Below are 57,671 nucleotides of genomic sequence, written 5' to 3' on the forward strand. Positions count from 1 at the left end.
GATCAGTTAGCAATGCAACTGCTAGATACCATTGTGAGCCAACGTCTACGTGGCGAACTCCGCGAAAAAGCCAGCGGTATCTATGCACTTGGTTTTTCACAAATGCTGGCGAAAAAACCTCAGCCTTACTATTTTGCGCGCCTCAACTTTACCACCTCACCAGAACGTACTGAGGAGATGTCACAGATCGCCCAAAAGACAATTAATCAACTACGTCACTCAGGGGTAAATAGTAAAGAATTAACTGAAGCAAAAAATATTTGGCTTACGGAAAATGCACAAATAACCGACAGTTCAGGTTATTGGACCGAGGCGTTAGCTCAGGTCGCTGCCGATGACCAACAATATCAGCGTCTAAACCAAGAGCGTGCCATTATCCAGCAACTTACGGTCAATGATCTCAACCGTATCGCCAATCAATATCTGGGGCAAAACCCGAAAGTATTTACGATGACACCATAACCATAGCTATTGAAGGGGGTTAATTCCCCTTTTTTATTCGCTTAAAATACGGGCTGATAAAACGCTGCCTCACGAAAATACGATCATTTAATTATTTGACGTTCACTAGGCTTATATGATTAATGATCGTGTTTTCAAATAAAAAAGAGAAATAGCATGATGAACGACATCGTTATCCGTAGAGCAACCTTAGACGATATTCCCGCCGTCACTCAAATGCATATTGATTATTCGGCATACGCTAATACATTACAGCTACCCTACCCATCGACAGAAACTTGGGAGGCGCGTCTAGCTACCAATGATCCTCTCGTCACGCATTTTGTTGCTACTCTTGATAATACTGTCGTTGGGATCCTCACTCTCCATCAACCAAGTCAACAACGGCGTAAACATGCCGCGAGTTTTGGCATTACGGTCAGTCAAATGCACCAAGGAAAAGGTATTGGTTCGAAGCTTATGCAAGTGATGGTCGACTACTGTGATAACTGGTTAAACATCCGCCGTATTGAATTAGAAGTGTATGCCACTAATGACAATGGCTTGGGGCTCTATAAAAAGTTTGGTTTTGAACAAGAAGGTGTGATGCGTGATTACGCTTTCCGCGATGGCCAATATGTCGATGCGATTATGATGAGTAGGATTAATAAAAATCGAGGGTAATCAAACCCACTTGGGTGCCATGAGCTTCATTTTTCCCCAAATAAAAATGCCACGTGATGTACGTGGCATTACTCAATTAAAAATCATTTAATGATTATTTATCGCCTAATAGCACTGAATCCAATGCGATTTCAATCATTTCGTTGAACGTTGTTTGGCGCTCCGCTGAGGTTGTTTGCTCACCTGTTTTAATATGGTCAGAAACAGTACAAATGGTCAGCGCACGAGCACCGAACTCCGCAGCCACACCATAAATACCCGCAGCTTCCATCTCAACACCCAGAATGCCGTATTTTTCCATGACTTTGAACATGTCTGGATCAGGAGAATAGAACAGGTCAGCAGAGAATAAGTTACCGACACGAACATTAACATTTTTTGCCTTCGCAGCTTCTACCGCATTATGAACAAGTTCATAGTCAGCAATTGCCGCGAAATCGTGATCTTTAAAACGTTGACGGTTTACTTTCGAATCAGTACATGCCCCCATGCCGATCACAACATCGCGCAGTTTCACATCATCCATTACCGCACCGCATGAACCCACACGAATAATCACTTTTACACCAAAATCAGTGATCAACTCTTTTGCATAGATAGAGCAAGAAGGGATACCCATACCGTGACCCATCACGGAGATCTTACGACCTTTATAAGTACCAGTGAAACCTAGCATACCGCGAACATTATTCACCTGACGCACGTCTTCGAGGAAAGTTTCAGCGATATATTTTGCACGCAGCGGGTCACCTGGCATCAATACGACGTCAGCAAAATCACCCATTTCTGCATTAATATGAGGAGTTGCCATTATTATTATTCCTTATAAATCATTAAATTAAAGGGTTTAACATCATTACCTGATAATAGTAGCGACTGATAATACTCGCTGTCTACGGCAAATGACCCAATACTATCAACAATAAATAAGGCAGTTTCCTGCCTTATTTAATTTTTATGTTAACCAATTACAGCATTGGCTTGCCGTATTCCATCGGTGATAGATCGAAATATTTAGCGACTGTCTGACCGATATCCGCGAATGTTTCGCGATGACCTAAAAAGCCTGGTTTGACTTTCGGACCATAAATCAGAACAGGAATGTGCTCACGGGTATGGTCAGTACCATGCCAAGTTGGGTCACAACCATGGTCTGCGGTTAAGATCAAAATATCATCTTCTTTGACCAGTTCCATCAGTTCCGGTAAACGGCGGTCAAAGAGTTCTAACGCTGCTGCATAGCCCGGTACGTCACGGCGGTGACCATAAGCGGAGTCGAAATCAACAAAGTTAGTAAATACAATAGTCTTATCACCAGCCAGTTTCATTTCTTTCACAGTTGCGTCGAACAGCGCATCAATCCCTGTTGCTTTGACTTTCTTAGTGATACCTACATGTGCGTAGATATCCGCAATTTTACCGATAGAAACCACTTCACCTTGTTTTTCTTCAACTAATTTTTGCAGCATCGTTGGTGATGGTGGCTCAACGGCTAAGTCATGACGGTTACCGGTACGCTCAAAGCTACCAGCTTTATCGCCAATAAATGGACGTGCGATAACACGACCAATGTTATAGCCGCCGTTTGTCAACTCTTCACGAGCGATTTCACATAGCTCATACAGTTTGTCTAAGCCATAAGTCTCTTCATGGCAGGCGATTTGGAATACGGAGTCAGCAGAGGTGTAGAAAATCGGTTTACCCGTTTTCATGTGTTCTTCACCCAGTTTATCCAAGATAACCGTACCTGAAGAGTGGCAGTTACCTAAGTAACCCGGCAAATTAGCACGTTTAACAATGATATCTAACAGCTCTTGTGGGAAGCTATTTTCTTCATCCGCGAAATACCCCCAATCAAAGAGCACAGGCACACCCGCAATTTCCCAGTGGCCTGATGGTGTATCTTTACCAGACGAGATTTCGCTCGCGTAAGCATAAGCACCGATAATTTCTGAATTGGGATCAAGGCCAGCAGGGAATTTACCGCAAGATGCTTCAGCCGCTTTACCTAAACCCAATTTGGTTAAGTTAGGTAAATGCAGTGGACCTTGACGACCTTTGTCTGCATCACCACGTGCACAGGCCTCTGCAATATGACCTAATGTGTTTGAACCTTCATCATTAAATTTGTGCGCATCACCGGCTGCACCAATCCCAAAAGAATCCAACACCATAATAAATGTACGTTTCATAACTTCTCTCCTGCGTCATCTTTCCTTATTAGGAAGTGCCACTGATAAAACTGTTTGTCAATTATTCACTAATTTGGCGATAAACCATTGGCGTCGTTTCTGGTTTTTGATCACCAATAACCATGGCTGCACGCACCTCTTTTGCCGCTTCTTCCCACGATTTCTCGCTATTAGCATGAATAATTGCTAGTGGAGTTTGATTATCAACCGAAGTACCTAACGCGGCGATATCGCTCAAACCAACACTATAATCAATCGGATCCGTTGCCTTACGACGACCACCACCTAATGTCACAACAGACATGCCGAGCGCACGTGTATCCATCGCGGTAATTATACCCGCTTTCTCTGCATACACCGCTTTGCTCAGTACAGCAGTAGGCAAATATTTGTTGTAGTTTTCAACAAAGTCACTTGGGCCTTTTTGAGCCGCAACCATACGACCAAAGACTTCCGCTGCCTTACCGTTATCTAAGACTGCTTGTAATTTTTGGCGAGCTTCTTCTCTATTTGCCGCCAATGAACCAGACACCAGCATTTCAACACACAGCGCCATCGTCACTTCATACAAACGAGGGTTACGGTATTCGCCCGTTAAGAACTGAACGGCTTCGCGTACTTCAACCGCATTACCGGCACTAGAAGCGAGTACTTCATTCATGTCGGTTAACAGTGCGGTTGTTTTACACCCCGCACCATTAGCGACTTTAACAATGGACTCGGCCAGTTGCTCTGATTTTTCGTAGGTTGGCATAAATGCACCTGAACCCACCTTAACATCCATGACTAGAGCATCAAGGCCCTCTGCCAATTTTTTACCTAAAATAGAGGCAGTAATCAGTGGAATAGAGTCAACCGTTGCAGTGATATCACGTGTTGCGTAAAAGCGTTTATCCGCAGGTGCGAGTGAACTCGTCTGCCCAATAATTGCAACACCAACGTCACGAATAATGTCACGAAAACGCTCATCATTAGGGAAAATATCGAAATTAGGGATCGCTTCAAGCTTATCCAGTGTGCCACCGGTATGGCCTAAACCACGCCCCGAAATCATCGGAACATAGCCGCCACATGCCGCTACCATTGGACCTAACATCAATGAGGTGACATCACCAACGCCACCCGTAGAGTGTTTATCGACGAGTGGGCCATTTAAGTTTAATGATTTCCAATTTAAAACAGTGCCTGAATCACGCATTGCTAACGTCAGGGCAACACGCTCAGCCATGGTCATATCATTAAAATAGATGGTCATTGCCAAAGCGGCTATTTGACCTTCAGAAACTGAATTATCGCGTACACCATTAATGAAGAAACGAATTTCTTCTTCGCTCAGTGGTTTGCCATCACGTTTTTTACGGATAATTTCTTGTGCCAGAAACACGGTATGCTCCTTAATTCAAACAGAATCTAGGTAATCGCTTAAGCGCGGTCTAATTAATAACTACTGCTTGATTTTTTAGTTTCAAAACCAAGCGTATTCAGCAAATTAGCTAACAGGCTTGATGCACCAAAACGGAAATGGCGAGCATCAACCCAATCTTTACCTAAAATTCTATCTGCTAATGCTAAGTATTGAGCAGCTTCTTCAGCGGTACGCACACCACCAGCCGGTTTAAAACCCACTGTTTTTGCTACGCCCATATCATGGATCACTTGCATCATGATCTCAGCACTTTCAAGGGTGGCGTTAACAGGTACTTTACCTGTTGATGTTTTAATGAAATCTGCTCCTGCTTTAATTGAAATTTCAGAAGCCTTACGGATCAGAGCCGGATCTTTTAGCTCACCCGTTTCAATAATGACTTTCAAAAGTACATTTGCAGCAGCGCAAGCCTCTTTACAGGCTTTCACTAAATCAAAACCAATTTTTTCGTTCCCAGCCATTAATGCACGATACGGGAAAACCACGTCAACCTCATCTGCACCATAAGCGATAGCCGCACGCGTTTCAGCCAGTGCAATATCAATATCGTCATTACCGTGAGGGAAGTTAGTCACTGTTGCAATACGCACTTCTGGCGTACCTTGCTCACGTAGTGCTTTACGGGCAACAGGGATGAAACGAGGGTAGATACAGATGGCAGCCGTTTGCCCCGCAGGACTTTTCGCTTGATGACACAGTGCAATCACTTTCTCATCAGTATCGTCATCATTCAGGGTGGTTAAATCCATTAGATTTAGTGCGCGTTGCGCAGCTACAGTTAAATCAGTCATAAAAACTCTCCAACTTTGTGAATTCTGTCAGAACAACACGTTCTTTGTTGGCGAGCGGGCTTGGTTCCTTAAAGATGCTACTCGAAAACCCGAATGTAGCAGCTGAATTCCTTCTCACCGCACAATGCCCTAGAGTGTATGCACTCTGAGAACTAGCAGTCCATAGCAGCTAATTTATACCTATTTGACCATGGAACTCGGCTATTTTATGTGCCACAAATCACATTAATTGCCTGAAAGTTACATTGTTAAATACATATTTGTGAACAATATCTCAATTATACGCTAATTAGTCTCAATTTTATTCTCTCAAATGGCTTTTTATGACTTTTTTTGTCACTTCACGCCATAAATACACTTGATTAAGCGTAGTTCAAAAATAGAAGGATGAAATAAAAAGTAAGAAAGAATATAGCTGAAAATAATGAAATAATAATGAAAGAGAAAGGGCATTTGCCCTTTCTCAAAGATTTGAGGTTATATAATTGCGAGTGTTAGGAAGAAACCAGCAATTGTTGCACTCATTAAGTTAGAGAGTGTACCCGCGAGAACCGCTTTCATACCTAAGCGTGCCACATCACCACGACGGTTTGGCGCCATGCCCCCAAGCCCCCCAAGTAAGATAGCCACAGAAGATAGGTTAGCGAACCCACACAGTGCAAATGAAATAATGGCTTTAGTGTGATCAGACAGAACTTGCTTACCGGCTGCAAGTACATCCGCATCGGCTTTCATGTATTCACCAAAGTTCATAAAGGCCACGAATTCGTTGACAACAATTTTCTGTCCAATAAATGAACCTGCAATTGTTGCTTCACTCCATGGCACACCGATCAAATAAGCAATCGGAGCAAACAACCAACCTAGAATTAATTCAAGAGACAGTTCAGGGTAATCGAACCAGCCACCAATACCACCTAAGATACCGTTAATTAGGGCGATTAAAGCGATAAATGCCAGTAACATCGCACCTACGTTCAAGGCCAATTGCATACCGGAAGCAGCACCTGAAGCGGCTGCATCGATAATATTTGCAGGGCGCTCATCTTCAGCAATCAGCTCTGTCGCATTGACATTATCATACGCTTTTTCCGTTTCTGGCACTAAGAGTTTAGCAAACAGTAACCCACCTGGCGCCGCCATGAATGATGCTGCAATCAAGTATTCCATTGGAACACCCATTTGAGCATAGCCTGCCAGTACAGACCCAGCAACAGAGGCCAAACCACCACACATTACTGCGAATAACTCAGAGTTGGTCATGGTAGAGATATAAGGACGTACAACTAATGGTGCTTCCGTTTGCCCAACAAAGATATTCGCTGTTGCAGATAGAGACTCCGTCCTTGATGTGCCAAGTACTTTTTGCAGGCCACCACCAAGAATCTTGATAACCAGCTGCATAATGCCAAGGTAGTAAAGAACGGCAATTAAAGAGGAGAAGAAGACAATAATTGGCAGTACACGTAGTGCGAAAATAAACCCGCCGCCGCCGAATAGTTCAAACATTTTGTCAGAAACAAGGCCGCCAAAAATAAAGTTCATCCCATCTTGGCCATAACTGATGACTTTAGAAACGCCATCAGACATCCCTTGTAATACGCTACGACCTGCTGGTACATAAAGCACGAATGCACCGATAACGATTTGGATAAGGAAAGCCCCGCCAACGGTACGGAGTTTAATCGCTCGACGATTGCTGGAAAATAGTACGGCAATACCAATCAGTACTGCCATCCCAACCAGACTCATAATGAGTTGCATGGAAGTATCCCTGTTCACTTAATGCTAGATTGATGTAGAAAGAGAACCCATAAGTTCCCTTGACTCTTTGTGCGATGATTATACCTAGTCCCTTCCAAGAACCCGCAACCTACGTCACAAATACGCAGTGTAAAAAGTAACAAAAATTCAGTTCTTGTGACCAAAATCACATTTAATTATCAGTTTAGTCTGGAAAGCATCGTAGAACACAAAAAATAGGTGAAAAATCGAACGAGATATGCCGATGGAGGAATATAAACCAACTGTTCACTTAAGTGAATTTTGATGGCCTTTATTTGAGCAGATTAAATAATGATAGGCTATTTATGTAAAGTTGCTGCGCAATTTCATCTGGACTTTCGTGGCGTAGTTCACATAACGACTGAAAAATCCATTGAATGCGCTCAGGGCGATTGGGTTCGCCTTGAAAACCAGAGACAGGCATATCTGGTGCATCCGTTTCAAACACCAGTGAAGTAAGAGGTAACTGAGCTATCGCTTGGCGAGTTTTATTAGCTCGTTCGTAGGTGATGGTGCCCCCTACTCCAATCGAATAACCCAATTTAATAAAGGCTTGAGCCTGAGATAAGCTCCCCGCAAACCCGTGAATAACCCCACATGCAGGAACAGGATAACGGCGCAATATTGCCGCTAATTGGTCATGACTTTTTCGCGAATGTAAAATAACAGGTCGATCATATTGCTTCGCCAATTTTAGCTGTGCAATCAAGACACGTTGTTGTAAATCAAACAAGGGCTCTTGCATATAGAGATCAAGACCGATTTCCCCTACTGCAACACATTTTGGGCTATGTTGATGGAGATATTCAGCCAATGTTTCCAAGTGGTGTTCTTGAAAAACATTTAAATACAAAGGGTGCAAGCCGATAGCGGCATGCAGTTGTTGATGATCATGTGCTAACCCCCAAACACGCTCAAAATTATCGGCACTGACAGTAGGAATAATAATATCAGTGACCCCTGCCGCTTGAGCAGCCTCTAGGCTTTTATTGATATCACCAATAAAAGGTGGGAAATCAAAATGGCAATGTGTATCAATAAATCGGTTAGTCATTTTTCTCGTTGATCTGTTGCGCCGGCTCCTCATTGGCTGCCACAATTGCGCCCGTCATAATGGCTTGTGCTGTATCGGTCGCTTTTTTCGCTTTACGTTGAGCGACTAATTCACCATCATGCTGCGCATCAGATATCGCCTCTTCATAATCTTGGAGGATCTGCATCTCTTCATGGGCTGCACTTTCAAAACTAAAGCGATTGACGGCATCATTATTCATTGTAAAGCAGTGACCCAATGCGGCAATAAAATAGCGCCCACAACGACGACCGACATGATAATCCTGATTAAGTGCTGATAAGCGGCTTCCTAATGCACTACTTTTTAACGGTGTCGGTGGATAAATTTCAAAAATCTGTAAATCACCCGGTGGATTTTCAATAAACTCTTGAGTACGACGATAACTTTTCAGATGAACTTTTAGCATGGTTGCCATTCGTTGTAGACCATACTTTTCACCTTCTAGCCAGCGAGTCATTCTCTTGACCCATTCAGGGGTAAAGTACATTTGTGAAGGCACCGTACGGATGACGACAATCGTGTCAGCGCCCTGACGATATGCCTCTTCAACTGGTATCGCCGCACTGATCCCACCATCGTGATACAAAGTCCCTTCAAACTCAACCCCCATGCGGTAAAAACCGGGGATCGCACTGGATGCCCGAATGATATCGAGCCATGTATCCGCATTAGGCTTTAAAAATTCGGCTTCAAAATCATCGCTACGGCTTGCCCCCATATAAAACTCACGCCCCGCCTCCATTAACTCAATGCCAGAGGAAATATGCAGAGGAAACTCTTTCGAGGTGCTTTCCACTAACCAATCTAAATCGATTAAATGCCCCCCTCGAATAAAACGCAGTGGGTTGAAAAAGAGTGGGCTTGTCGTATAACGCGTGATCACCCGCCTAGCATAGCCATATTGACCACAGATATAAGCAGAGAGATTTTGTGCTCCCGCCGATGTGCCAATCATGATATCAAAGGGGTTAAAGCCTGTTTTTAAAAACTCATCCAAAACACCGGCCGTAAAAATACCGCGTTGCCCTCCACCTTCACAGATAAGCGCTGTTTTTCCTTTATTTAGCTCATCATAAAAAGCCAAAGGCTCAATACTGCCAAGTGTTACTGATACATGTTTTCCCATCTTCGTCCCCTGACAACCTTCTACACATAGCGATAGGATGCCTATGTATAAACACAGCCCCATAAAGTAAATTGTCACGAATCAACAATGTAAAAACTGAACCTCTCAGTGAGGTTCAGTTTTTAACTTTGAGCAAATTATTTTAGTCGCTCAACTCACCCAATATGTGCTGACTTGAGCTATTGTGCTGGCCGTTATCGATTAATTCGCCACAACTAAACCATTTTGTACTGATTTTACACCTTCAACCATCGAGACAACCTGAACAATTTTATCGACTTGGTTATTCGATTTCACAAACCCAGAGAGGTAAACAACGCCGTTGACTGTCTTCACCGAAATCGAATTACTGTCGATACCACTGGTTGTTAGCAGCTTACTTTTGACCTTAGCAGTGATGGAAGAATCATCCATATAGTTATCGACACTTTTCGCGCCACTGGATATCGCTTCGCTGGTATCTTTCCCTGCAATATCTGCTGTTTTAACTGCGCTATCCCAAGTTTCAGCAGCTTGCTCTTTCAATGGGGAGTTTGCCGATGAGCTACACGCAAATAAGGTCCCACTTAACCCAATAACAATTAAAGAACGTAAAAGTGCTGAATGTTTCATCGGTACCTTCCTTATCAACTACTGTTTTAAGTATTGAAATACCCACTGTATCGCCATAATCGACGTCATACGTCATACGCCATATGCCTAAGCGCTGTCGCTATTTCAATTGATAACTATAGACTATGGGAAAAGCCCCTTGAAATAAAGTATTCAAACGCAAAAGACAGAGTAATCTGCAATATTTAGATAAAAAAACAGGAGAGTATTCGAAAATGGATGGTTAATTTGGGAAAACCCACTACAAAAAAGGCCTTTCTGTAGTGGGCTTAGCCTGAAAATAAAATTAGTGTTCGCGGGTTTTACGGAATTTGACTTCCGGATAACGCTCACTGGTCAAGTTTAGGTTAACCATGGTTGGAGCGATATAAGAAAGATTATCGCCGCCATCGAGTGCTAGGTTCTGCTCGTTCTTACGCTTAAATTCTTCGAATTTCTTCGCGTCATCACACTCAACCCAACGTGCCGTTGATACGTTAACCGCTTCATAAATGGCTTCAACGTTATATTCACTCTTCAAACGAGATACAACGACATCAAACTGCAACACCCCCACAGCACCAACAATCAAATCATTATTGGTCAGTGGACGGAAAACCTGTACAGCCCCTTCTTCTGACAACTGAACCAACCCTTTAAGCAATTGTTTTTGCTTTAATGGGTCGCGCAAACGAATACGACGGAACAGCTCAGGTGCAAAGTTAGGGATCCCCGTAAATTTCAGATCTTCCCCTTGTGTGAAGGTATCACCAATTTGGATCGTACCGTGGTTATGTAAACCAATAATGTCACCCGCATACGCATTTTCGACATGAGAGCGATCACCTGCCATAAAGGTCAGCGCATCAGAGATGACGACATCTTTTTTCGTACGCACCTGACGCAGCTTCATACCTTTTTCATAAGTTCCTGAAACAATACGCATGAAAGCAACACGGTCACGGTGTTTTGGATCCATATTCGCCTGAATTTTGAAGACGAAACCGGTAAATTTCTCTTCTGTAGCTTCAACTTCACGCACATCGGTTTGACGTGGCTGAGGCGATGGCGCCCACTGGACTAAACCATCTAACATATGATCCACACCAAAGTTACCAAGTGCAGTACCAAAGAAAACCGGAGTCAATTCGCCTTCAAGGAAAGCATCATGATCGAACTCATGAGAGGCCCCTTTTACCAACTCCAACTCATCACGTAGCTGAGCCGCTAATTCGTCACCGACTTCTTTATCTAAATCAGGGTTATCTAACCCTTTAATAATACGGACTTCTTGGATTGTATGACCTTGGCCTGTTTGATAAAGGATCGTTTCATCACGTAATAAGTGATAAACCCCTTTGAACAACTTACCGCAACCAATGGGCCACGTAATTGGGCAACATGCGATATTCAGCTCATTTTCAACTTCGTCCATTAACTCCATTGGGTCACGAATATCACGGTCAAGTTTATTCATAAAAGTCAAAATCGGCGTATCACGCAAGCGAGTGACTTCCATCAATTTGCGAGTTCTATCCTCAACCCCTTTACCGGAGTCGATGACCATCAAGCAGCAGTCAACCGCCGTTAAAGTACGATAAGTATCTTCAGAGAAGTCTTCGTGCCCCGGGGTATCCAACAAATTAACTAAACAATCATGATAAGGGAATTGCATCACCGATGTGGTAATTGAGATACCACGTTGCTTTTCCATCTCCATCCAGTCTGATTTTGCGTGTTGATTTGAACCGCGGCCTTTTACCGTTCCCGCACGCTGAATCGCTTGCCCAAATAGCAATACTTTTTCAGTAATGGTGGTTTTACCTGCATCAGGGTGAGAAATGATCGCAAACGTCCTGCGCGCGTTGACTTCATGTAGAAAATTCTGATCTGCCATTTAACCGTTCTTTTTTGTTTGAATACAGATTTGTACATGCATTAGGAGAGGCAATAGGTGGCTCTTAGCTCAGCAAATCCGTCTTGTTAATCGAAATTGGCGGCTATTTTCTCAGATCTTAGGGTCATAAACAATCAAAGGTCACTTAATTGATAGCGATTGTTACCGAGAAAGAGACTCTTTTTGTTACTGCCATTAAACTAATTAAAACAGAACGGACGACATGCCAAAGCCACTAAGGAGCCTCAGTAGGCTCCCCAAGAAGAGTGACTATTTGGCTAAAATCAGATCAGCAATGGCTTGCCCAAGTTGCTGTGTACTTGCATTTCCGCCCATATCGCGAGTTAAGTGATGGCGCTCTTTGATCACCGTTTCAACCGCATCCATAATGGTATCATGCATTGCTGGGCAGCCGAGATGCTGCATCATCATTGCGGCCGCCCAAATAGTGCCGATTGGGTTAGCAATATTTTGCCCCGCAATATCAGGCGCTGAACCATGTACTGGCTCAAACATAGATGGGAACTGTTTTTCAGGATTAATATTCGCAGAAGGTGCAATGGCAATGGTTCCGGTACAGGCAGGGCCTAAATCCGACAAAATATCACCAAACAAATTGGAGCCTACAATCACATCATAAAATTCAGGCATTCTGACCAAGTTGGCGGCGAAAATATCAATATGGAATTGATCCACTTTCACATCAGGGTAGTGTTTCGCCATTGCCGCAAAACGGCTATCCCAATAAGGCATTGAGTGAAAAAGGCCATTTGATTTCGTTGCCGAACTTAAATGTTTTTTCTCCCGTGATTGTGCCAATTCGAACGCATATTTTAATATCCGATCCGTACCTTTACGGGTAAAAATACTTTGCTGAGACACCACTTCATCTTCAGTACCTTCATACTGAATGCCGCCAATAGCCGAATACTCCCCTTCTACGTTTTCACGTACCACATAGAAATCAATATCACCGGGTTTTTTATCGGCTAAAGGGGATTTGATCCCTTCAAATAGGCGTACCGGACGCAAATTAACATATTGGTTGAAAGCACGGCGGATGGGTAACAACAGCCCCCAAAGTGAAATATGGTCAGGCACACCAGGGAACCCGACTGCGCCAAGGAAAATGGCATCAAATTTTTTTAACTGTTCTAAACCATCTTCAGGCATCATGCGTCCTGTACGATGGTAAGTTTCACAGGACCAATCAAAATGGGTAAAGTTAAGCTTTACCTGATGTTGACTTGCTGCGGCCTCTAAGACTTTTAATCCCTCAGGTATAACTTCTGTTCCAATACCATCACCTGGAATGACTGCGATATTAAATTGTGACATGTCACGGCACTCCCACAACAATAAATTTTATGAGTAAGTAAGATCTCCAGTTTATGGGTTGCTGTGATAAAGTATAGCGTCGAAGTGTAATCTTTGGGTTTACAAACTATGAACAAGCTACCCGCATTGGAAGACATTAGAGTATTTGTCACTGTTGCTCGCTTAATGAGTTTTTCACGAGCCGCGGAGCAACTGCTTGTTTCACCCGCCTATGTCTCCAAACGCATAAAATTACTTGAAGAAAATCTCGGGCAGACGCTATTTCTGCGAGCATCCCGCTCAATTAATTTAACTCATGAAGGACGCATTGTTCTGAGCAGTGGTGAGCGGCTATTACACGAACTCGACAATATGCACAATGCGTTAAACGCCTGTCGAGAGGAGATCCGTGGTGAGTTAAGGGTCAGTTGCAGCACAGGCTTTGGTAGCGCCTATCTCAACCCCTTTATCCTAGCATTACGTGCTAACTATCCACTCTTAGGGATCGACCTTACTTTAACCGATCGTTCCATTGATATTATCAGCGAAAACATTGATCTCGATATTTATATTGGTGGCACAATCCCCGATCATTACATTGCGAAGCAAATCGCCAAAAATAAACGCATTCTCTGCGCTTCCCCTGCTTATTTAGAGCAGCATGGCAGCCCTAATCATCCTCAAGAGCTAGAAAAACAACATTTTTGCATTACGATTAAAGAGCGCAACCAAGCACCTGCACAATGGAAACTACAACATCAAACAGAAAGTATGACGGTGGCACCAAATAGTAAGCTCATGGTGAACAATGGTGATGTCGCTAAACAGTGGTGTATCGGCGGTGAAGGTATTTTGTTGCGTTCATTATGGAGTGTACTACCGGAGTTAGAGAGCGGAAAATTAATTCGCGTACTTCCACAATGGAGCCAACCTGCTGATGTGTATGCCGTTTATTCACGCACCGCCCGCAATAATGCAAACTTGCGCGTTTTTATTGAAAATTTAACAGAATACTTATCAAAACATTTACCGCATCAATTTCAGGATGAATAAACAAAAGGTGGACATGAGCCGATGAAAGACACGCAAACATTTGGACAACGTTTGCTGGCCTTATTGAAACAACAAAAAATGAGCCAGTTAAAAGCCGCTGAAGCACTTGGTGTTTCTCGGACTGCCGTCAACAAGTGGACAAAAGGCGGTATGATTGATGAAAACAACCTTGAGAAATTAGCACAATTACTGAATGTTGATAAAATATGGCTCAAATATGGTGAATACACCAATCACGCCTCTACCGCTTCACACCCAGCCATTGTTCGTAATATCAATGAAGTGCATCTTCAAGAGTCCACTGAGATCGTTACTTGGGAATGGGATTTACTCACGGGCGAACTGAACTATTCGGATAATGTTGAAGATGTTTACGGCATCAAAATCACCACTAATGATGATTTTTGGGCTTTAATGAACCAAGAATCGAAAGATAAATTAGTGAATGGTTACTCAAAGATCATTCGTGAAGGTGGCGCCCATGAAATGGATTTTAAAATTGCGTGGGATGATGGCTACCGATGGATCACCTCACGAGCAACCGGTGTTAAAGGCCCAAATGGTAAAGTGACTAAATTGGTGGGGATCAGCCTAGATAACACCGAACGTAAAAATACAGAACTACGGCTACGTAAAATTAAGTGCTACTTTGATGTCTTACTCGCTCACTTTAACCATTTAGTTGTGTTTACCGATAAAGCGGGGGAAATACTTGCCAGTAATCTCGAAAGCCAAACTGCGGATATCGATTATTTGGAATTACAGCGCTTACTCTATCAACTCGCTATCAATCATAAACCGTGGTTAGAAGGGGTGTATAGTAAAGGTCACGGTCACATTCACTTTCAAGACCGTGAAATTAGTGCCTCTTATCATCTCAATGATGAGCAGCAGCCATTCCTCATGTTTCAGCTTAAATAACACAAAAGCCCCATTATCGGGGCTAGCATACATTACAAATCTAACACTAACCGTTTAGTCTTAGCACGCGAAACACACAACATCATGGTCTTCTGCTCCGCACGCTCATCATCATCAAGGTAGTGATCGCGATGATCTGCCTCGCCTTCTAAAATTGCCGTTTCACAAGTGCCACACACGCCATTGCGGCACAAACATTCAACCTGAATACGTTTATCTGCTTCGATCGCCTGCAAAATGGAGACATCTTCGCTGATATTTAAGCTAAACCCTGAACGTTGGAAATAAACCTCAAAAGCCTCGCCTTCATTTGCTACTTCACCAAAGTTTTCAAAATGAACTTGAGATTCACCTAAATGTGCATTGCCATGTTCGATAACCGCATTAATTAATGATTCAGGGCCACACACATAAACATGGCTATTTTTGGGTTGCGCTTTAACCAACTGCTCGACAGATAGGCGCTGCGCTTTCGCATTATCATAAAGATATAATCGCTCCCCCAATCGCTCTTGAAGCTGTTCAACAAAAGCAGCCGTATTTTGATCGCGAAAACAGTAATGAAGCTCGAATTCCATACCCGTTTGCTCTAATTCATAAAGGTATGAGAGGAACGGGGTAATACCAATCCCTCCCGCAATCAAAATATGCTTACAAGAACTGTCATGTTTCAATGAAAAATAGTTTTGAGCAGGCGATAAATAAACTAAATCCCCTTCCGCTAACTGTTCATGCATATAAGCAGAGCCGCCTTTCGAGTTCTCATCGCGTAGCACAGAAATACGGTAACAATGGCAATCTTTAGGATCGCTAATTAACGAATAAGCCCGCTGTAATCCCAGCTCTTCGTTCATGTGTACCGTAATATGGCTCCCCGCACTAAACGGTTCAAGCAAGGTCTCTTTTGCAACGAACTCGAACATTTTAATGGTTGGGCTAAGTTGCTCTATGCGGCTAACATTTACGGCTATTTTTTGTTGGCTCATCACAATTCCCTCTTTTACTGATTACTGGCTAAGCGATGTCAATACACAGATATTTCACGGTCAGGTAGTCCTCTATGCCATATCGGGAACCTTCTTTGCCTAGGCCCGATTGCTTAACACCACCAAATGGAGCAACTTCATTGGAGATCAGGCCTGTATTAATCCCAACCATGCCGCTTTGCAGTTTCTCTGCCACGCGATAAACACGACCAATATCTTTTGAAAAGAAATAGGCGGCTAAACCATAGATCGTATTATTCGCTCGCTTAATAACCTCATCTTCATCACGAAAACGAATAAGTACCGCGATAGGGCCAAAAATCTCTTCGTGTACGATATCCATTGAATCATCCACATCCACTAACACTTTTGGATTGATAAAATTACCTTGCTCAGTGATTTCATTCCCCAACGTTAGCTGCTTGGCACCTTTAGCAAGTGCATCTTTAACTAATAAATTCATATTATCGATGGCTCGAGATGTAATCATAGGCCCAATATCAGTACCCTCATCCAACCCATTTCCAACACGTAACTGGCTTACTTTTGCGGTGAATTTCTCGATAAATGGCGCATAGATGGACTCATGAATATAAAAACGATTCACACAAACACAGGTTTGCCCACCATTACGAAATTTTGCCTGTATTGCACTGTTTACCGCTTTATCAATATCCGCATCATCAAACACAATAAAAGGGGCATTTCCCCCAAGCTCTAAAGCGCTTTTTTTGATCGTTGAGGCACACTGCTCATACAGTTGACGTCCAACTTGCGTAGAGCCAGTAAAAGAAAATTTACTGATCAATTCATGGCGTGTGAGTAATTCCCCTAAAACACGAGATTCCCCTGTCACAATGTTCAGCACCCCAGCAGGCACGCCAGCTTGTTGCGCTAACTCAGCAAGTGCGAGAGCCGTAAACGGTGTTTCACTGGCGGGTTTGATAATCATGCTACAGCCCGCTGCTAATGCGGGAGCGGCTTTGCGCGTGATCATTGCGGCGGGGAAGTTCCATGGCGTAATGGCACTACACACACCAATCGGTTGCTTGATGGTTAAAAGACGGTTGCTAGCTACGGTTTGCGGGATCGTCTCACCATAAACTCGCTTGCCTTCCTCTGCAAACCATTCGATAAACGAGGCGGCATAACGAATTTCCCCTTTAGCCTCATTCAACGGTTTGCCCTGCTCTAATGTCATCAGCAAACCTAAGTCATCCATATTGGCTTCAATCAATGTAAACCAGCGATGTAAAATCGTAGCACGTTGTTTTGCCGTGAACTGACGCCAAGCCTCCATCGCATGATGTGCCTTCACAATCGCATCATTCACCTGCTCTGGTGAAAGGCTGGGTACAGTACCCAGCACCGATTGATCCACAGGGTTCAATACTGAAATAGTCTTCGAACTATCCACCCATTGACCATTGATATAGCAAGACTGGCGGAATAGCGCTGGGTTATTTAACCTATTCATGTGCTATTTCTCCCGTCACTCAGTGTGTGCCGTTGCAATCAGCTTATGGAAGTGTGCGACGCCATGCTCACTGATCCCACTACGTTGCCTATCAGCCATGATCCGCCCTTGCCCTCGATAGCCACGGGAACGTAACCCTTTTTGAACACTCTCAACGAGGCGTAGATCTTCTGGGCGAAATACCGTCCGATACCACTCCACTAAGTTCTTTTGGTACTCCGTCAATTCTTCGTTTAAGAAATAGATATCGTAATGCTGCAACGTTTCTCCCGCACTAACCGGAAACTCATAAATGACGGTCATAAAATCGCCACCTGGCGGCATATTAAACATGGTGCTAGGCCAAATCCAAAAGCCGAAGAAACGTGGATTGACTACTGATTCATCAAATTGATATGACGATTCTGAAGGTTTGGCTTGACCAATCTGTACCGTCCAGTTTTCATTCAACTGGTGCTCATACACATTCACATCGACCGAGCTAGCAAAACTGACATGGTTTGTTGGACAGTGATAACATTCGATATAGTTATCAACAATCGTCTTCCAGTTAGCTGGCGTATGGCTGACAAAGCGTGCCGCTAATTTCAGATCACGGATCACTGAGCAAGCTTCTTCCATTTTTGCCGCTAATCCAGGCAGTTGCTCCTCGATAGGTTGAGGCTCGCCTTCTGTCAAATTAATATAAATAAACCCTGCGTGCTCAATCACATGAAAACTGCTCAATGACATGGCATCGGCTTCAAAGTTATTTACGTTTTCGCAGTTTGTCGCATGTGCCAATTGACCATCCAATTTGAATGCCCAAGCATGATAAGGGCAAGTGATTACATTTTTCATTTTACCGCTTTCACCACTGATCAACTGATGGCCTCGATGCGGGCAGACATTATAAAAGCCCCGCAAAACATCATCTCGCCCCCTAACGATAACAAGGCTTTCGCCAATCAACTGGCGAGTGATATAGGCATTTTTCTCTTTCACCTCACTACTGTGAGCAACACAAACCCAAGAGTTAGCAAAGATATTTTCTTTTTCGAACTCAAATACGTCATCTGACGTGTAATAGCGTGCAGGAATGGTCCACGCATTATCAATATCAAGGTGATCATTAATCGAAATGACTTTTTTTGCATTGCTCATCATTATTGCCTCACTTATGTAAACTTATAGTTAACATGTTTTTTGGGAATGTTAATCTATATCTCAATAATGATCAAACAAAATATTAAACATTATTATAACAATAATAATTTATCTATTTAAAACATATAGATAACAACATACCGTGAAATACATTTGTTAATTGCAGGTTAATTAATTGTTGACCACGCAATATTTTCATGGATATTCTCTGTAAACCAAAAGTAGCATTCCCTGCAAACCAACTCTCATTAAAAGACATAAAAATAAGTGAGCAACTGGAGAAGAGGTATGATGAATAATAAGAAATCTGTATTTTACGTATCACTCGCCTTTAGTCTGGTATTAATCAGCTTAGGCGCCTTTATACCTGACAAACTCGAAGCATTTTCAAATTACTCTCTGGGTTTTATCTATAACAATTTAGGTTGGTTTATACTCGGAGCCGTTTTTATCTTTTTTAGTTTTTGTATGTATCTCGGTTTTTCAAAGTTTGGTCATATTCGGCTTGGAGAGGACAGTGATCGCCCCGAATATCGTACCGCAACATGGGTTGGAATGTTATTTAGTGCATCGATTGGGATTAGCCTCGTGTTTTGGGGAGTTGCCGAGCCTGTTTCTTACTATATCAGCCCTCCAGTTGGTACAGGCTATACCGAACAAGCAGCAAAAACCGCCATGCAATATGTCTATTTACATTGGGGGGTCTCAGCTTGGGCCTGCTATGCCTTAGTCGGTGTATCATTAGCCTTTTTCCAATTTAGAAAGAAATTACCTTCATCGCTGAGCTCTGTGTTTTACCCACTGATCGGTGAACGTATCAAAGGCTCGATAGGGAAATGGGTCGATGTATTAGTGGTATTGTCGATCGTTATTGGTATTGCGACCTCGCTAGGCTTTGGCACACTGCAAGTTAACAGTGGCATGAATTACTTATGGGGGATCCCTGTAAGTATCTGGATCCAAATTGCGATTATTGCAGTGGTCACCATCATTTATATCATGTCGACCATCTCTGGTTTACAAGGTGCGATTAAGCATTTATCTAACTTAAATATGCTATTAGCATTCGCCTTGATGGGTTTTATTCTCTTTGCTGGCCCGACACAAACGATCCTTAAAGTTCTTTTTCAAGGTATTGGTGACTATGTACAAAACTTTGTCAGTATGTCATTCCGTACTGAACCCTATAATGATGGTGCTTGGATTGCGAACTGGACTCTCTTTTACTTCGGCTGGTGGATTGCATGGGCGCCTTTAGTAGGGAGTTTCGTGGCGCGTATTTCCAAAGGGCGTACCATTAAAGAGTTTATGATTGGCGCTGTCTTTATTCCTGTGTTCGGCTCATTCGCTTGGTTTGCCGTGATGGGAGGCTCAGCCATCCATCTTATCCAAAACATGGGACAAAAAGCACTTGCAGAAGCGGTGAAATCAGATGTGACTTCTGCTTTCTTTAAATTCTTAGACTATTTCCCTGCAAGCACCTTCTTATGCGTATTGGCTATGGTTTTAGTGATGGTTTTCTTTATTACTTCAGCAAACTCAGCCGTATTCGTATTGGGAATGGTCAGTGAAAATGGTAACCCAAATCCAACCCATACGACGAAGACCATTTGGGGAGTGGTTATCGCGGCTATTGCTATCGTATTGATCATCACAGGTGGATTATCCGGTTTACAATCTGCTTTAGTTGCCACTGCTATCCCGCTTTCCATATTAATGCTATTGATGTGTTATTCGACATACAAAGGCCTTAATGAAGAGGTCCGCACAGAAAAAGCAGAAAAGAAGTACCGCAAAAAAAGCCAAGTTGTGATCAATCCCCCTATTCTACCTGCATCTGAAAAGCTATCTAAATAACCCTCTAAAAGCCTATTAGAATAAAACCACAGTTTGGATACTGTGGTTTTTCATGCCGTCAAATAAAAAGCATCCGATTATAAGATCAAACACTAATAGATTAAGAAATCGAAAAAAAATAATATTTTTTTATTATTCCTTAATTAATGAATTAGTTTTTATTCATTAAAAATCGTTATCTAACAAATTGAATTATAGGAATAATAAAATTATGCCAGACAATAAAACCATTAATCACATTTTCCTCAGCAGTGAGATCGCCACGCTTTTACAGGAAAAGTCCTATCAATTCGCTTTAAATGGTGGGCCTCAAATATCAGGAAGTCAAAAATTAGCAGAGCAGGTTGCAACTCAGTTATACAACTTATTCAATGATGAAGATAAGAAACTACTGGATGACTATAGGAATGAAAAAATTCCTTATTTAGTTTTTGAAGGGTTTGTGGATACGGACGTTAATGGTGAACCGATTAACCTTCCGAATAAAAGCGCCTTACCGACCCTCCAAGAATTAGAAAGTGATATCGAAATTTTAAAATTGGCCTCACAAGAGCAAATTATTTTAGCATTATTAAATGAAACCACATTTGCTTATGATACTGAAAACCTAGGAAATATTATTAGAATTGTAGCTAACTTTAATGGCGGTGGTGCTGAAAAACGCCAAAATGAAGCCCCTGATGCCAGTTCCCATTCGGGCAAAGCGGTCGTACCACACACTGAAGACCCTTATTACTCCGCAATTAACATTATCGATGGGCACTCCCCTTCACCGTCATCGCTGATACTCACTGCAAGGTGGAACCCTTTATCAGAAACAACAAAAGTAGCCCCCATTAAGCGCATCATTGACCAATTATCACCTGAAGAAATCGTTGCTTTAACCACAGCCAGCTTTGATTTCCGTAAAGCGAAAACAGCCAGTGAAGGAAAAAGTATCGGTGGAAAATGTATTTCTATCCTCGAACTTGATAAGCATGGAAAATTGAATATGAATTATAATTCAGAGCGTTTTTCACTCAATCCCGCGGCTTCAGAATTCGTCCAAAAAACGTATAATAAATTTAATTCTATTGCCGAAAATATGGAATTTGATGCCGTCGATTTGCAGCCATATAGGATGATAGTGATTAATAATAAATTAAGCTTACATAGTCGGGATATTGTAAAAGATAACCGCCGTACACTGGTTCGGCTTTTTGGTTACCGAAAAGATGCTGAATATAATATGGTTAGCCAAGACCCACTCATTGTAAAAGGCTAATATGGCTTAAGTATTCGTATTAAATAATCGGCAGGCAAATTTACCACGACCCATATTCGGCCGTGGTTTAATAATCACATTATGCGTCATTAAACAGGGTTAATGCCAAAATAAACGCATCTTCTCGCCCCTGCTTTGCAGGGTAATAATCTTTACGTACCGTCACTTGATGAAACCCTAATTTATCATACAGGTGCAGCGCCGGTGCATTCGATTCACGAACTTCAAGCCATAATGTCAAAATCCCTTTATCAACCAGATCCTTAATCAGTTGCTCCATTAACATACGCCCATACCCTTTTCCTTGATAATCGGGGTGCACGGCAATATTAAAGAGTGTTGCCTCATCAAGAACACACTGTGTTATAGCAAAACCAACGATCTGATTATTAAGAGTAATTTTGATGTTATGATACTTTTCCCCTTGGTTTCCATAAAAAACACGCTCAGTCCAAGGAAAATCATGACTTAACTTTTCGATTAAGAAAGCTGTCGCAAGATCAGACTGCTTTAGTGCTGAAATTTTCGTCATATTGATAAATCTGCTCCCAAAGTGCCCGTTTAGCGCTATTGCTGGCTGCCAGCTCATCTAATACAGGAGAAATAAAGGTTGTATTTAACCCTTCTGGATGAGATTGGCCGCCTAAGACCCAACAATTTATTGTTATTGGTGTTGGAAGCATTGCCAATTGCTCTGAATTAATACAAACCACATCCGTTGGATAAATTTTCATCGCCAGAAAAATATCTTTTAACAGACGGTTGTTTAAATCAAGGTTCTCATCAGTAATAATAATAAGCTTAGTCGAATCTGGAATTCTTACACCACGTTCACCACGTAATACAGCAGGGTTTCTCACTACCCATTGAGTGATACCCATTTGATTTAAAAGTCTGTCACGTCGTGCCATTCATTTCATTCCAGTCGCTATGTTAACAACGACATCTTATCAAAGCGGATCAATAGCGCCAACAGAGCAATGCTATTTCCCCATTTTCTGATAAAGTGTGCACAAAATAATTAGGCTTACATACATACCATAAACAATTTGCATTGTAGCTAGACGCTAAAACGCGATGGCTCGAAAGATTGAGGGTATTTTAGGAGATCAACAAAGTATGTCACTACTGACACCGGCTAGCGAAGTTATCCAACGCCACCTTGAGCATTTTACCGATCGCCATGTCATTTTAGCGGGTGACATCCAAGATGAATTAGCAGCAACCTTAGAAGCTGCGAGCGTACGTGTTCTCACTAATCAATACCATCGTTGGCAAAATTTGCACTCCTTAATGGGCGACAGTGTGAAATTTGCTGCGGTAGCAGATGCTGATTTTGTACGTCCTTGCAATACCTTGATCTATTTCTGGCCTAAAAATAAACAAGAAGCCTGCTTTCAACTGGATGATTTATGCACTCACCTGACCACAGGTAGCCAAATTTTTATTGTTGGCGAAAACCGTAGCGGTGTAAAAAGTGCCGAATCTATCATGGAAGGCATCGCGACATTGCAAAAAATTGACTCTGCAAGACGCTGTGGGCTGTATTATGGTGAGTTGGAACAACCTACGGATTTTGATATAACTCGTTGGTGGCGCCGCTATGAAGTAGAGAACGTACAGATCCAAGCCTTACCTGGCGTGTTTAGTCACAATGAATTAGATATTGGTAGTGAACTCCTACTTTCTACACTGAATGAGCCTATTACAGGTAATCTACTTGATATTGCTTGCGGTAATGGCGTTTTAGCTGCCGTCGTCGGAAGCCAAAACCCTAATGTAACATTGACACTGAGTGATGTGAGCGCGGCTGCTATTGCCTCCTCTATCGCCACATTACAAGCCAATCAGTTAACTGGCAAAGTACTTGCAAGCGATGCCTACTCAGATATCAATGACACCTTTGATTGGATTATCTCTAACCCCCCTTTCCATGATGGGTTAAATACCAGCTACAGTGCAGCTGAAAATATGATATTCCAAGCCCCGAAATACCTGAAAAAAGGTGGGCGACTCCGTATTGTGGCCAATGCTTTTTTACCTTATCCAGACATGCTTGATAAGGCATTTGGCAGCCATGAAGCATTAGCAAAAACAGGTAAATTTAAGGTTTATCAAGCAATTAAACGCTAATCCATAAACCTCCATGATTTCTATCGCGGCTAACCTAGAAATGGTTGGCCGTTTTTACATCAAATAATAAAAGCATAATAAAAAAATTATTGACGCGCGGCTAAATTAGCCTAAAATCCGCTGCGTACTATCGACACAAAATAGAGTCTGATATTGCGAGGGTGGCGGAATTGGTAGACGCGCTAGCTTCAGGTGTTAGTGTCCTTCGGACGTGGGGGTTCAAGTCCCCCCTTTCGCACCATACAGACTACAATTTTTAATCACCAAGTTAAAAATTAAATCGATAGCTTTCAATGAATTGACAGTACCTGCGAGGGTGGCGGAATTGGTAGACGCGCTAGCTTCAGGTGTTAGTGCCCTTCGGGCGTGGGGGTTCAAGTCCCCCCTTTCGCACCACTGTTAACTTCCTATCTCGATCAACGAACCCTTTCCCTATAACCCGAAGATTCGCTGTAGGCGTGTAAACTACGGTTATCTTATACGCTATGTTGTGAGACTAAAGCCATTAGACTGCATAACAGTGCTATCACGGCGGGGATAATCAATAAGCGCCGAGAGCCGCGGTTGAATAACATTGCGGCGGTGGTTAGCATAGTCACTATCGTGACAGCTTTAAGGCTATTTAGCCCCATATTGCTGAGTAGATAAATCACGCTCAACAAAATAACCGCGAAAACACCCCATAACCCTGCTGTAGAGCGACGTAGATAAGTGCTTTTTGTTACGCTAGTTGGCATAGCGACCTCAACAATCTAAATGATAATGATTATCAATCATATCTTGTTTTTGGCAAAATACAATATTTTTTATTGAGGAAACCATGCCTATTTAAGAAAAAATAAAAGCTATTTATTCATTAAATAAATAAACAAAATGAATATCTTCAGGCTCTAAGGCAAATAGCTCTGGGTCTGGCTTATCCAGCAGTTCACACCCCATATACTGATAAAAATGGACTGTATTTTCAGAAGGCGTTGCTGATACATATAAGCCAGCTGCCCCTTTCTCTTTGGCTAATTCACAGCACTGATTAAATAACATGCCCCCTAAGCCCTCACCCCGATAGCGGTGGCTAACATGTAAGAATGACAATTGAAGTAAATTACGCTCTTCACCACGCCATACATTATCTAAACTTGCAGCGGCGATTAGTGTGTCATGATCAAACACGCCAATAAATACCGCTCCGTTATCATAGCTTTCGAGTAAATGTGGCGTATATGCCTCAGGTTCACCTTCCGGCCAACCTTTCATATCAAAGCGTTGCGCGGATAACACTAATTTCCCATTTTGGTGAAGATATAAATTTTCGATTAATTCTGTTCTATCAATTGACCAAACCGAAGGAACTTCATCCCTTGTTAATTCACGTATTTTTCTCATTTTCTAAACTCAATTGTTCTTTACGGCTTTCTGCTACGCCTTCTAGCGCATGATAAGCAACGGCACAAAATAATGAATTCAACCGTTTCATATCGCCTAGCAGGCTAACATGTAAGTTACTAGTATCTAGACTTTGCATATTTTGTTTGTGTAACCTTTCAACGTGCGCATAAGCAAAGCGTTGGTTAATAAGACGAAAACGGTGTTTTGCACGCCGTAGACGTTTCGCATTATCAATATCGGCCGAAACAAAAACAGACATCCCTAGATTCAAATTCGTCTGTAATCGCTCAAGTAAAGAATGTAGCTCTTTATAACCTTCATTAGAGAAGGAACGGCGATTATCAATCGATTTTTTGACTAACTCAGAAGTCATTCGGTGGATGATAGTCGATGATTGCTGCAAATTAAAAGCAGTATCAATAATTTCAGCCCAACGCCTTGAATCTTCCTCACTGAGTTCGCTTTGATGTAACTGCGCTAAATAGAGTTTAATGCTGCTATGCAGCATATCGACCTCTTCATCCAAGCGGTTAATTTCCCTTTTCTGCTCTTTATTACCGTTAAGAACATCTGTAAAACGTTGAAGCATTAATTCAAGTAGATCCCCCATACGTAATGTTTCTCGTACGGCGTTAGCGATTGCCAGTGATGGCGTCTCTAATGCACTTTTATCCAAATAACGCGGGGCAACCTCTTGCTCCATCGAAGGAACAATAGGGATTAATTTATTACATAACCTCGCCATTGGCCCAACAAAAGGCAACATGACAAGACAACGAGCTAGGTTATAAAACACGTGAAAATAGATCACGATTTCGGCTTCATTAAAGCCGTAGCCCCCAATCCATTCTGCCAGTGGTTTCACCCAAGGTAATACGACAACACAGCCGATTAGTTTAAATAGCAAACTCCCCAGAACGACTTGTCGTGAAATTTCATTTTGCCCGCGGCTACTCATCATGGCGAGTAAGCCACTACCAATGTTAGAGCCAATAACGATACTCAAGCTAATATAAAGAGGCACCAAGCCTGTTGCGCTTAATGTGGCAGTCAATAACACCGCTGCTAAGCTTGAATAACTCACCATGGCAAACAGAGCACCCACCAGCAGTGCCAAAACAACATCCCCACTTAACGAGGTAAAAATTGCCTTCACCGCATCAGCATGGGTAATCGGCTCTGCCGATGCCACAATTAACTGTAACGCTAATAAAATAAGCCCAAGCCCGATACCGACACGACCAATTTGTCCTGTTCGATTTTTCTTTTGGCTTAAAAAGGTTGAAACACCCACAAGGATCAGCAGCGGTGATAACCAAGAGAGATCAAACGTTAACACCCTCGCCATCAACGCTGTCCCGACATCGGCACCAAGCATGATAACCATGGCAGGCGTTAATGAAATCAGCCCCTGAGAAACAAAAGAGATAACCAGTAATGCCGTTGCATTACTACTTTGCACGAGCGCAGTTACCCCTACGCCGGAAAGAAATGCGCTTGTTCTCTTATTAACACTCTTTCCTAAAATACGGCGTAGATCTGCACCAAAAACCCGCATAATACCAGTACGGACAATATGTGTGCCCCAAACTAGCAATGCGACAGATGATAAAAGATGTAAAAGTGCCAGCATTGAAACCCTATGACGTTATATTTGTTATATTTAAGACAATGGTGATAAAACTGTACGAGTGATTTCAAACGGAAGGAGACCGCCTTTTTCACTCTTGCTTGATGGATGAATTAATTAGATAACTTAAAACGTTGCCGAATTAAGTGAAATCATACAATCATACATTATTTTTATTATTATTCAAAAAGTTAACAATAAACCTTAATGCAGATGGTATGAATAAGCGATTAAACTCTCCCCACTATGCCACAATACACATCAAGCAGGCTCAATCGTCTAATCATTTTTTATACCTGAATCGCTGAGTTAACGCAAAAAAGTTAATGTAAGAGAGCGTAAATAGCGGGAGGTTAAAAAGAGGGAGCAATAAAAAATCCTCCGCAATCTCCTATCGCAGAGGATTCCACTTACAGGTTGGTTTATTGTTTCAATCCCATGGCATCGCGCATGGTAAAGAACAAATCGGTTTGGTCAGTTAACCCCATGACGTTAGCGGCATGTGGGCCATACGCTGCAACGCGTAACTGTGCGCCGGTGTGCTCTTGTGAATCTTCTTCTTCAGAGTTACCGTAGTTAACCACCATGACGGAACCATCTTTTGTGATCAATGCTTGTGTTAACCCAGTAGACTTGGTTCCTTCAGGGATAATTTGGCTGGAGTGCGCGTGGTCAGCAGTGACAATCACCAATGTATCACCGTGTTTTTTCGCAAACTCTAAGCCAACTTGTACGGCCTCATCCAAAGCTACCGTCTCACCAATTTGGCCACATGGATTAGCCATATGGTCTTGTTTATCAATCGAAGCACTTTCAACTTGCAAGAAGAAACCATTCGGGTTGACTTGCAACAGATCGATTGCTTTTTGTGTCATTTGAGCCAATGTCGGTGCATTTGGATCTAGCTTAGCGTTCGGTTTGCACTCAAGCGGTGGATTATTGATATTGCCATAATGCGTTGCTTTAGGGCCTTCCCAAGCAACCGCCATATTGCCATCATGGAATAGGCCTAAAACAGGTTTATCTTGGTTTGCAACAGTAACCGCATCTAAGGATTTCGCATCACGCACGATATTGAAACCACGCTCCTTTGCTTGCTCCTCTAGCGTTTTACCTTTGTACTCACCGGCTTTCGCCACTTGTTTAAAGCTTTTCGCACCACCACCTAATGTAACATCAGCACGGGTAACCAGCAGTTGCTCAGTGATTGAACCACGACCGCCATTCTCTAAGGCATTGCTCGCACATTTTGCGGAGGTTTCTTCTGGCCCATAACATTTACGCGCTGTGACATGGGAAAATTGCGCGGCTGGGGTCGCATCTTGAATTTCAGAGGTCGTCACGTTACCTGTCGCTTTACCATGGCGCTTAGCGATTTCAAGTAAGGTTTCATGGTCTTTATCAAACACATCAACACCTAAAGCACCGTTATAGGTTTTCACGCCAGAAGACCAAGCTGTCGCTGAAGCGGCTGAATCTGTTACGTAATCAGGTTTTTTCGTCTTTTTATCTAATGCGTAGTGAGTATATTGACCAGTAATAGGTAATGCGTCGATACCTTTAAAGAAACCGCCTGCCCCTTCTGCATAATTACGTGCCACCGTAATTTCAGAGTCGCCCATACCATCACCAATAAACAGAATGACGTTTTTCGCCTGCCCATTATGGAGCGCCGCTTTCATAATATCGGTTTGCTCTTGTGCTAGGCGACGAGCACCGCCAAATTTAGTGATATCACCTTGTGCTGCGCGATTTTGTGAAACCGCATCTGTCGGCGTTGCCGCATATACAGGGATAGCACTACCAAAAATCATTGTACTTACAGCAACAGCTAAAATCGATTTCATGCAATGACCTGTCATAACCATTTCCTTGCCAATAATAAAAAGAAATTAAATATGTAATTGCTTCAAATAATGACAGGCATGCTAATTGAGTCAGATGACAGTTGCATGACGCTTTTATGTCGAAAAAAAGATCATTGTCATTAAGAATAAAAAAAGCAGCCTAACGACACGGTGGCTGCTTCCATTATTGTTTTTCTTTGGGTCAATTAAATGACACTATTGTTTCGGTGGTTCCGCCATTAAGTAACGAGTTCCTGTATAGAGCGTTTCACACCAAGAGACATAATCATGTCCACTTGGTAGCTCAGTCGCTTCCACCTGATAACCTTTATGCTTCAATACATCCAATAATCGATAATGATTTTGAATGATACCGCCCCAACTACCACGTTGCTCAAATAGCCCCGCTTCAAGGTAAAAACGCAATGGTTTTTTCGACATCTGCTCTATTTCGCGGATCAGCCACTCAGGCTCTTTTCCTTTAGGTGCCCACCAATAAGAGCCTGACATACTGAGTACATTGCCGAATAATTCAGGATGTGAGAGGGCGTTCCAAGTCGCGCCTAATCCTCCATAACTCGATCCGGCAATAATGGTTGACCGTGCAGGTGCTTGGATGCCTTTTGTTGCTAATACAGGCATCAGCTCTTTTGACAGCATCTTCGGAAAATCAGGATTTGGTGGTAACTCGACGTTACGGCGCTCGGAGCTAATGCTATCAAGGAACACCACATACATTGGTGGTATTGCGCCCTCCGACATCCACTTATCAAAAAAGTCAGCCATTTTGTAAGTATGCAAGTAGGTTTGCCCATCTAATAATACCAACACCGATGGCTTACTCATTGCGACCGCAGGGCGATACAGATAAATCTGCCTATCATTATTTAACAGGTTACTGTGAAAATTAAATGATTCTAAGCGGCCTTTACGTTGGTGCCCCTCAATCTTGGCAAAGTCGCATTGACGTTTTTCTGGCGCTAATGACAATAATGAAAAGCGATTATAGCGATCCGTCGCAAATGACGGGATCCCATGCGCATTGAATGGATCGGCTTGTGCCGTCGCCAAAATCGCTTTGCGTTGCGCGAACCCACCTTCTGTCACTTTCGGCACATCAGGGGCGATTTTATATTGTGACAAAGTGTCTTTCGGAACGATAAAAGTGCGATACCAGATATCCGTATTCGGGATATGGGCCATAGTTTCATGATTCCCTGAAGGCGCACCTAAAATATAAGCATTGGCGGTTGCACCACGCCATAAAAAAGTGACCTTCTTTTGTCCTTTTTTATACTCTTCAACTAAGGGGGTTCCCTGTGCTTTTACCTCTCGCCAAAAAGCGTCTGTCGTTTTCTCTTGTTTATGTGCATCAAGTAAAGCTTGTAATTTAGGGCTATCAATTTTATGTTCCGCTTCAATCGCTAATGGTTGATAGTCAGTTAAATTAAATTTGAGATGCCAAGGCTGCTCCGGTGCACCTTGTAAATTGAGGTAATATTGCCCCTGCTTGGGCACAATATAAGAGACAGAATGCGGCTCTGTTTGTGGTAAATGTTGTACTAACACGCGAATGGGTTGCTTATCATTCCCTGAAAGCACGGCTTCTGAAATACCATCCCCCTCTTGGCGAATGTACTGTTTATTTGAGATTTCAACCAGCAAACAGCTATGACCTTCGCTATTATGAATCCCCTCAATAGAAGGAGATAATTCATCCAAGCGAATACAATCTGGAACGGCTGCCATAGCTGCCGATGAAAGTAAGATACAGCCTAATAACGGTAACGATTTCACATCCATTTCCATTGAGAAAGAGTTTCAATAGCAAACATTACTATCAAATTAACATTTCAAACTCAATGATTACCATAATGTTTTTCCATAAATTGCTGGAATAATTGCAATGCACTTAATAGGCGGTGCCTTTGTTCTGGTGTTAAACGTAAATAACGGCGGATTGCTGGCATTCGACACACCATCTCGGAAGCGGTAAAAGGCTCTATTTCACAATGCCAAACCCCATCTTTGATCACTAAGTGAAAATAATTAAAGTCTAACTCTTCAAGTGTTTGAGCAATAATGGGGTACTCTTTCAATAAATTAACGACGGCTTGCCCTTCTTCATCCTTCGAGATGAAATGAACATGTTTTTGCTTTAAGCTCCCGCGGGTTTTCACCGTAATTTTTGCATTGATAGCTGAACCACAGCGCCCTGTCACAGAAAAACGGCTAAATACAATAAACGCCATAAATAAGGTTTTAACACGTTCAGTCACTCGAATAGTCAATGACGCCTGCGGGTGTATTAGGAGCTCCCCTGGAGCTCCCCATTCACATTGATACGGTAAAATATCACGCTCTACCCTATTCAAGGTTAACCCTTGTTGATAACCTGCTGGCAACCGTTTTTTATTTAAACGCTGCCAAATGTTGCCCTTAGGCGAGGTTGCGTAGTGGCTCAATTTTCACCCCCTTCAACTCTTCCTCAGTAAAGGTGCTTGATAGCACTTGCTCAACTGGAACAGGTTTAAATGGATTTACTTTCTGCACAAAGACAGTCCAAATTAAAGCGTAACTTGCTGTCAGACTTAACATAATAATAAAAGGAATGTAGACATCAGACTTATTCATTCCCGGCGGCGTAATATAAATAATCGCCAAGATAATGCCGACGCTAGAAATAATTTGTGGAAGTGGGAAAAACGGTGAACGATAAGCGCGATGTAAATCAGGACGACGAATACGTAATAGAATAACCGAGATAGTCACCAACAAATACGCCGTTCCCCAAGAACATACTGCCGCTAAAACTAATGGAATGATCCGGTCTAAATCACCTTGGATCGCGAAAGTATGTAGACAAGGGATCATCACCGCCACAAAAATACCAAATACTGGTGTTTTAAAACGTGGATGCAGGTAAGCAAAGATGCGAGGTAATGCGCCATCAAGAGCCATACCATAAAGGATCCGTGGCACCGCCGCCATCAATGTGTTAATCGTTGCACCACCCGCTAATAACAGCGCAATACCAATCCAATATTTACCAATATCCCCAAACACTTGCCCCGCGAAAGCAGGGATCGCCATTGGTGTTTCTAACAAGCTAACATTGTTCGCGGGATCAACAATGATGTTTTCAACTTGGTGTGTCATTGAAGCACCAAATAAGAACATACAAAAAGCCACACCACACAGCCCCGTTGCCATGGCGCGAGGAATAACTTTTGCTGAATTTTTAATTTCAGGGGCCATCGGTGTGACCAATTCACAACCGACAAACATAAACATCGCCATCCCCACAAAGCTTAACACGAGTGTTGGGTCTGAAATATTTAATCCAAGACCAAACCAGCCTTCAGCTGATGCATGGAATGGCATTAATAATCCGGCAATACCAAATATGACTAAAGTACTCCACATCGCAAACGTGAGCACCACTTCCACTTTACTGAAAGCTTCGATACCAAAGGCATTGAGTAGGCCGAATGTGATCACTAAGCCAACCCCAACCATCCAAGAAGTGTTACTGGTTTCCATCACGGTATTGAGACTTTCAAAGTTTACCAATGCCATGATACCCGACAGAATTGTCTCCGCCGTTCCTGCAAACACATGCACAATCAAATAGGCTGATAATGCCCCCGTAATTGCCCAAAAACGCCCCATACCACATGAAATATAATCATAGACAGAACCTGATGTTGGCAAAATCGCCGCTGCTTCAGAGAATGTCGTCAACTGAGCTTGCATCATGATAAAACTCAGCAGTACGGCTAACGCAAAAGTATCACCGCCGATCCCGAAACCGCTTGTCACCGTCAAGATGACAGGGCTTGCCATAATTACACCCACAGAGCTAGCTAGGGTCGTTGGAAACCCTACTTTCCCCTTTTCAATATGTGAGGTTAATTTTGAGGATATATTCATTTTGCTTCCCTCTCTTTCTCAGAACACAGTCATGATTGTGAATTTTTTGTAAAAATAGAGTGACTGCATTGCCACTATAGAAATAAGCATAATCTTGCCGCTATCGTCCTAAAGGACGATACCCATAGGGGGAGGGAATAAAGGGGATAGCCGCGAAAAGTACCGGATAAATTGCAAAAAAAACAAATAACACATTAAAAATCAACAAATAACAGACAACTAGATTATTAATATGTTAATAAAGTAGTAACGAAAGATACAGATTGGCGAATTGAGTGAGTTGGCTTATCACCGATGAAGTTTAAATATTGTAATCAAGCTCACGTTATTAACATGTTTATTTTATGTTAACAAAAATTAGTTGCATGATAATGATTGGACCCACTACGGAAGGTAATATGATGAAGACACCCCCTTTGTGCTACCACCAGCGAACATTAATCAACTGTTGCTTGAACACAATTGCTCATATTATTCCTGTTTCGGCATCCGTTTATTACTTGGTGGATGATTTTTGGCAGCCTGATAACCATGTGCTCTATGGTATTAGCTCACGTATGCATCAAGATTATTTAAAGCATTTTTATCAGTTAGATCCGTTACACCCCGATAAATTCCGAGGTGATGATTTACGATTAGTCAGAATGGCACCTGACATGAAACAACAAAGCCAAGAGTTTTATAACGACTTTATGAGGCCAAATAATATTACAGATATGGCAGAGATTTTTATCCGTCGTAAAAACAAGATCATCGCAGGGATCTCCGTATTGCGGGATGCTCCCTTTCAACAACAAGAAGTTATGCGGCTTAATTCAATTTTACCTATTGCTGAATTAATGACTTTTGACATTTTGCCTGATTCTCTGGTTTCTTATACCCCAAAGGAGCAAGAGATCATTCACTTAGTCCGAGAAGGCGCAAGCAATAAACGTATCGCTTTGCAACTTGGGGTATCACTGTCTACGGTGAAAACCCATTTACGCAATATTTTTACTAAGGCGAATGTCAGCAACCGCACAGAACTGGTTTCATCCGGTTTTATTATTCGCCAAGAAAAGATGCTGTGAGTGCTTAGACACAGCCCTTAATAAATTCATGGAAAAACCAATATATTTGATTCATTAACCATATAATTATTTGTTTATTTAATAATACAACTGGGAGTAAATGCATTGGCAACGCCCCTATTACATTGCTCTCCAAATAGGATTGAACACCAATGCATTTCATTCTTAAATAAATACGTTCACTATCACACTCAATGAAGTATTAGGCAAAGTCCTGTTATTCAACTAACGTAATTACATTAAGGGAAGTACTTTTCAACTAAGGCATAAATGATCGCAACCGTCTCAACATCCGCAATACCATCATAGTTTTCTGGTCTAAAGTGAAGCTGAAAAGCTCGAATTAACATTTTATAGCCATTATCTGTATTCGCTTTTGAAACGTCATACCCATAGCGTTTTAACTTCTCTAAAATTTCTGCTTTTTCTGGTAATCCCCCGTTATATTTCTGCATATAACAAGATTTAGTCGCCTCATCATACCAAGCCCCAATTCCTGCATCATAAAGTTGTTTCCAAGGAAACGCTGCACCGGGATCACTTTTACGCCCATCAGGTGCAATATCCGCATGTCCGACAATATTGGTAGGAATAATATCAGGGTAACGTTCGATAATATTTAATGCTAATTGTTTGATTGCTTCAATTTGCACTTCATTATATGGCGGAAAAAGAAAATTCCCGTTGTTATCTTGAGCTTCATTAACAATTTCAATACCTATCGAAGTATCGTTCAAGTTAGTTCTACCAGCCCATGCACTCACGCCTGCATGCCAAGCTCTTTCATTTTCATCAACTAAATTAAAGACTCTCATCTCCTTAAACCCAGCATCTGTATACATTTTATCTGTTGGGTCGGGAACTAAATAATGAGCACTTACAGCGGCATTTCCTGATAATGCATTAACTGAACCTTGAAAATTCAAAGCAGTGTAATGCATGACTAAAAACCTTACTCTACGATTAAAACCTTTTATTGAACGGTACGCATTGTAATCGACTTTTAACATTATCATACCCTCATTGATACTGAATTAGCCTAACAAGGATAAAATTAAAACTGATTATCATCCCCTATTGTTGTCGGGATAAAACCAATATTAATTTCGCTGGAAAAAATAGTTCAATCTATCAGCGATATTCAGATGATTCATCTCAATTTATCAAATAGCTTTTTGACCATCTGTGCATTATTTAATGTAAAAAAATGCAATCGCTTGTTTTCTTTTATATACTCTCCGATGAGAAATTGAGTAAGCTGAATACCAAATGCCCTATGGTTATTAATATTACTCGGCCTTATGTGTTTCTTTATCCATAATGGATAATCGATCGCATTATTTTTAAAAAACGACTCAATAAAACTAAAGTTAAGCATAGGCATCATTGATATTGTGATAGGAATATCATTCCCCAATTGCTTTTTCATATAAGAAAATGCATTTTTATTCAAACATAATTGACTAATAAGCTCTGTAACGCCTAATTGCAATTTTTTTCTTAGCCAATCAATTTCTATTTCAGGTATGATACTCTCTTTGTGATAATCAGGATAAATACTGGATTTTATCATCACTTCAGGGTATCTCCTCCGAATAAAATCAATAAGTTCTATGCCATAATTAAATGGGAGTTCCTCATCAAAACGGTGTCTATCCCCCCTAATAACAAACAATTCTGTTATATCATTCTTCAAATACTCTTCAATAATAAAACATAACTCACATTCATCTTTATTATTAATCGCAATATGAGGAACCACATTTACATGAGTAAGGTTCTTTAATTCACAACACGTATTATAGGTATCTCGCCATTCAGTTTTACCTATCTCAGTATTCACTGTATAGAATAAGGGCGTTAGCTCTTCAGTATTTTTTAGCAAATGTTCTAATGTATTATCTATTTTAGACATAGCACTGATTTCAAAGCTCAAGGCTGTTTCCATATACATACCCTCGCTCTAACATTTCGCCACTAAAGCTTCACTCATTCATTAATCATAAGTAACAGCATCCCAAAAAACAAAACAATCGAACATTTAAAATAGAGGACATCTTATACCTTTAATCATTTTATTAAACGTTTATAGATGACTTGAAACACGGTTCCTCAACTCACTATTCTATAGAGAAAACACTGAATTATTTTAATTTTATATTCAATAACTTTATCCTTTTATTTAAATTATAGTTCATCATAGGAGAACAACTAAAATACTTCAACAAACAAAATACGCATAAAACGAGTGGTATTTTTCTATCAACTCAGTCATGGCGCATATTCACGAACTCATCGAACAGACAGAATCAATCAATATTTAATTGATTACGAGGTTGATATAGGAAATCAAACGATTAATTTCATTATTATTGATGCTTATTATTTTGAGAATTAAAAATGGTGATAGTGAACTCAGAAGATGAAGAGAATCATAAAACAAAGCATATATTAACACGTATAATGACTCATTATGCGTGTTAATATCAATAAAAAATGGTAAAAATCAATCCATTGATTTTCACCATCGCCAAACGTAATTCAAATTAAATATACTCAAAAATTAATACACCACCACCACTCATATTACCTACCGATGCATTAGCCCTATTTTTTCCTAATGTCATACCAATATCTAATGTTTTATTTGTAATGCCTTGTAAAGTGGTAATTAACTGTTTTTTATTATCCACGGATAGCTCACCATACCAACCCGATGACGTGTTACCTAAATCTAAACTAGTACGAGTTGGATTAGCACTATCAATTGGTTTTGATGGTCGGTAAGTCACTTTAATATTGCCTGGATGAGTGCAACTAACCGTTATTGTTTTAGTCAAATTTTTACCTTCTGCTAATGACTGAGGTAATGTACCAAAATTAAAATCTAATTGAGTTTTATCGACTCGACACGTATTCACCACCGTGACATAAAAGTTTAACCTTGCTGAGTTTTTAGGCTGGATTAGCGCAACAGAACTTAACCATTTACTAGGTACCTCCGGATTCCTTACCCCAAACAAAGTTGTATCCACTTGAATAATATGCGGTGTACTTCTAATCGGTAAATTTGTATTACTAATTAAAGTTACTGCCGTTTGCCCACTAAAAGCCATCGGTGTATAAGGTACTGAATTGCACGTTGCACGCCCGACATTACCTGCACTTTGACCTATTTTTGCGTATTGAGCATTAGGATATCCCGAAATTGATCCCAAAGATTGAGGTAAAACAATTCTAAAATCAAATGCCTTCCGCGTTACAGGATCAACATATCTCACTGTATTTGGTACGATAACATACTGCACGTTAATTGAATTAGGAGAACCACCATAAGGAGCACAGGCACGAGTCCCCCAAGCATATTCTGTCATTCTCCCGCCAGAGCTACTTAAAATGGCATTCAACGTTAAGTTTACACCATTAAAATTAGCCCCTGTCCAAGTTGTATTTGCGGTAAACTGAGTGCCATTATATCCCATGACAGTCCAATCATCAGGGTCTCCAGCGGAGCTAATATTTGAAAAAGCAAATAATACGACCGGTAGTAAAGAAAAAAATTTTTTCATCATAAGACCTAATTCAGATTATAAATAACTCATCAAAATAGCCACCGTACTGTCAAAGCTACCTTCAGTTAATAGTGATTTATCAGGTGTAATTAAAGATGCACGAAGAATAAATGAGCCTTCTAGCTCATTACTCCCAAAAGGGATCCACTTATTTAAATCAAGATTAGTATTTTCTTTTGTCAACGAAATTCCTAATCCCTCCTTTGATGTGCGTAATACATTATTACCTACCTGTGTATAAATGCCATATTTTGTCGGATATAAATATAAGCTCATCACTTTGTTAGCGGGTACTGAACTACCAGCGCAGTTATATTTAAGTTGAATATCTTGATAAGCAGTTCCACTCTCTACGTCAGAAAAATCAATGTTATCAAAGTTCACAAACAAGGGGGATTGATTATTATTGCCTAAAACGGTACAGACCGGAGCAACAATCGTTGCACTAATATTTATTCTGACATCTGCACGACCGCTATTAAAATCAGCGGCAAGACTCCAATTGGATAGAAACAATAATAATAAGAGTAGCTGTCTTATCTTTATCATATTATTTCCTCTTATTAATTATAATTAACCATAACACTTGCTGTGCCATGAATAGTGCCAGGTTTAGCGAAATCACCTTTAGTTAAAAATGCATTTAAAACTAATTCTGCTTTACTATCATTAGTAACCTGTACTTCTAAAGGTTGATTAAATGATATAGGCTCCCCACTCATGCTTTCTAGGCCGACAATGAGACCGGTTCCACCTTGCGTTTTCAAATAATCAACGCCATTTCGCCTATATACATTAGTAGAGTCTAATGAAATTTTTATAATCTTATTCATCAGTGTTGGCGTACAATTTTGAAATTCAATTGCAAATGATTTTTTATCCGAGATATTGCCACCGATTTCAATATAGCCTAATGAATAAGGTATGAATTGAACTGTTATATCTGATTGTTTAATTTCACACTTTTTATCAACTAAATTACCATTAAAATTAATAACCAATTCACTGGCAAAAGCGGGAGATACCATCAAGCTAAGTAATATGACCAGTATTTTTTTAATCATAATCTAGCTCCATAATCACTGCTCTACCCTTAATGTTTTTAGTCTGTAGATAAACATTATTTCTACCTGAGAATAGCTTCTGAGATGCCATCACTTGCTGATTACCTTCAAACACTTTCGCTTTTGCCTGTAATGGAATTTTTATATTATTATCATTAAACAAGCATTTATCTAACTCAATAAAAAAGAAACTTCCAACATATTCATTAGCTAAAATGACACACGGAGAGTACATTAAACTTATTTTAAAATTCAGTTTTCCACTTAATTCATTCATCTTCATTGCAGATGTCACATCATTCGAAGGAAAATAATTGTTTTCCTCATACTGAGTGGCCATGCTACTAAATGAAATAAATAAAGTGTAAAACACTAAATAAAAATACTTCATTGCACTCTCACTTTGTTAGCTCTGAAATTTATTGTTTATCTGCTTTACAGACGGATGCATCACAGTTAAATGAAACTGTTGGCCTTCCGCCATAGTCGTTAATATAAGTAAGATAAGGCTTTTGAAAATGAGCAGTCTTGACTTGATAAGAACCAAAAGGTTCGATCATAAACGAATCAAAGGCACCATTTTCTGACTTATTTCTATCACCGGCTAAGCCTATCACGGTCAAATAAAAAGGTGATGTATTTTTAACCACATAACCATTACTGACAGATTGTAATTCTAAATCTAAAGCCCAATTGGTTTTTGCCTTATCTAAAATCGCCTCTGGGCGATAGAATAATTTAATTCTTGACTGTAATGCGACCTGCATAACATTCGGTTTATCACTTTTAGGCGGGATCTCTCTTAAATTAAAGTAATAAACAGACTCTCTATCTTTCGGTAACTGAGATACATCCGTCGTCGAGATTCGAATCATACTTTTTACGTTTGGTTCCAAACGTTGAACCAATGGTGTTGCAATTAACGGCCCTGTTGTTAATTTATTACCATCTTTATCATCAATCCAAGCCTGAGCTAAATAGGGCAAAGTATCACTTTGATTCTCAATATTAATAATAACTGGATTAGAGCTCCCTTCTACTATCGCTCTTGTTCTATCAAGAGAAACCGCGGCCATGCTGTTATGTGCTATAAATAATAGTGGAATTAACAATAACTTATATTTCATAAAAACTCTCTATTTCTCACAAATTAAAATAATTTGATTTACATTATCTAAGGTTGGTAAGGTCGTACTGCATTGTATTTTATTAGACCAGTTGATATTTAACTTTTCTTCTGATTGAACCGCTGTTAACCAAACTAATCCATTATCGCTTACAATCCCGACCTCTCTCCCTTTTTCATTTAATACCTGAGAACCAAATGGTGGTGACCCTGAGTTATCAGACATTTTAATCGTTGCAAATAATTTAAAACCTTTATCTGCACTTATTTTTCTATATCCAATAGCGCCTTCTGTTAAGGCGATATCATAAATTGTATTTGATGATTCAATATTATCTGGTAATTTACTCATATCCACATTGTAACTATTTTTATAATAGTTAGTCATGTTAGGAATAACGCCAATACCTAATCCATTCGTCACGGTTGTACCATTATTTAAAGGAACATCCGCGATATTATTTGTGTCTATCATTAACCTTGAGGCAGAAGAATATGATGAACTGTGTAAAGCTACACCATGTTGCGTCAATGTCACCCCACCATTGAGTCCTAAGCCTAAACTACTATCCCCTTTATCCGAGATAGACATATTACTATTGATAGATGCATAGCGTGTCGGTAAATCATACATTCCAGCAAGTGTACTTTGTTTTTTGGCATCTTTACCGTAGCTTGTCGATGCACTTATATTATAGTAGTCATTATCATCTGTTAAATTAGACACTGAAACACGCGAATTATAAGTATCGTTATATTTCATTGTATCAAAAGTATAAAACTGCTTACCAAATGGCACAGAAAGCATTAAGCTAATTTGGTCATCATATTTATTTTGATAATAGCTTCTATTTGCTGATAATGTAATGCTTCCTCCCTGTAGTTTTAAGTAAGGAAGATTGATACTTTTACCTATATTAAGACCATATTGATGAGTTTGACCTCTATCCCAATATTGTTGCAATTGATAATTTAAGTTTATATTAAACTCACCTAAGCGCTTAGAAAGCGTTATTTGATAACGTTCTTTTTCGCTATCAACAACCCTATCATCTCTTAAATCTAAATATTGGGATAATGTATAGTATTTTCTATCAGTAAATCGATACCCTGCAAAAGTTAAGTCCATATCGTAGTCATCGAATGTTTTCGAGTAATTAACACTGTATGAGTTACCTGAAGGACTATCATGATCTAATTGTGCGAACGAACGCGTAATGTTCACAGAAAGTGCACCAAACCGATTCATAAAACGACCAACACCTAATGAAACCTGTTGATAGCCTTGGCTAATATCTGTTGCACCGTTTAACGACCAATTGTTATTTAAACCGTGAGAAGCCTCTGCTCTAAAAAAGAACACACCACGATATACCGAATGATCCACTTTTGTCGGTTGCCCCGCAGATACGTTATATCGCGTGGTGCCCGGACGCGTTAAATATGGAACATTCGAACTACTCACTGTAAATTGTTGTTCAGTACCATCCTGCTCAATAATTTTTACGTTAAGCTCACCACGAGTTCCACTGTTTAATGATTGAATCTTAAATGGTCCAGCAGGTACATTTCCATCGTGCAATACACGTCCGAGTTGTGTAATGACAACTCGTGCATTCGTTTTAGCTATACCTGTTATCTCTGGTGCATATCCACGTAACCTTGGTGGTAACATGGAATCATTAGTGAATAATGATAATCCTGTAAATTTAATTGGCTCTAAAATTTGTGAGGGGGTTGTACTCTCACCAATCACTAATTTAGAATCTAGCGCTTTTATATTTCTATATAAATAAATGGCATTAAATAAAAAATTACGTATTGTCGATGTTTTACCATTGGAATTTTGTCTTTGATAATTACCATAGTATTCACTACGTAGGCGCCATGCTCCCATATTGGCGCCAAGATATCCACTAATGGAAGCAATCTGATTCTTTAAGCTATCCCGATCACTATATTGATAGTTTGCATTATAGTCTAATAACAACCCACTGATACCTTCATCCCACAATGATTTCGGTAACCAGTTATTATCCATATATTCGAGATATAATTGTGGTATATTCAGCGTCACAGTGCCTTCGGATAAATTAGGGATAACACTGACCCCTTTTAATGCCGAAAAATCAATACACGCCCCATCATTCCAATAGGTTAATTGGTCAATATACTTTTCTTTAATACCTAAGCTATTAATGTATGACTTATCAATGCACACATCACTGACAGAGGCATCTGTACTATCACCAATAATTTGAATAGGAACTGTAGACTGCGTCAATTGAGTACTATTTATAATGATGTTAAAGAAATAAGTTCCCGGTAGAATAAAATTAGGATTTTTAAATCTTGAGACGTCAATGTTAGCTTTATCTTCGCTATCAAGTATATCGGTATTAAACTCTACAGCGTAAGACACTTTAGTCAAACAAAGCATCGATACCATGAATATCGTTATTTTTTCTTTTGTTGATAACATCATAAATACTCATTAGATTAATAGTAATCGATATCAAATGTAATGATACTTGAGAATTCTCCTAATTGAGGCTTTAGCTTATCAACAACAATAACCTCAGATAAAAAGTCTAATTGCTGTTCATTAATCGATTTTGTTTTCCCGGATATTCTTTTTAATTTATAAATTGGGTAGTATTGATTAGGTTTAACAACATCGTTTCCACTTAATATATAAATAGCTAAACCATCGGCATCATTAAATTTAAAGCCATTAAAATTATTTGTTGCTGGACCTGTAAACTTTATTCGTACAGGCGATTTTTCATCATTGAAGTAAGAATTTGATAATTGGCAATTATTTAAAATTATTTTAAATGGTTTCTTTATCTTATTTTCTTCTAACTTGCTTAAGGCATAGGCACCAAAATCAATAATTTGGTCTTTACTCGTCAATTGAATTGAGCAACCAGAAGCGAGTACCTCTCCTTTTACTGTTGCCTGTCCCCAATTCATTGCAGCAAAGACTGGCATACTGAAAATAGGTGAGAATAACAGAGTAATAATCAGCAAGCTTTTCATAGTATTAATTTTTCAAATTATAGGCTCCTTCGCCTAATAGTGAAGGAGCCTGTATAACTTACTGGTATGCGATTTCGAAAGTAGAGATCGTTGAGAAATCACCTGCTGTTACAGCATTAGCACCCACCTTCTTAACGAAAGCAGAATAAGTCAATGTATTATCACCATCACGTAGGTTCAGTGCCGCAGGGGTTCCAAAAGTAATATCTTGGATACCAACTGCAACGTTTGCTGCGCTACCTGATGTTGCTAAAAGATTTTGACCTGCAATTTTGCTAACACCATCAAAAGTAATCGTTGCGGTCTTAGTAACTGTGACTGGGTTTTGTGGATCTGTATCGTCAATAGAAGTCAAAGAACAATTTTTCAGGTTCAATTCAAAATTTTTGTATTTTGAATCACCCGCATTTAATTGGCTTAGAGATAGCTGACCAAAATCAACAACCGTTGCCGTACCGCCTTGACCCGCATCTAGGTTACAAGGAGTATCACGAACTTCACCTTTGAAAGTCACGGTGCCTGAGTTAACGTCTGCAAGTGAAGCGAAAGATGTGGTTAACATAGCCGCTGCTAATACAGCCATAGCTTTATTTAATTTCATACTATTTCCTATCAATGTTTTAAGTTTAATTATAAATTGAATAATAAAATTAAGACTATTTAATTACTCAACACAGATAAACATATCTGTATTAGAAAGCATTTTAGATAAAACACTTTCTAATACATAAAAATTCACGAAGTCCATCCCCATTAGCTATAAAGCTAAAAGGTTAATTTAATATATTAGAAAGACAATACAGCTAAAACTAGTTTAACTTTTATCTATACTATAAAGATTCTTTAAACAGAAATAGGTTATCATTTCATAACATGTAGTCTTTTGGCGTTATATGGCAATCATCAGACTTAAAGAATGACGAATATGAAATAAAGTCTAAAAATGACACATTCATCACTGATAGTATAAATGTAAAATCTGATAATGAGAGTGTATGATAACCTCTTTCATACCGTGAAATTTGCTGTTGACTTACACCTATTAATTTACCAAGCTCAGCTCCCGTTAACCCTTTTTTTATTCTAATCATTCTTATAAATTCACCAATTTCAGAGTTAATCACATCAAAATGTTCTTTTTCTTGTGAAACCATAAAACAATCTCTCTAGTGCAAGTATTTATCAGAATAAAAAAATGAAAAACCAAATAGAAATAAATTATTAGATAATTAAATACTCTTTATTTGCATGTAATCTAACTCTTATCTATATTCTATTAAAGAAGTTTATTTCGATCGAATAAACCACTTACGATAGGTGAGACCTATCAAGTGACGTAAATTGTTCCATGAATTAAATAATAATATAAATGCAACTACTGGATTTTCACAACTAACCAAATGATTAAAAAGACTTTTTGAATAATACACTTTAAATGATTACTTTATATTTTAATAATCCCATTAAATTAATATACGTATATTTACCCATTATTATTAAAATAAATTTTTACATATGAAAACATTAAAAAATACGTATACCCATTTATCATGTTTTTCGCTAAAATAATTTTTTAGACAAAAACAAACTTAATAACATTATCGTAAATAAAATAACCAAAAGCAAAAACAACGAAAATGAGTTTCATTATTTTTTATAATATTTAAAATTAAAAAATAAACATTTTAATTGTCTTTATGATTATTTACCCCTACCATCAAAGCATTATCTACTAAATTATCTTGTATCTCATTCATCGATTTTTGTAAATTCAAGTAAACTCTCTTTTCGTGTTAATTTTTAATATGTTTCCCAAAAACCAACACAAAACCATATCGAGAATTTGTCGTTTGAGAGTTAATAGTGAATGCCGTTACAAATAACCTTCAAATCGGTTACCTGTACATTGATAACTCGCTCTTGCTAGGTGGCTTTTGAACGTGACACTGAAACTGAAATGAGTTTACGGCGATTTGATATCTATCTTTAGACTAAAAATAATTAATGGATAAGCGGTATCCTGCATCGTCTCACAATCAATATCAGAAAACGTTCTAACCTATCTAAAGGGCATTCTGTGCCCTACCTAACACTGGGTTATGTACGTTGTTAAGGCTCTCTCTTCGAAGATTGTGATACCGACGTTACCAAGAGGAAAAAGATAACAAAAGCTCAGGGAGCACGGGTTTTCATGAGTGACCTCCACTGATAATTTTCTCCAGCCGAGTCTCAACGTCCCTTTAAGGCTAATGTTAGAAAAGCTGCGCCTGACTTTTTGGAGATAAAAAAAACCCAGCGTTAGCTGGGCAACCACTATAAAATTGACTCAAAAAATACTCGATACAACACGTCCAAATACAACTACTGGCAACACTGCATTGGAGGCATGCTGAATACAACAACATTAACAATTAATAACGAACCATGACCGACTTCAGTTCTGTGTAATGTTCAATAAACGCACTGCCGAATTCACGACCGATACCCGAGGATTTAATCCCACCAAAAGGTACGGCAGGGTCAAGGAATGTGTGCATATTGACCCAAACGGTTCCTGCCTCGATACGTGAAATCATACGCATCGCCTTACTCAGATCGTTAGTCCAAAGGCTCGCGGCCAAACCAAATGGCGTACTGTTCATCTGTTCGATCAACTCTTCTTCATCATCGTAACTTAAGAAAGTACCCACTGGACCGAATGTTTCTTCTTTCATTAACGCATCATCTGGGCTGTTCGCACGGATAATGGTTGGCGGTACGAAATAACCCGCACCAGCTATCGGCTGACCACCGTAGACAATTTCATTGCCTTCTTTACGCGCTTTCTCAAATAACCCTAAAATCTTTTCATAATGGGCTTTATTCGCCAATGGCCCCATTTCGGTTGTTTCATCCAACGGAGAACCAATTTTCAAGGTAGATAAACGCTGTTTAAGCTGAGCTAATACTTCATCCATCAAAGAAGATGGGATATAGAAACGCTCCGCTGCCGCACAAATCTGGCCTTGATTGAGGTAACCCGCTTCAATAATGCCATCAACAATTTTTTCAACAGGCAGGTCAGCCAAGAAAGCCGCCCCATTCTTACCGCCTAATTCGAGGGTTACACGGGTGAGTTTCCCTTCCATTGCAGCTCGGCCTACGGCAAGTCCTGTGGGTACTGACCCCGTAAAGGTCACTTTCGAACATAATGGGTGACTAATTAACGCTGGGCCAACTTCACGACCACCGCCGTTAACAATATTAATAACACCATCAGGGATCCCAGCTTCTTTGGCTAATTCAACCACTCTCAGCATAGTTAACGGTGTAAATTCGCTCGGTTTTAAAACAATAGTACAGCCACAAGTCAGCGCCGCTGCCAACTTCCAAATGGAAATCATAATTGAGAAGTTCCACGGAATAATGCCGGCAACAACCCCTACTGGTTCACGCTGGGTAAAGGCTGAATACTGTTCACCTTTAAATGATGGTAGAGAGACATTCAGTGTTTCACCGCTAATTTTTGTCGCCCAACCTGCAAAATAACGTAAGAACTGAGCAGCAGAGCCAACTTCAAGAAAACGCGATAATTGGATGGTTTTCCCTGAACATAAGGTTTCTAACTGCGCCAGCTCTTCAAGATGTTTTTCGAGCAAGTCCGCTAAGCGATTGAGGCAGTTACCTCTCTCCATCGGCGTTGTTTTTGCCCAAGCACCACGAAAGGCGGTGTAAGCAGCCTGCATAGCAGCATCCACTTCGGCCTTAGTGCCTTCTTTCACTTTCGCGATAACTTGCTCTGTGGCAGGGTTAACGACTTCAAAGAAGGCATCCCCCTCACCGGAAACTGGCTGGCCGTTGATAAAATGTCCATGTTGACGTTGCAAAAACGCACTAACTTCCGGCAATAGGGCTAATTGATTCATCGTTATCACTCCACTTTTAAAAATAAATTATGCGTTTACACAAGCAAGATAATGCTTAACAAAACGCTCAGCGGTGATCTCCCATAGGACTTCAGTGCCTTTAGCAGCAAACCAAGTGTCACCTTTATGATATTCAACAGTCTTACCTGTTTTGACATCAGTCAGTTTGACTGAGCCTTCGTATACTGTCGCCATTTCATCAAATGGGTAAACCATTTTAAACTTACCTTTAGTACAGGCAAAAATACCACACGTTAGGTTATCTGTTGGCTCACCATGGATCATCGCAACGCTAGCTTGTGGGTCACCTTCAACAACCTCTGATCCTAAATTGGTTACACTACCAATATTCAGTAAATCAGGAAGTGGTTTGTTTAACAGTAGTGGACTAATCATGACTTCACCTTTTTATTTATTAACACGATGGTACAAAATAGTTGAGTTAGCGGCGCCCCTGCCAGTAACCCGATGTTTGGTGCATAATTTTTGCCAGCGATACGATGACATTACGCAGTTTGTCCTTACCAATGATGTTGGCATGAGGAATAGAACTCATTAAGTCATAACGGCTTGACCCTTCGACCATACCTTCTGCAAGCACTTTGCACACGATCTGGCTCGGCGTCACACCAAAACCGGAATAGCCTTGTACATAAAATACATTTTTATGTTGTGGCAATGTTCCTATTTGCGGGAATAGGTTCGCACTACATGCCATCGGTCCGCCCCATGCTAATTCGATTTTGACATCTTTTAGATAGGGGAAAACTTTTAGCATCAAATTACGGTTCCAAGCTTTTAGATCAGACGGGATATACTCAAGAAAATGCGTTGAGCTACCAAACAGCAGCCTGTTTTCTTTTGTCACTCGGTAATAATCAATGACAGGGCGAATATCACTGTAAGCACCACGAATAGGGCTAATTTGCTCAATGAGTTCTTCAGGTAACTCTTCTGTCATTAATTGATAAGCGTAGGTATTAATGGTTTTTGGGTAAATTGTGGGTTCAAGACCATTCAGGAATGAGTCACAAGCCCATAGCATTTTTTGCGCTCGCACAGATCCCATTGCCGTACGCACTGTGATGGTATTACCATATTCCACATTGACGACTTGGCTGTTTTCGAAAATTTTCGCGCCATAGACTTCGCTAATAGCTTTTGCTTCACCCAAGAGTAAATTCAAGGAGTGAACATGACCGCCGCCCATATGCTTGATGCCACAGGTATATGCATCCGAACCAATGATCTGTTTAAGATCAGAGCCTGAGTAAAACTCAATTTCCTCATCTGGGTCGACGGCTTTAAAATCATTCAACCAACTGCGTAACGTTTTTTCTTGGCGTTTGTTACTCCCTAAGTAGGCGTAACCACGACAAAAATCGGCATCAATATTATATTTAGCAATACGGTCGCGCATGATCCCCGCCCCCATGTTGCTAAGCTTAAAAATAGTTTCTAAACCTTCCTTGCCAACATATTTTTTAATGGCGTCAATATCATGACCGATTCCCGCCATGACTTGTCCACCGTTACGCCCTGAACCGCCATATCCCAGATAACGCCCTTCTAAAATCGCGATATTGGTGATGCCTTTTTCACATAATTCAAGCGCCGTATGGATACCGGAAAAGCCACCACCAATGATCACAACGTCAACATCTAAGTCTTCTCTCAATGTTGGAAAACGTAGGTCATACTTTTTAGTAGCAGCGTAATAAGTTAATGATTCTACTTGGTTATTCATAATGGATACCCTATTTAGTATCTTTCGATAACCTCGATTATCTTAACCTTGCTTTAACATTTACATAGCCCTTTAGGGATATTTGAAACATTGATTTAACATTTGTGACACAGGTAGAATATTTCGATATAAACAACTAATTTAAAAATAGAACAAAAACAAATTAAATCATAATATTACGTATTATTTTTATATTAATAATCACAATTTTAAAGTCATGCTTGATGTTAGAAATTTCAACACAAACAGCGACGATAAGAAGGGTGGTTTCGATGATTCATTAATAAGTTAAACAATTCTGCTTGAGAATTAATATCCAACTTTTGATAGATATTCTTACGATGGTTTTTTACTGTGCCTAAACTAATAAAGAGAGACTGCGCAATCTGCGGAGAGCCTTTACCTTCAAGGATCAGTTCCACTATTTCACACTCTCTTGGCGTTAAACCGAAACGAGTCTGCATATCTGCTAAGCGATAGTGGCTAGAAACATCATTTGGAGAAATTTCTTTATGCAGTTTTGCCATGCTACGAATAATTTCAAATGCTTCTTTTAAAGGTGCCTGTGTTGATTTTTCAGATAAAAACGGTTCATCTTCATTACCAAAAAAGATCCCTAACTGCCTATCTGCGGTGATTTCCAGTAGCAGCCCCGCTTCATCACACCAACCTGTTTTCCGGTAAAAATTGAGATAGTAATCCGTGTGATAAAAACCTTTTGGTGCTAGTTCTCTCAATGTCAGCACCTGGGAGCCTCCCCCTTTTTGTAACTCTTGGTAGAAAGGATCCATAAGGTAAGCCCCGCGTTGATAAATGCGGTTCACACTGTCACTGTTGCGCTTTTCAACTTTCGATAAAAAGCGTGGTGGGGCATCTTTTTCAAATGAATAAACAATGGCATTATCAAATGCAATAAATGATGATAGCCATGATAATAAATTAGGATAAAATTGGTTGGTTGCAACAGAATCAATCACATCAGGTAGTTTATCCAGATAGTTTTCCATTCTGCCTCCAAAGTCATTAACTTATTAATAAGCTATTTTCTCTCAGCGATAAAATCAGCTGCCAAAAGCTTATAAAAACCACATTATCCTAAGCAACTCAATCCAATTGTTATTAATATGTTAATCAAATCACACTCTCGTCCAAAAGTATTAATAATTTGTTACCAACTATTTATCACCATCCATATAAATCCGAGATGTATCACAGGAAATGTACACGCAATTTTTTAACCTTAATAACACGCTTAGATAGACTCAATTAGCAATGGATCCTATGGTTAAGCTCATTCCTTAATACATTCATGCTTAACCATTTTCCTGCCAACTTTAGGAGAGAAAAATGCCACAAAAGAAAATCATTTTAGACTGCGACCCCGGCCATGATGATGCAATGGCAATTCTATTGGCATTAGGGCATCCTGATATCGATGTGCTAGCAATTACTACTGTCGTCGGTAATCAAACGTTAGATAAAGTCACCCACAACGCTCAAGCCATCACTGAATTCGCTGGTGGAAAACAAATCCCTATTGCAGCAGGCTGTCCTCGCCCACTAATACGTAACATCCAAAATGCGGCAGAAGTACATGGTATAAGTGGCCTTGATGGCACCCATCTTCCTTCCCCTACACAGCCACTCGATAAGCGCCATGCCGTTGATCTCATCATCGATACCCTAAAATCCCATCCACCTAAAACGGTCACACTCGTTCCTACTGCGGGGCTAACTAATATTGCCCTTGCTGTAAGAAAAGCGCCTGAGATCGTCGATTTAGTTAAAGAAGTGGTTTTAATGGGAGGAGGCTACCACACCGGAAATCGTTCTGCGGTCGCCGAATTCAATATTGCTATCGACCCAGAAGCTGCTCATATTGTGTTTAATGAACGCTGGCCACTCACCATGGTAGGCCTCGATTTAACACACCAAGCAAGGCCGACAGACAAAATTATGGCCGATATCGCCGCACTCAATACACCGATAAGCCAGTTTGTCGTGGACTCATTAAGTTACTACACTGCGGGATATCGCCAACGTAATGGAACCAATGAGCACGCCCCTGTGCATGACCCTTGCGCTGTTGCTTATGTTATTGATCCAACATTAATCACAACCCAAAAAGCGCCGGTAAATATTGAATTACAAGGGGCACTGACCACAGGGATGACTGTCACTGATTTCCGGCATCCGCCAGCTAGCGACTGCCATACGCAAGTTGCGACTCGATTGGATAATGCTAGATTGTGGGAATTGTTTATTGATTCATTGAAAAGATTACCTAATTAGGCCTTTTCAAAACAAGGGTAGCCAATGTTTCCATTCGCTACCCTTTAGCGATTATTTAGCGATAGCTTTCAACTTAGTGTAACGACGGATCAAACGCCATTTTAACTTGATCGTCGTCGCATGAGACCAGATCACATCCCAATAACCTTTCTCAAAAAACATGCGGGCGACATCTCGCTGTGTTTCCGGTGATTTAATGGCAAGTATGGCTTGAGTAATCCCAAGCCCTTCTTTACCGACCTGCCATAAACACGCTGGCGCCTGTTCAACCTGTTTCGGATAGCGCTTATAGATATCCAACAGCATATCAATGATTTTCAAATAGGTATTTATCTTACGAATAGACCGTTCATCCCCTTGCAAGGAGTGGGAAACCGACTGATTATGGATCAGATAATCGTAATATTGCTCATTAATAAATTGAACTCGCTTCGCCACCAGCAGTAATTCCGTAGTCCATGGAATATCTTGATGGTGCAATTTAGGTTCAAAGGAAAAGTTATGCTGGCGAATTAAATCCAGACGATAAAGATTCAACCAAGTCACATGTAAAAATTTACGTGAACTTAAACCAATTTCCAGCCATTCAGGGCCACTAATCACACCTGTTGATGGTACTTTATTGGGTGGAAAAATCGCTTTTGGTGCATCACCATTAGTGTAAATATATGTTCCGTTACAGGTGGCTACATCCAAATCTCCCGCCAACGCAATTTCTAACAAGCGACCATACATTTTAGGACTAATTTCGTCATCAATATCAGGGAAAGTGATATATTTCCCTCGCGCTTCTGCCATGCCGGTATTACGTGCGACAGAAACCCCCTGATTGTCTTGCGTTAATAATGTAAAGTGACTGAATTTATCTTGATACTGGCGGATCACCGCCTCACTGTTATCTTTTGAACCATCGTTTACGACGATTAATTCCCAATTACTCAGATTTTGCGCTAATAAGCTATCAAAAAAATGAGGAAGAAACTTTTCACCATTATAAACGGCAACGACAATACTCAAAACAGGTGCAGGAGACATGTATTAACCTTATTAAACCATTCATTCGAAAGCCACCTTCCTTGGTCACTTTCTGCTATTATTTTGTTCAAACGATACTTTTTAAAACTCATCTAAACACGGTAATTTAGATGATTAGAGAGAAAATATATATATTGGTTCCACTGTCACAAAAAATTCACAATTAAAAAGTGGAGCCTCCATCTCTTGGCTTACAGACATAGATTCCTTCTAAATCGGATTTATTTACCTACCAAAAGGTGAACTAATTATCGCAATATCAGCCTAATTAACATTAAACACACCTTAAATTAGACAAAAAAGGATCACTCTGTGGCAGGAAGTAGCTTACTTGCTTTACTTGATGACATTGCAGCCGTATTAGATGACGTTTCTGTAATGACAAAAATGGCCGCGAAAAAAACCTCCGGTGTATTAGGTGACGATCTCGCCTTAAATGCCCAACAAGTCACAGGGGTTCGAGCTGAACGAGAAATCCCTGTGGTATGGGCCGTAGCAAAAGGCTCTTTTATCAATAAACTGATATTGGTTCCGCTCGCCTTATTGATCAGTGCCTTCATACCTTGGGCCGTGACGCCTTTACTGATGATTGGTGGGGCTTACCTGTGTTTTGAAGGCGCAGAAAAATTAATGCACAAATATCTCCATTCCGCCCAAGAACACCATGAAAAAAGGGAACAAAAAGCCGTCATGTCGCCGGAAGAGCTGGCGGCATTTGAGAAAAGCAAAATCAAAGGAGCAGTACGTACGGATTTTGTGTTATCCGCTGAAATTATTGCAATCACACTCGGTATCGTTTCTGCAACAACCTTTATGAACCAAGTTATTGTTCTTTCCATTATTGCGATTGTTATGACAATTGGGGTTTATGGGCTAGTGGCAGGTATTGTCAAACTGGATGATCTCGGATTCTATTTACAGAAAAAGGCTTCTGCTTGGTTAAGCAAATTAGGTACATGGCTTATTTATGCCACGCCTTACCTAATGAAAACCTTATCCGTTGTCGGCACAGCTGCCATGTTTATGGTCGGAGGCGGTATTCTGACTCATGGTATAACAACAGTCTATTATTGGATAGAAGAGTTAGCCCTAGCGCTATCGTTAACACCTGCAATTGGTAAGGTAATGCAATTCATTACGCCTTCATTGGCAAACCTTATTTTTGGGTTAATCGTGGGCATTATACTCGTTTTGCTTATCACTTTAGCCAAACAAGTCAAAACACGTTTAAGCGCCTAAAGAAGCAAAAAACCCCATATCGATGATATGGGGTTGCTACATTAGCAATATTTGTTGTTTACACAAGAACACGAGCTGGCCTTGCCTTCATTTGCAAGGCCATATTTTTAGTGACGATTTCTCACTAGCTGGTAACGGCGCGTAATATACTCTATTGGCGCACTCCAGATATGCACTAAACGGCAGAATGGGAATAACAAAAATAGCGTCATTCCTAAAACAAGGTGTAACTTAAAGACAATTCCAACTCCTTCGAGGTATTGTGACGCCCCCCAATGGAAGGTGACAACCGATTGTGCCCACCCTACCAATTTCAACATTTCACTACCATCCATATGCTGAGCAGAGAATGGAATAGTCAGTAACCCTAAACAGACCTGTATTACCAGTAAGGTTAAGATCATAATATCGCCAAAGGATGAAGTAGCTCTGACACGCGGATTCGTTAAGCGGCGCTTTAATAACATCGCTCCACCTATCAGTACCATTAGCCCACATACGCCCCCACCAATCATCGCCATCAATTGCTTAATATGCATTGGCAAGAAAGACTCATACACCCAATGCGGGGTTAACATACCGAAAAAATGCCCCAAAAAGACACCAATGATCCCGACATGGAACAAATTGGACGCTAAGCGCATATTCTTTTTATCAAGCATTTGGCTTGAACCAGCTCGCCAGCTATATTGCCCATAGTCATAGCGTAACCAGCTACCGACAATAAACACAGTACCGGCAATGTAGGGGTAAATATCGAAGAAGAATTGATTGATAAAATTCATTTTTGAACTCCCGCATTATAGCCCGCATCAAGATCCAAATATTGAGGCACAACCGCGTTTGCAAAGCGATGTTGATGAGCCGTCACTTCACTCGCGCAACTTTTTTCATCGGTAAAGAATTTCACTTGCTCCTCTTCCCAAACAGCATCCAATGCCTCTGGCGTATCATCTCGTGCTTCCGCTGCGACTTGCCCACTCAATTGGCTAGTTTCGATAGCAGTCGCCGATAGCGTCAAAAGAAGGTCAAATAACACACCGAATCGGCTTTGGCGTTGTTTCAATCTTTCACCCAATAGCGCCAAAATTGGCGCAATATCGCTTAAGCCTTCACGGGTTTGGTCGGGGGTTAATACCGTTAAATATTCCAAATAAATCGGTAAATAGTCCGGTAATTCGCGGCAATCAATCTGCAATCCTTGCTGTTGATACTGCGCCATCAAATCAACCATTGCTTGCCCTCTATCACGAGACTCCCCATGCACATGTTCAAATAGCAACAAGGAAGTTGCGCGTCCTCTATCAAATAGCTCGCAATATTGTGCTTGCATGTCTAACAGATCTTCATCAAGGTATTCGCGCACAAACATCATCAGTTGAACGGCTTGGGTAAATGGCAACTCATTCGCTTGCTCTAGCGCCTCGATAAGCTCATCACGATGCTGCCATAACGCTTCACTTGGGTAGTCAAGTAAGCGCGAAATCACTTTCAACGACATCATAATGTTTTCTCCTGCGATGTTTTTGGTGTCACATCTATCGCATCGATACGGCGACTATTAAACAAATTCACCTTGCTATCGCTGCCATGACAGCCATCGCCAAAGCTAAAGCCACACGCTTTCGCTTCTGGGAAAGCTTCTCGCGCTAACTCACGATGGCTTGATGGGATCACAAAGCGGTCTTCGTAGTTCGCTATTGCCAAATAACGATACATCTCTTGTGCCTGAGCTTCTGTTAGACCAACTTGTTCTAGTGCACTGGTGTCACATTGATTTTCTACTGTTTCAGCCCGTTTATAGTGACGCATCGCTAACATACGTTTTAGTGCAAGCAATACTGGCTCGACATCTCCAGCGGTTAATAAATTCGCTAGGTACTGTACTGGGATACGTAAACTTTCAACATCAGGTAAGACACCATTGCTCGCCAACATACCTGCATCCGCAACGGATTGGATGGGTGACAAAGGCGGCACATACCACACCATCGGTAAAGTTCGATACTCTGGGTGCAATGGCAATGCAAGCTTCCACTCCATCGCCATTTTATAAACAGGGGACTTTTGAGCAGCGTCGATCACACTCAGAGGGATCCCTTGTTTTTGTGCTTCTTCTATCACATGTGGATCATGTGGGTTAAGGAATACATCAAGTTGGCTTTGATATAGGTCGGTTTCTTTTTCTACACTCGCCGCTTGCTCAATCTTATCGGCATCGTATAGCAGCACGCCTAAATAACGGATGCGCCCAACACAGGTTTCAGAGCACACTGTCGGCATACCAGACTCAATGCGTGGATAGCAGAAAATACATTTTTCTGATTTACCACTTTTCCAATTGAAGTAAATTTTCTTGTATGGACAGCCTGTTAAGCACATCCGCCAACCACGACACTTATCTTGGTCAATCAAGACAATGCCATCTTCTGAACGTTTATAGATAGCACCACTCGGGCAAGTCGCCACACAAGCTGGGTTCAAACAGTGCTCACATAAGCGCGGCAAATACATCATGAATGTATTTTCAAATTGCCCATACATCTCTTTTTGAATATGTTCAAAGTTCTTATCGTGTGCGCGTTTGCTAAATTCGCCACCAAGATCATCTTCCCAATTTGGCCCCATATTGACATTGCTCATACGCTGCCCAGTAATTAATGAGCGTGGGCGAGCCGTTGGCACATGTTGCCCTTCTTTAGCATTTTTTAAATGACTGTAGTCATAATCAAATGGTTCATAGTAATCATCCAGAGCAGGAACATCTGGGTTAGCGAAGATCTTTGAAAGTACCCCGACTCGGTTGCCCATACGCGGCACTAATTTACCTTTGATATTACGGATCCAGCCGCCCTTCCATTTTTCCTGATCTTCCCAATTATGGGGATAACCGATACCTGGTTTCGTTTCGACGTTATTAAACCAAGCATATTCAACGCCTTCACGGCTGGTCCAGACATTCTTACAGGTCACTGAACAGGTATGACAACCAATACATTTGTCGAGGTTCAATACCATGCCGACTTGAGAACGAATTTTCATTATGCTTTCTCCTTTCCGCTCAGCGCCTGCTGATAGCCATCTTGCTCACCATCAAGCCAATCGACCTGCTTCATTTTACGTACCACCACAAATTCATCGCGGTTAGAGCCCACGGTGCCATAGTAGTTGAAGCTATATGCTAAATGCCCATAACCACCAATCATGTGGGTCGGTTTAGGGCAGACGCGGGTCACTGAGTTATGGATCCCGCCGCGCTGCGCCGTAATTTCGGAGCCTGGCAAATTAATCAAGCGTTCTTGCGCGTGATACATCATGATCATGCCATCAGGAATACGCTGGCTCACCACGGCTTTCGCGGTCAACGCCCCGTTGCTGTTGAAGGCTTCTACCCAATCGTTGTCTTCAATACCTAACTGGCGGGCATCTTCTTCACTTAACCAGACAATCGGTCCGCCTCGACCCAGCGTTAGCATCAGTAAATTGTCACTATATGTGGAGTGGATCCCCCATTTTTGATGCGGCGTTAAGAAGTTAAGCGCCTTTTCAGGGAAACCATTTGGCTTTTTCCCCATCAACGGTTGGGCCGCACGGGTATCAATAGGAGGACGATAAACCACAAGGCTTTCACCAAAAGCTCTCATCCACTCATGATCCTGATATAACTGTTGACGACCACTTAAGGTACGCCAAGGGATCATTTCATGAACATTGGTATAACAGGCATTGTAAGACACATGCTCATCTTCCAAGCCTGACCATGTGGGACTAGAGATGATTTTACGTGGCTGCGCAACAATATCGCGGAAACGGATTTTTTCATCCTCTTTATAGCGTGCTAAATGGGTATGATCACGGCCTGTGACTTTACCTAAAGCATCCCACGCTTTCACTGCCACCTGCCCGTTGGTTTCTGGTGCTAACGTTAAGATAACTTCCGCAGCATCAATAGCAGTTTCAATCTTCGGCCGTCCTTGATTAACGCCACTAGGTTGGGTTTTATTCAGTTTTTTCAGGAAGTCTATTTCATCTTGCGTATTCCAACTGATCCCTTTACCGCCATTACCGAGCTTATCCATCAAAGGACCAAGTGAGGTATAACGTGCATAGGTCGATGGATAATCACGCTCAACCGTCATAATGTGCGGTGCCGTTTTCCCTGGGATCAATTCGCATTGGCCTTTTTTCCAATCACGCACATCGAAAGGTTGCCCCATTTCAGCGGCACTGTCGTGCTGGATTGGCAGCGTAACAACGTCGGTTTCTTTCCCGAGGTGACCTACGCTGACTTCTGAGAATGCTTTAGCAATCCCTTTATAAATTTCCCAATCGCTTTTCGATTCCCAAGCAGGATCAACCGCCGCAGACAATGGATGAATAAATGGATGCATATCCGAAGTATTCATATCGTCTTTTTCATACCACGTTGCGGTTGGTAGAACCACGTCCGAGAACAAACAGGTACTCGACATTCTAAAGTCGAGGGTTACGACTAAGTCGACTTTTCCTTCTGCCGCTTTATCTGCCCATTCAACCTCTTCAGGCTTCACTTCTCCTTGTTGTCCTAAATCAAGCCCCTGAATACCATTTTCAGTACCTAATAGGTATTTCAATAAATATT

52 protein-coding genes and 2 tRNA genes (2 of these 54 running past the window's edge) are annotated in these 57,671 nt (G+C 40.8%); 12 read left to right on the forward strand and 42 right to left on the reverse strand.

Features of this window, described 5'->3' with window-relative positions:
• Window positions 1-462: the final stretch of a M16 family metallopeptidase gene (locus PR833_RS06590; RefSeq protein ID WP_272525980.1), read on the forward strand. 2,328 nt of this gene lie to the left of the window's left edge; only the last 462 of its 2,790 coding nucleotides appear in the window; its start codon lies off the left edge, out of view; its stop codon occupies window positions 460-462.
• A 159-nt stretch (window positions 463-621) separates the two neighbouring features.
• Entirely contained in the window at window positions 622-1,125 is a 504-nt protein-coding gene (locus PR833_RS06595) for a GNAT family N-acetyltransferase (RefSeq protein WP_169342152.1), read from the forward strand.
• 94 nt (window positions 1,126-1,219) lie between these two features.
• Here the strand turns inward: PR833_RS06595 and deoD are convergent, their stop codons facing one another.
• The 10 genes from deoD to PR833_RS06645 all read right to left on the reverse strand — a co-directional run bounded on the left by deoD (window position 1,220) and on the right by PR833_RS06645 (window position 13,346).
• Window positions 1,220-1,936 carry a purine-nucleoside phosphorylase gene (deoD, locus tag PR833_RS06600; protein WP_004926652.1) on the reverse strand — a complete coding sequence of 239 codons (717 nt, stop codon included), beginning with the start codon at window positions 1,934-1,936 and terminating at the stop codon, window positions 1,220-1,222.
• 157 nt (window positions 1,937-2,093) lie between these two features.
• The gene (gene deoB, locus PR833_RS06605) at window positions 2,094-3,317 is read right to left on the reverse strand and encodes a phosphopentomutase (protein ID WP_014656829.1); all 1,224 of its coding nucleotides are present in this window, start codon (window positions 3,315-3,317) and stop codon (window positions 2,094-2,096) included.
• Between the two features lie 61 nt (window positions 3,318-3,378).
• Window positions 3,379-4,701: a thymidine phosphorylase gene (deoA, locus tag PR833_RS06610; RefSeq protein WP_004926646.1), complete on the reverse strand. Its 1,323-nt coding sequence runs from the start codon at window positions 4,699-4,701 to the stop codon at window positions 3,379-3,381.
• Between the two features lie 53 nt (window positions 4,702-4,754).
• Complete coding sequence (gene deoC / locus PR833_RS06615; RefSeq protein ID WP_004926644.1) at window positions 4,755-5,534, reverse strand: deoxyribose-phosphate aldolase; 780 nt, start codon at window positions 5,532-5,534, stop codon at window positions 4,755-4,757.
• 477 nt (window positions 5,535-6,011) lie between these two features.
• Window positions 6,012-7,286, reverse strand: coding sequence for a NupC/NupG family nucleoside CNT transporter (locus tag PR833_RS06620; RefSeq protein WP_169342151.1), 1,275 nt, complete (start codon window positions 7,284-7,286; stop codon window positions 6,012-6,014).
• A 304-nt stretch (window positions 7,287-7,590) separates the two neighbouring features.
• A complete protein-coding gene (locus PR833_RS06625; RefSeq protein WP_121874837.1) occupies window positions 7,591-8,373 on the reverse strand; it encodes a TatD family hydrolase in 783 nt (260 codons plus the stop codon).
• On the reverse strand, window positions 8,366-9,520 hold the full coding sequence (locus PR833_RS06630; protein ID WP_014656831.1) for a patatin-like phospholipase family protein: 1,155 nt from the start codon (window positions 9,518-9,520) through the stop codon (window positions 8,366-8,368). The genes PR833_RS06625 and PR833_RS06630 overlap by 8 nt, the downstream gene beginning before the upstream one ends.
• A gap of 201 nt (window positions 9,521-9,721) precedes the next feature.
• Window positions 9,722-10,132 carry a BON domain-containing protein gene (locus PR833_RS06635; RefSeq protein WP_004926633.1) on the reverse strand — a complete coding sequence of 137 codons (411 nt, stop codon included), beginning with the start codon at window positions 10,130-10,132 and terminating at the stop codon, window positions 9,722-9,724.
• A gap of 286 nt (window positions 10,133-10,418) precedes the next feature.
• Complete coding sequence (gene prfC, locus PR833_RS06640; protein ID WP_004926630.1) at window positions 10,419-12,008, reverse strand: peptide chain release factor 3; 1,590 nt, start codon at window positions 12,006-12,008, stop codon at window positions 10,419-10,421.
• A gap of 270 nt (window positions 12,009-12,278) precedes the next feature.
• Window positions 12,279-13,346 (reverse strand): tartrate dehydrogenase, encoded by a 1,068-nt coding sequence (locus PR833_RS06645; protein WP_004926627.1) that lies wholly within the window; start codon window positions 13,344-13,346, stop codon window positions 12,279-12,281.
• A gap of 108 nt (window positions 13,347-13,454) precedes the next feature.
• On the opposite strand from PR833_RS06645, the gene PR833_RS06650 reads away from it, so the two are divergent.
• Both PR833_RS06650 and PR833_RS06655 read left to right on the forward strand, forming a co-directional pair.
• Window positions 13,455-14,378 carry a LysR substrate-binding domain-containing protein gene (locus PR833_RS06650; protein ID WP_004926625.1) on the forward strand — a complete coding sequence of 308 codons (924 nt, stop codon included), beginning with the start codon at window positions 13,455-13,457 and terminating at the stop codon, window positions 14,376-14,378.
• A gap of 21 nt (window positions 14,379-14,399) precedes the next feature.
• On the forward strand, window positions 14,400-15,299 hold the full coding sequence (locus tag PR833_RS06655) for a helix-turn-helix domain-containing protein (protein ID WP_004926622.1): 900 nt from the start codon (window positions 14,400-14,402) through the stop codon (window positions 15,297-15,299).
• A gap of 32 nt (window positions 15,300-15,331) precedes the next feature.
• Here the strand turns inward: PR833_RS06655 and PR833_RS06660 are convergent, their stop codons facing one another.
• Genes PR833_RS06660 through PR833_RS06670 form a run of 3 tightly spaced genes read right to left on the reverse strand, consistent with a single transcriptional unit; the run spans window position 15,332 to window position 18,905 of the window.
• On the reverse strand, window positions 15,332-16,285 hold the full coding sequence (locus tag PR833_RS06660) for a PDR/VanB family oxidoreductase (RefSeq protein ID WP_004926619.1): 954 nt from the start codon (window positions 16,283-16,285) through the stop codon (window positions 15,332-15,334).
• A gap of 28 nt (window positions 16,286-16,313) precedes the next feature.
• Window positions 16,314-17,762 (reverse strand): NAD-dependent succinate-semialdehyde dehydrogenase, encoded by a 1,449-nt coding sequence (locus tag PR833_RS06665; protein WP_014656832.1) that lies wholly within the window; start codon window positions 17,760-17,762, stop codon window positions 16,314-16,316.
• A 15-nt stretch (window positions 17,763-17,777) separates the two neighbouring features.
• Complete coding sequence (locus tag PR833_RS06670) at window positions 17,778-18,905, reverse strand: aromatic ring-hydroxylating oxygenase subunit alpha (protein ID WP_014656833.1); 1,128 nt, start codon at window positions 18,903-18,905, stop codon at window positions 17,778-17,780.
• A gap of 291 nt (window positions 18,906-19,196) precedes the next feature.
• Between PR833_RS06670 and PR833_RS06675 the strand changes: the two genes are divergently transcribed.
• Both PR833_RS06675 and PR833_RS06680 read left to right on the forward strand, forming a co-directional pair.
• Window positions 19,197-20,765, forward strand: a complete 1,569-nt coding sequence (locus PR833_RS06675) for a BCCT family transporter (protein ID WP_004926609.1) — start codon at window positions 19,197-19,199, stop codon at window positions 20,763-20,765.
• A gap of 211 nt (window positions 20,766-20,976) precedes the next feature.
• Window positions 20,977-22,029, forward strand: a complete 1,053-nt coding sequence (locus PR833_RS06680) for a hypothetical protein (RefSeq protein ID WP_072502538.1) — start codon at window positions 20,977-20,979, stop codon at window positions 22,027-22,029.
• A 79-nt stretch (window positions 22,030-22,108) separates the two neighbouring features.
• Here the strand turns inward: PR833_RS06680 and rimI are convergent, their stop codons facing one another.
• On the reverse strand, window positions 22,109-22,561 hold the full coding sequence (gene rimI / locus PR833_RS06685) for a ribosomal protein S18-alanine N-acetyltransferase (protein ID WP_141173564.1): 453 nt from the start codon (window positions 22,559-22,561) through the stop codon (window positions 22,109-22,111).
• Complete coding sequence (locus PR833_RS06690; protein WP_004926599.1) at window positions 22,530-22,940, reverse strand: DNA polymerase III subunit psi; 411 nt, start codon at window positions 22,938-22,940, stop codon at window positions 22,530-22,532. The genes rimI and PR833_RS06690 overlap by 32 nt, the downstream gene beginning before the upstream one ends.
• A gap of 208 nt (window positions 22,941-23,148) precedes the next feature.
• Here PR833_RS06690 and rsmC point away from each other — a divergent pair, with 208 nt between their 5' ends.
• From rsmC to PR833_RS06705, 3 genes are all read left to right on the forward strand, one after another.
• Window positions 23,149-24,162: a 16S rRNA (guanine(1207)-N(2))-methyltransferase RsmC gene (rsmC, locus tag PR833_RS06695; protein ID WP_272525981.1), complete on the forward strand. Its 1,014-nt coding sequence runs from the start codon at window positions 23,149-23,151 to the stop codon at window positions 24,160-24,162.
• Window positions 24,163-24,317: 155 nt separating this feature from the next.
• Window positions 24,318-24,403, forward strand: a tRNA-Leu gene (locus tag PR833_RS06700).
• Between the two features lie 69 nt (window positions 24,404-24,472).
• Window positions 24,473-24,558: transfer RNA gene (locus tag PR833_RS06705), tRNA-Leu, on the forward strand.
• An 80-nt stretch (window positions 24,559-24,638) separates the two neighbouring features.
• Here PR833_RS06705 and PR833_RS06710 read toward each other — a convergent pair.
• From PR833_RS06710 to PR833_RS06740, 7 genes are all read right to left on the reverse strand, one after another.
• Entirely contained in the window at window positions 24,639-24,899 is a 261-nt protein-coding gene (locus tag PR833_RS06710; RefSeq protein WP_004926595.1) for a DUF1435 family protein, read from the reverse strand.
• A gap of 112 nt (window positions 24,900-25,011) precedes the next feature.
• Complete coding sequence (locus PR833_RS06715; RefSeq protein WP_036941931.1) at window positions 25,012-25,545, reverse strand: GNAT family N-acetyltransferase; 534 nt, start codon at window positions 25,543-25,545, stop codon at window positions 25,012-25,014.
• Window positions 25,529-27,181: a Na/Pi cotransporter family protein gene (locus tag PR833_RS06720; protein ID WP_004926590.1), complete on the reverse strand. Its 1,653-nt coding sequence runs from the start codon at window positions 27,179-27,181 to the stop codon at window positions 25,529-25,531. Before PR833_RS06720 ends, PR833_RS06715 begins: the two co-directional genes overlap by 17 nt.
• Before the next feature lie 419 nt (window positions 27,182-27,600).
• Window positions 27,601-29,040, reverse strand: coding sequence for an alkaline phosphatase (phoA, locus tag PR833_RS06725; RefSeq protein WP_014656836.1), 1,440 nt, complete (start codon window positions 29,038-29,040; stop codon window positions 27,601-27,603).
• A gap of 201 nt (window positions 29,041-29,241) precedes the next feature.
• Window positions 29,242-30,828, reverse strand: a complete 1,587-nt coding sequence (locus PR833_RS06730; RefSeq protein WP_272525982.1) for an alpha/beta hydrolase-fold protein — start codon at window positions 30,826-30,828, stop codon at window positions 29,242-29,244.
• A gap of 56 nt (window positions 30,829-30,884) precedes the next feature.
• Entirely contained in the window at window positions 30,885-31,490 is a 606-nt protein-coding gene (locus PR833_RS06735) for a DUF3156 family protein (RefSeq protein WP_060560948.1), read from the reverse strand.
• Window positions 31,465-32,958, reverse strand: coding sequence for an APC family permease (locus PR833_RS06740; RefSeq protein WP_004926576.1), 1,494 nt, complete (start codon window positions 32,956-32,958; stop codon window positions 31,465-31,467). Before PR833_RS06740 ends, PR833_RS06735 begins: the two co-directional genes overlap by 26 nt.
• 398 nt (window positions 32,959-33,356) lie before the next feature.
• Here PR833_RS06740 and PR833_RS06745 point away from each other — a divergent pair, with 398 nt between their 5' ends.
• Window positions 33,357-34,028, forward strand: coding sequence for a LuxR C-terminal-related transcriptional regulator (locus PR833_RS06745; RefSeq protein WP_272525983.1), 672 nt, complete (start codon window positions 33,357-33,359; stop codon window positions 34,026-34,028).
• A 239-nt stretch (window positions 34,029-34,267) separates the two neighbouring features.
• On the opposite strand, the gene PR833_RS06750 is transcribed toward PR833_RS06745, so the two are convergent.
• From PR833_RS06750 to PR833_RS06820, 15 genes are all read right to left on the reverse strand, one after another.
• The gene (locus tag PR833_RS06750; RefSeq protein ID WP_014656841.1) at window positions 34,268-35,038 is read right to left on the reverse strand and encodes an N-acetylmuramoyl-L-alanine amidase; all 771 of its coding nucleotides are present in this window, start codon (window positions 35,036-35,038) and stop codon (window positions 34,268-34,270) included.
• Window positions 35,039-35,178: 140 nt separating this feature from the next.
• Window positions 35,179-35,976, reverse strand: coding sequence for a methylenetetrahydrofolate reductase (locus PR833_RS06755; RefSeq protein WP_014656842.1), 798 nt, complete (start codon window positions 35,974-35,976; stop codon window positions 35,179-35,181).
• 598 nt (window positions 35,977-36,574) lie between these two features.
• A complete protein-coding gene (locus PR833_RS06760; protein ID WP_004926562.1) occupies window positions 36,575-37,600 on the reverse strand; it encodes a PapG chaperone-binding domain-containing protein in 1,026 nt (341 codons plus the stop codon).
• 15 nt (window positions 37,601-37,615) lie between these two features.
• Window positions 37,616-38,149: a fimbrial protein gene (locus tag PR833_RS06765; protein WP_154625290.1), complete on the reverse strand. Its 534-nt coding sequence runs from the start codon at window positions 38,147-38,149 to the stop codon at window positions 37,616-37,618.
• Window positions 38,150-38,163: 14 nt separating this feature from the next.
• Window positions 38,164-38,664 carry a fimbrial protein gene (locus tag PR833_RS06770; RefSeq protein ID WP_004926555.1) on the reverse strand — a complete coding sequence of 167 codons (501 nt, stop codon included), beginning with the start codon at window positions 38,662-38,664 and terminating at the stop codon, window positions 38,164-38,166.
• Entirely contained in the window at window positions 38,657-39,055 is a 399-nt protein-coding gene (locus tag PR833_RS06775; RefSeq protein WP_036941941.1) for a hypothetical protein, read from the reverse strand. Before PR833_RS06775 ends, PR833_RS06770 begins: the two co-directional genes overlap by 8 nt.
• Before the next feature lie 28 nt (window positions 39,056-39,083).
• Window positions 39,084-39,791: a fimbrial biogenesis chaperone gene (locus tag PR833_RS06780; protein WP_004926549.1), complete on the reverse strand. Its 708-nt coding sequence runs from the start codon at window positions 39,789-39,791 to the stop codon at window positions 39,084-39,086.
• A gap of 9 nt (window positions 39,792-39,800) precedes the next feature.
• Window positions 39,801-42,275, reverse strand: a complete 2,475-nt coding sequence (locus tag PR833_RS06785) for a fimbria/pilus outer membrane usher protein (protein ID WP_060560945.1) — start codon at window positions 42,273-42,275, stop codon at window positions 39,801-39,803.
• Between the two features lie 14 nt (window positions 42,276-42,289).
• On the reverse strand, window positions 42,290-42,832 hold the full coding sequence (locus PR833_RS06790) for a fimbrial protein (protein WP_004926542.1): 543 nt from the start codon (window positions 42,830-42,832) through the stop codon (window positions 42,290-42,292).
• Window positions 42,833-42,890: 58 nt separating this feature from the next.
• Entirely contained in the window at window positions 42,891-43,433 is a 543-nt protein-coding gene (locus PR833_RS06795; RefSeq protein ID WP_004926539.1) for a fimbrial protein, read from the reverse strand.
• Window positions 43,434-43,698: 265 nt separating this feature from the next.
• Window positions 43,699-43,986, reverse strand: coding sequence for a helix-turn-helix domain-containing protein (locus tag PR833_RS06800; RefSeq protein ID WP_004926536.1), 288 nt, complete (start codon window positions 43,984-43,986; stop codon window positions 43,699-43,701).
• A 1,257-nt stretch (window positions 43,987-45,243) separates the two neighbouring features.
• Window positions 45,244-46,737 carry an aldehyde dehydrogenase family protein gene (locus PR833_RS06805; RefSeq protein WP_004926533.1) on the reverse strand — a complete coding sequence of 498 codons (1,494 nt, stop codon included), beginning with the start codon at window positions 46,735-46,737 and terminating at the stop codon, window positions 45,244-45,246.
• Window positions 46,738-46,764: 27 nt separating this feature from the next.
• Entirely contained in the window at window positions 46,765-47,133 is a 369-nt protein-coding gene (locus PR833_RS06810; RefSeq protein ID WP_004926531.1) for a cupin domain-containing protein, read from the reverse strand.
• Between the two features lie 46 nt (window positions 47,134-47,179).
• The gene (locus tag PR833_RS06815; protein ID WP_004926527.1) at window positions 47,180-48,484 is read right to left on the reverse strand and encodes an NAD(P)/FAD-dependent oxidoreductase; all 1,305 of its coding nucleotides are present in this window, start codon (window positions 48,482-48,484) and stop codon (window positions 47,180-47,182) included.
• 236 nt (window positions 48,485-48,720) lie between these two features.
• Entirely contained in the window at window positions 48,721-49,491 is a 771-nt protein-coding gene (locus PR833_RS06820; protein ID WP_014656847.1) for a helix-turn-helix transcriptional regulator, read from the reverse strand.
• A gap of 340 nt (window positions 49,492-49,831) precedes the next feature.
• Between PR833_RS06820 and uriH the strand changes: the two genes are divergently transcribed.
• Entirely contained in the window at window positions 49,832-50,776 is a 945-nt protein-coding gene (gene uriH / locus PR833_RS06825) for a uridine-preferring nucleoside hydrolase UriH (protein ID WP_004926521.1), read from the forward strand.
• A gap of 51 nt (window positions 50,777-50,827) precedes the next feature.
• On the opposite strand, the gene PR833_RS06830 is transcribed toward uriH, so the two are convergent.
• Window positions 50,828-51,811, reverse strand: a complete 984-nt coding sequence (locus PR833_RS06830; protein WP_004926519.1) for a glycosyltransferase — start codon at window positions 51,809-51,811, stop codon at window positions 50,828-50,830.
• A 312-nt stretch (window positions 51,812-52,123) separates the two neighbouring features.
• On the opposite strand from PR833_RS06830, the gene PR833_RS06835 reads away from it, so the two are divergent.
• The gene (locus tag PR833_RS06835; protein ID WP_004926518.1) at window positions 52,124-53,050 is read left to right on the forward strand and encodes a DUF808 domain-containing protein; all 927 of its coding nucleotides are present in this window, start codon (window positions 52,124-52,126) and stop codon (window positions 53,048-53,050) included.
• Window positions 53,051-53,157: 107 nt separating this feature from the next.
• Here the strand turns inward: PR833_RS06835 and narI are convergent, their stop codons facing one another.
• The 4 genes in view from narI to PR833_RS06855 are tightly spaced (each overlapping or abutting the next) and all read right to left on the reverse strand, a layout consistent with a single transcriptional unit that may run on beyond the window.
• Window positions 53,158-53,835, reverse strand: a complete 678-nt coding sequence (gene narI, locus PR833_RS06840) for a respiratory nitrate reductase subunit gamma (protein ID WP_004926515.1) — start codon at window positions 53,833-53,835, stop codon at window positions 53,158-53,160.
• Window positions 53,832-54,554 carry a nitrate reductase molybdenum cofactor assembly chaperone gene (narJ, locus tag PR833_RS06845; protein WP_040132754.1) on the reverse strand — a complete coding sequence of 241 codons (723 nt, stop codon included), beginning with the start codon at window positions 54,552-54,554 and terminating at the stop codon, window positions 53,832-53,834. Before narJ ends, narI begins: the two co-directional genes overlap by 4 nt.
• A complete protein-coding gene (gene narH / locus PR833_RS06850) occupies window positions 54,551-56,092 on the reverse strand; it encodes a nitrate reductase subunit beta (RefSeq protein WP_004926510.1) in 1,542 nt (513 codons plus the stop codon). Before narH ends, narJ begins: the two co-directional genes overlap by 4 nt.
• Window positions 56,092-57,671, reverse strand: partial view of a nitrate reductase subunit alpha gene (locus PR833_RS06855; protein WP_272525984.1) — the end only. 2,182 nt of this gene lie beyond the right edge of the window; only the last 1,580 of its 3,762 coding nucleotides appear in the window; the start codon falls outside the window, past its right edge; its stop codon occupies window positions 56,092-56,094. Before PR833_RS06855 ends, narH begins: the two co-directional genes overlap by 1 nt.

The organism is Providencia sp. PROV189 (genome assembly GCF_028480065.1).
Taxonomy (GTDB): Bacteria; Pseudomonadota; Gammaproteobacteria; order Enterobacterales; family Enterobacteriaceae; genus Providencia; species Providencia stuartii.

Bases quoted from the DNA above. Each gene is read 5' to 3' on its own strand.
- PR833_RS06655 (WP_004926622.1), top strand. From the start codon at position 14,400: ATGAAAGACACGCAAACATTTGGACAACGTTTGCTGGCCTTATTGAAA.
- prfC (WP_004926630.1), bottom strand. From the start codon at position 12,008: ATGGCAGATCAGAATTTTCTACATGAAGTCAACGCGCGCAGGACGTTT.
- PR833_RS06790 (WP_004926542.1), bottom strand. From the start codon at position 42,832: ATGAAAAGCTTGCTGATTATTACTCTGTTATTCTCACCTATTTTCAGT.
- PR833_RS06770 (WP_004926555.1), bottom strand. From the start codon at position 38,664: ATGATTAAAAAAATACTGGTCATATTACTTAGCTTGATGGTATCTCCC.
- rsmC (WP_272525981.1), top strand. From the start codon at position 23,149: ATGTCACTACTGACACCGGCTAGCGAAGTTATCCAACGCCACCTTGAG.
- deoB (WP_014656829.1), bottom strand. From the start codon at position 3,317: ATGAAACGTACATTTATTATGGTGTTGGATTCTTTTGGGATTGGTGCA.
- PR833_RS06815 (WP_004926527.1), bottom strand. From the start codon at position 48,484: ATGAATAACCAAGTAGAATCATTAACTTATTACGCTGCTACTAAAAAG.
- deoD (WP_004926652.1), bottom strand. From the start codon at position 1,936: ATGGCAACTCCTCATATTAATGCAGAAATGGGTGATTTTGCTGACGTC.
- uriH (WP_004926521.1), top strand. From the start codon at position 49,832: ATGCCACAAAAGAAAATCATTTTAGACTGCGACCCCGGCCATGATGAT.
- PR833_RS06720 (WP_004926590.1), bottom strand. From the start codon at position 27,181: ATGCTGGCACTTTTACATCTTTTATCATCTGTCGCATTGCTAGTTTGG.
- PR833_RS06795 (WP_004926539.1), bottom strand. From the start codon at position 43,433: ATGAAATTAAATAAAGCTATGGCTGTATTAGCAGCGGCTATGTTAACC.
- PR833_RS06660 (WP_004926619.1), bottom strand. From the start codon at position 16,285: ATGAGCCAACAAAAAATAGCCGTAAATGTTAGCCGCATAGAGCAACTT.
- PR833_RS06680 (WP_072502538.1), top strand. From the start codon at position 20,977: ATGCCAGACAATAAAACCATTAATCACATTTTCCTCAGCAGTGAGATC.
- PR833_RS06645 (WP_004926627.1), bottom strand. From the start codon at position 13,346: ATGTCACAATTTAATATCGCAGTCATTCCAGGTGATGGTATTGGAACA.
- PR833_RS06780 (WP_004926549.1), bottom strand. From the start codon at position 39,791: ATGAAATATAAGTTATTGTTAATTCCACTATTATTTATAGCACATAAC.
- PR833_RS06620 (WP_169342151.1), bottom strand. From the start codon at position 7,286: ATGAGTCTGGTTGGGATGGCAGTACTGATTGGTATTGCCGTACTATTT.
- PR833_RS06595 (WP_169342152.1), top strand. From the start codon at position 622: ATGAACGACATCGTTATCCGTAGAGCAACCTTAGACGATATTCCCGCC.
- PR833_RS06675 (WP_004926609.1), top strand. From the start codon at position 19,197: ATGATGAATAATAAGAAATCTGTATTTTACGTATCACTCGCCTTTAGT.
- PR833_RS06635 (WP_004926633.1), bottom strand. From the start codon at position 10,132: ATGAAACATTCAGCACTTTTACGTTCTTTAATTGTTATTGGGTTAAGT.
- PR833_RS06760 (WP_004926562.1), bottom strand. From the start codon at position 37,600: ATGATGAAAAAATTTTTTTCTTTACTACCGGTCGTATTATTTGCTTTT.
- PR833_RS06755 (WP_014656842.1), bottom strand. From the start codon at position 35,976: ATGGAAACAGCCTTGAGCTTTGAAATCAGTGCTATGTCTAAAATAGAT.
- PR833_RS06690 (WP_004926599.1), bottom strand. From the start codon at position 22,940: ATGGCACGACGTGACAGACTTTTAAATCAAATGGGTATCACTCAATGG.
- rimI (WP_141173564.1), bottom strand. From the start codon at position 22,561: ATGACGAAAATTTCAGCACTAAAGCAGTCTGATCTTGCGACAGCTTTC.
- PR833_RS06765 (WP_154625290.1), bottom strand. From the start codon at position 38,149: ATGATAAAGATAAGACAGCTACTCTTATTATTATTGTTTCTATCCAAT.
- PR833_RS06730 (WP_272525982.1), bottom strand. From the start codon at position 30,828: ATGGATGTGAAATCGTTACCGTTATTAGGCTGTATCTTACTTTCATCG.
- PR833_RS06710 (WP_004926595.1), bottom strand. From the start codon at position 24,899: ATGCCAACTAGCGTAACAAAAAGCACTTATCTACGTCGCTCTACAGCA.
- PR833_RS06665 (WP_014656832.1), bottom strand. From the start codon at position 17,762: ATGAATAGGTTAAATAACCCAGCGCTATTCCGCCAGTCTTGCTATATC.
- PR833_RS06670 (WP_014656833.1), bottom strand. From the start codon at position 18,905: ATGAGCAATGCAAAAAAAGTCATTTCGATTAATGATCACCTTGATATT.
- PR833_RS06830 (WP_004926519.1), bottom strand. From the start codon at position 51,811: ATGTCTCCTGCACCTGTTTTGAGTATTGTCGTTGCCGTTTATAATGGT.
- PR833_RS06745 (WP_272525983.1), top strand. From the start codon at position 33,357: ATGATGAAGACACCCCCTTTGTGCTACCACCAGCGAACATTAATCAAC.
- PR833_RS06630 (WP_014656831.1), bottom strand. From the start codon at position 9,520: ATGGGAAAACATGTATCAGTAACACTTGGCAGTATTGAGCCTTTGGCT.
- narJ (WP_040132754.1), bottom strand. From the start codon at position 54,554: ATGATGTCGTTGAAAGTGATTTCGCGCTTACTTGACTACCCAAGTGAA.
- narI (WP_004926515.1), bottom strand. From the start codon at position 53,835: ATGAATTTTATCAATCAATTCTTCTTCGATATTTACCCCTACATTGCC.
- PR833_RS06750 (WP_014656841.1), bottom strand. From the start codon at position 35,038: ATGTTAAAAGTCGATTACAATGCGTACCGTTCAATAAAAGGTTTTAAT.
- PR833_RS06715 (WP_036941931.1), bottom strand. From the start codon at position 25,545: ATGAGAAAAATACGTGAATTAACAAGGGATGAAGTTCCTTCGGTTTGG.
- PR833_RS06800 (WP_004926536.1), bottom strand. From the start codon at position 43,986: ATGGTTTCACAAGAAAAAGAACATTTTGATGTGATTAACTCTGAAATT.
- deoC (WP_004926644.1), bottom strand. From the start codon at position 5,534: ATGACTGATTTAACTGTAGCTGCGCAACGCGCACTAAATCTAATGGAT.
- PR833_RS06650 (WP_004926625.1), top strand. From the start codon at position 13,455: ATGAACAAGCTACCCGCATTGGAAGACATTAGAGTATTTGTCACTGTT.
- PR833_RS06785 (WP_060560945.1), bottom strand. From the start codon at position 42,275: ATGATGTTATCAACAAAAGAAAAAATAACGATATTCATGGTATCGATG.
- PR833_RS06775 (WP_036941941.1), bottom strand. From the start codon at position 39,055: ATGAAGTATTTTTATTTAGTGTTTTACACTTTATTTATTTCATTTAGT.
- PR833_RS06820 (WP_014656847.1), bottom strand. From the start codon at position 49,491: ATGGAAAACTATCTGGATAAACTACCTGATGTGATTGATTCTGTTGCA.
- PR833_RS06810 (WP_004926531.1), bottom strand. From the start codon at position 47,133: ATGATTAGTCCACTACTGTTAAACAAACCACTTCCTGATTTACTGAAT.
- PR833_RS06805 (WP_004926533.1), bottom strand. From the start codon at position 46,737: ATGAATCAATTAGCCCTATTGCCGGAAGTTAGTGCGTTTTTGCAACGT.
- narH (WP_004926510.1), bottom strand. From the start codon at position 56,092: ATGAAAATTCGTTCTCAAGTCGGCATGGTATTGAACCTCGACAAATGT.
- PR833_RS06625 (WP_121874837.1), bottom strand. From the start codon at position 8,373: ATGACTAACCGATTTATTGATACACATTGCCATTTTGATTTCCCACCT.
- phoA (WP_014656836.1), bottom strand. From the start codon at position 29,040: ATGACAGGTCATTGCATGAAATCGATTTTAGCTGTTGCTGTAAGTACA.
- PR833_RS06740 (WP_004926576.1), bottom strand. From the start codon at position 32,958: ATGAATATATCCTCAAAATTAACCTCACATATTGAAAAGGGGAAAGTA.